This window comes from Sphaerochaeta sp. (genome assembly GCF_050256055.1).
Taxonomy (GTDB): domain Bacteria; phylum Spirochaetota; class Spirochaetia; order Sphaerochaetales; family Sphaerochaetaceae; genus Sphaerochaeta.
The window spans coordinates 1-50876 of the sequence record NZ_JBFWIJ010000023.1 but is presented as its reverse complement, the minus strand read 5'-3'; the positions used below and the strand labels follow the sequence as shown (position 1 = coordinate 50876).

Sequence of the window (50876 nt, the reverse complement as noted above, 5' to 3'; positions counted from 1 at the left end):
CCCGTTTTCGGCATAAACACTACAAAGACAGGTAATAGGAAATGAGATGAATCCACATACTCATTTCCTATTTTTTTTGTTGTTTTTCTGACAGGCGTGATTGCACAACCAAAAACCTCCCTGTTCAAAAAATCACTGCATAGCTCACGAATATGAACCATACCGACATTGACAGACCATATACCCCGTTTTACTGTGACAATGAAAGTGTTTTCCAGCCCTTCAGCATAGATTCGTCAGGAGGTATGCAACATGTGGTGGGTATTTGTGGTACTGGGAATAGTCTTGATGATTCTGGAAATCATAACTCCTGGATTCATCATCATGTGGTTCGGGGTTTCGTTCATCATCGCAGCAATACCGGCATACTTCCATGCACCTTTCGCTGTCGTCCTGAGCACCTTCACCCTTGCACTCCTTTTGCTTACTGTATTTGTCCGACGGATATTTGTAGGCAAATTTAGCGGTAAGAACCGAACGGATACCAATACAGCGGCCCTCATCGGGGAACAGGGTGTCATCACCGAAACCGTTGATGGCGTACATGCCACCGGAAAGGTACGGGTCCATAGCGAAATTTGGTCGGCCCTTTCCGATACCGGAGCGATCATCCCCGTGGGCATGCAAGTGCGTGTCCTTCGTGTTGAAGGGGTGAAACTTGTAGTGGAACAGAGGTAAGTCATGGAAGAATATTACATTTTGATTGCAATCACTCTTTTCGTGGTACTCATTGTGCTCAAAGGCATCAAGCAGGTTCCCCAAGGCCAGGCCATAATCATTGAACGGCTGGGACGTTATGTCCGGACCCTGGAATCAGGCATCAATTTCATCATTCCCTTTCTTGATAAGAAACGTGTAGTCAAACACCTGAATTACAAACAAGAAGGCCTTTCTCCGTACTGTGTGGATCTACGGGAACAAGTGTATGACATCCCATCGCAATCGGTCATCACCCGTGACAACATCAACCTTACCGTCGATACGCTCATATTTTATCAGATCATAGAACCCCATAAAGCGTTATATGAGATCAGCGATCTCATCATGGCCATCCGCGAGCTTTCACGAACGACCATGCGTAATGTGTTTGGAGAAATGGATCTCGACACCAGCCTTTCCTCGAGGGATACCATCAACCAAAAACTGCGGGGAATCCTTGATGAAGCCACCGACAAATGGGGAGTGAAGATACTGAGGGTGGAAATCCAGGACATCGTGCCTCCGAGCGATCTGAAAGAAGATATGGAACGGCAGATGCGTGCCGAACGTACCCGTCGTCAGGAAGTTACGATTGCAGAAGGGAAGAAGCAGGCTGCAATCCTGGAAGCGGAAGGGAACAAGCAGAGCCTTATCCTCAATGCGCAGGGCGAAGCCGAGTCACGAATCATGAAGGCCGAGGCGATTAAATCGGAGAAGATCCTGCTCGCTGAAGGAGAAGCCGAGTCAATCAGGCTGGTCCAACTCGCCAAAGCTGTCGGCTTGGATGCAGTACGAAAGGTCTATGCAGAGCAGGAAGGAGCCAACAACCTGCTGATGACCGAGGTGCTTCGGTCCCAGAATGAAATTGCCAAGGATATCGCCAATGGATCGAGCCAGAAAATTTTCCTTCCCACGGAATTGGCAGGATTGTTCGGTTCAATCAAAGGGATACAAGAACTGCTATCGATGCGGGATGCAATCCCGAAATCCGTTTCCAAGGAATGAAGGGATCAAGGGATTTCCCCTCCATGCATCAGTGGGGCGGCCAGAGCAAACGGCCGCCCTTTTTGTGTTGCAGCACTAAAAACCGTGCGTCCGGCATTGGTATGACAAGGGACACTTCTTCCCACAGACTCAATAATTTCCTACAAATTCACTATATTTAACCCTCTTGAGCTCATACCCAATCTTGCATGCTTTTTGTACGTAAATCCCAACTTTGTACTGAGTATATTTATTGTATTTTATGTATGGTGTACAAGATACATATACGGAGCACCCTCATGTTCATACCAGAAACGGATACCCTAATTTGCCTAGAACACTACATGAAGGCTACTCACGTCTTATGAAAGAAGTAGGCATAATCTTACAGGCATGAACTTCAAAACAACCTCTTTTTATCAGTTTTTATGCTAAAATATAAAGTTTATTCTCAACTCCTGCAAATTCTTGTGCCACTTGTCATACATATTCCCCACCAGATAAAACATATGCACAATTCTAAAATACTAGTATATAGGCACTTGGATCAACTTATCCGTCAGAAAGACTTGTCACGTGTCCTAATTTTAAGAAAAATCAGTTCAGACATAGTCATTGTCATATGCGATAAGTCCTTTCAATATAAGAAAAAATGTGTAACTTTTTGATTGACAGCTGATTTGGGGCATGCTTAACTGAACCGGAAAAATCAAACAATTTTGATTTGGAAATGGTTACAAAACGAATACATCTGAATACTCAGGTTATTCATCTAGAGAGGATGCCAACTCTAGAAATCTCTGTCATTTCTCTGGAGGTAGAACACGATGAAGGAAAAATCGAACTTATCCGTGGGTGTCGATCTCGGAACCTCAAACCTTCTCATTTATGTCGAAGGTCAAGGAACCCTGTTCAATGAACCGTCAATCATTGCAATCGACAAGGCAACCGGCAATGTGGTCTCGGTAGGGAATGAGGCTGCCAAATTGGATGGCAAAACCCACAACAAAGTCGAAGTTGCAAGACCAATGCAAGGTGGGGTGATCTCGGACATCCAACTGATTCGGGAAATCCTCTTGTTCACCTTGGATAAGATATTCCTGTCCAACTTGGCATCCATCAACAAACTGTTGATCTGCATACCCTCCGAAATCACCAATACGGAAAAAGAGGCCATCGTGGAACTTGGCCATGGACTGGGCATACAGAACACAGAGATTGAGGAAGAAATCAAAGCTGCAGCCATGGGTTCCGGGATCGACATCTTCGCTCCACGCGGGCACATGGTCATTGACATCGGTGGCGGTACTACCGACTTCGGAATCCTTTCCCTCGGGGAAGTGGTCCTCTCCAAATCCATCAAGGTCGCCGGTGATTTCTTCGACAGACAGGTTATCGATCACGTCAAGACCGTACACAAACTGGAAATCGGCAACCAAACCGCCGAAAAGATTAAAATCGCCCTTGCTTCCTTGACTGGTCCCCTTCCTTCCGACGAAGAAGGCAACCCCTTGATCTTCCAGGCCATGGGCCGGGATTTGGTCAGTGGTCTTCCTCGCCAAGCCCTGTTGAACACGGAGGAAATCCGGGAAGTTTTGCTGAACTGTTTCGAACCGATCAAAGCGGTATTGCTTGCAACCTTGGAGGAAACCCCTCCTGAACTCGCAGGTGATCTGGTGGATTCAGGCATTCTGCTTACCGGTGGATGCTCACAGATTCCCGGCATCAAGGAATACTTTGCCGAGATCGCCCATATCCCGGTGTATCTCTCTGAGGTCCCCCTCACCGCGGTAATCGATGGATGTAAAAAAATGCTCAAGATGACGAACAAACATTTTTATAGCGAAGTATAGGAAGGTTTAACAATGAGTGCAGCAATCGTGAACGATAATCATGGTCTGGGAATTGACTTGGGAACAGCCAATCTTCTGGTATTCCTTGAGAAAAAAGGGATCATTTTCAATGAGCCTTCGGTAATTGCATTTGACCGGGAATCTGGCAAAATCGTTGCCGCCGGTGAGGATGCCCATAAAATGTTGGGAAAAGTACATTCCAAAATAGCAGTGGTGAAACCACTTCGAAATGGGGTCATCTCCGACATGCGAGCCGCAAAAGCCCTGCTTACCTACGTACTGGGCAAGATTGAAAACCTTACGGAGAAAAACCTGTCGAAGATCACGTGTGTGATCTGCTGTCCTTCGGAGGTGACGAAGATAGAACGGGATGTCATGGTCGACCTGGCTGCGAAAATGAACATAACCGACGTATTCATCGAAGAGGAGATCAAATCAGGAGCCCTTGGTTCCGGAGTGGACATCTTCAAGTCAAAAGGGGTGATGGTCGTCGACATCGGCGGAGGCACCACGGATGTGGGGGTCATTTCCTTCGGCGATATCGTCATCTCTCGTACCATCCGAAAAGCCGGCAGCTTCATGGATGATGAAATCTGTAAATACGTGAAGAAAACCCAGAGTGTGGAAATCGGAGAATTGACAAGCGAACGGATGAAAATCGAATTGGGTGATCTGCACGAGAATGCAAAATCGGTGGTTAACAAATACGCCGGACGGGATATGGTGAAAGGCATTCCCAAGTGGGTCATGCTCTCAACCCAGGAAGTTCAGACGGTCCTCAATCCGGTATTCGAGGAAATCGTCAAACTCATCGCCGCGGTGCTCAAGGACACGCCCCCTGAGTTGTCAGCTGATATCTACAAGCATGGAATCCTGCTCACCGGAGGCTGCTCGTTGATCCGAGGGATTGAGGAATTCGTACAGAAGCGTATCCAAGTTCCTGTGCGAGTGGTCCAAAATCCGCTTACCTGTGTGGCTGAAGGCACGAAGTATTTACTCAAGAACCGCGGAGATTATCTGGTGAATCCGCTTCAACTGTAGGAGATGAGCATCATGGCACTAAGCATTCGCAAACAAGAGAAAGACAAAGAGAAAGAAAATAGCGCTACCTTGGGAAAGAATATCGGCATCGACTTGGGAACCGCCAATATCCTGGTCTACGTCGAGGGGGAAGGAATCATCACGAACGAACCTTCCGTCATCGCCTTCGACTATGAGACCAACGAGGTCATCGCGACCGGAACCATGGCCGCCAATATGATCGGCAAAGGGCACCATGGCATCAAAATTGTCAGTCCGCTGAACCAGGGGGTCATCTCCGACATAGAGGCGACAAAGAAACTCATTGAAATGTCCCTGCACAAAGTGGAGAATATCCACATCGATATTTCCGCATCAACATTGCTGCTCTGCTGTCCTTCTGAAGTAACCCAGCTTGAACGCGATTCCTTCATGGACCTGGGCAACAAGCTTGGGGTGAAAGAAGTATTCATCGAGCAGGAAGTGAAAGCAGGGGCCATCGGCTCTGGCTTGGATATCTTCAGCAGCAACGGTTCGATGATCATCGACATCGGCGGAGGATCCACCGATATCGGAGTGTTGTCCCTGGGGGATATCGTTGTCTCGGAATCGAACAGGATCGCGGGCAATTATTTCGACAACGAAATCATGAACCATATGCAGTACGTTCATGGACTCTTGATCGGCAAGAAAACCGCAGAACGAATCAAGATGGAAATCGGATCCCTGCACGAGACCATCGAGAATCCCCGTGAGACCTGGGCAAGTGGACGAGACGTGGTAACCGGATTGCCGAAGAAAATCACGGTCACGGAAACCGAAATCCGGGACGTACTGGTCAAGCCGTTTGAATCCATCGCAACCATGGTTCTGAAGGTCCTGCAGAATACCCCGCCGGAACTTTCGTCCGACATCATCGTAAACGGCATCTACATCAGCGGCGGCGGAGCCTTGATCGATGGCGTGGATGAATTTCTGCACAAGCGTGTTGGGATGGACTTCTACATTTCCAAACGTCCGTTGACTGCAGTGGTGGATGGAACAAAACTCCTGCTGAAGAACCGCGGCAGCTATTTTGTAAAACCCACCGACTAACCGCTTCAGTCTGAATTGTTTCCAAACGGGCCTTTCTTTCCTTTCATCGCTTGGGAAGAAAGGCCCTCTTCCAAAATCAGCAGCATCAATCGAAACGAGGTAACGTCGTGAACCGAAACTACATATACAGTATCGCTTTGCTGGGTTTGTGCATGATTGCATTTCTGCCCGATGCGTGGAGAATGACGAACTTTCCCCTCTTCATCGGTATAGGGCTGGTGCTCATAGTCGGAACATCACACCTTGCCCAGCGGAACCATATACGAAAGGCTACATTCTTCTCACGATTTGAGACTACGCAGGCGAGGCTGGAGGACCATTTCTGCCTCTACATCACATTGCAATCAAAAGGACTCTTTTCATCCTGCGTCAATCAACAAAGCCTTGAAACCATCCACGGCCGAATCAAGACGGAACTGGATCACTATTTCGGCACCTCCAATGTCCAGGTGGTGGGAAGCGACTCATTCGCCGTCCTGAGGGAATTTCCCGCCTCTCTTTGCACCCATGATGCTGAAAAGACCGAATACCAGACGATTGTCGCCCAAACGATTTCCGAGAGGATTGCACGCATTCTCCAGGCCCCTGCCTCTGATACTCCCCCGCAGTTCTCCCAAGTCATAGGATGTGCAGCATCAGGAATCCGCTATCGGATGGAGAGTCTGGAACAGCTGATGGATCTGGCCTATTACACTGCAATGCAGGCAAAAGCGAAACAGTGCAAGCTCCTGGTTGCCGATGAACGAATCAGGGCTCGGAAACTCGATATCGATGAATGCAAGCAAGGCTTTCTCTCCCCTACTTGGAGCAATGAGTTCAATCCATTCTTCCAACCGATCATCGACTCCAAGTCATTTGAAGTCATCGGGGTGGAAAGCCTTGGAAGATGGCAGCTGGGAGGTTTTCGGGTGCTGAGCGCCTCCATCTTCAAGGACATCGCGAGCGAGTTGCAGCATCTCGCGCAGATTGACACGATCATCATCCAAAAAACGTTCAGCATCATCCGAAGCTACATGCTCTTGCGCATCATTCCCTACTCCTTCAGGATCGTCGTGAATGTAAGTGATGAAAGCCTGACTCCATCATTCTGCACGTTTTTAGAAGAACTTACCGCCAATCATGGTCTGAATCCGTGCCAAATTGAGTTGGACGTCAAGGACACCGCCTTGAGTCTTCCCCAATCAGCACAAACCATCCAAGCATTGCGGGAAAAACAGTTCCGCATTTCCTTGGATGTGTTCCACGAGACATCCTTTGATCTCCATGCACTTCTCTGTGCGGATTTTGACACCATCAAGTTTGATTTCTCCACATATGAGCTTCCCTTGCGCACCGTATACACAGCGCTCAAGGAAACGGCAAGCACCTTGGGGATTGAAGTACTGGCAAAAGGGATTGAATCAAAGCAAGTGATGGATACGGCCATCGCCTTGGATTGTGAATATGTTCAAGGCAATTATTTTACTCCACCGATTCCCGAACCAACCTTCGGCATATTCATGAAAAAATACCAGCAGGGTTTATATCTCGATTCATCGCTTGGATGACGTTCAGGCCACCTTCTCTATGATCCAGATGGCGACATCCTCATACAATACACAAGAATCGCTCCCCAGCTTCCCGTCCGTTCACACCCACAACATAGATCTGAAGCCGCGAGACGCATAATAGGACTGTGCCCCATTGTGGTAGATGAATACCCGGTCGTAGTGTCGATCCCCATAGAGCGCCCCACCCTGCCGTCGGATTGAATCGGGTGTTGCAATCCAGCTGGAGGACTTGCAATCGAACGCGCCCTTGGTCTGTAGCAGAAGATACTCTTGCTCATGCAGCAACTCGACACCCATCGCTGCTGCTTCATCACAGGCACTGCTTCGCGGAGGATAGGATTTTCTTGATTCCAATCCCGCTCGGTCATAACAGAGGCTTCTCCTCTCGACTGGACTTTCCGGTGCGCAATCACAGAAGAGATAGGCATCCTTTTCTTGGTCATATCCAATCACATCGGGTTCGCCTCCCGTCGCTTCCATGGCGAATAGAGCATCGAGCTTGGATTCTGACGACTCCAAGCGTCGGGCAATCGGTTCCCAGGCAAGATCGGCATGCCGCTGTATCTGTGCGAAAAACCGTGTCTGCAACACGGTAAGCAACCGTTCACGTTCTTCTTTGTCATGCATCATTTGTTTCATGGTTCCGAAAACCTCCGGTGACTGGATTCTGCCGATCATCTTGCCTTTGAGAGATTGGAAAGTGAATCAATACACTGTCCGAATGAAAGCTGACCTGCCTGGACTTGTGCATACAAGGAAGATAGCACCTTTTCGTCGAACAGGGCGGAAAATCCTTTCAAACCGAGGAAGGTCCGCACAAAGGGGTGTGCTGGATGAAAAACCAATTCCTCCTTGGTGCCATCCTGCATGATTTTCCCTTCGGAAATCAATACAATGCGGTTTGCCAGACGGAACGCCTCATGGATGTCATGGGTAACGAAAAGAACCGTCTGACCGAACTTGCGATGGATGCCCAGCAGTTGTTCCTGCAACTGGAGCCGGGTCTGCTCATCCACCGCGGCAAATGGTTCGTCCATCAACAGGATGGAAGGATTTGCAGCCAAGGCTCTGGCCACCCCCACTCGCTGCTTCTGCCCTCCGCTGAGTTGTCGGGGATAGCGCATCAGATATTCCGGTTTCAAATCGACGAGGGAGAGCAACTGGGCGGAACGATCTATACGTTGTTCCTTGGGAACTCCTTGGAGTTTGAGTACGTAACTGATGTTCTCCCAAATGCGGAGATGAGGGAACAGGCCGACCTGTTGGATGGCATACCCGATCGAGCGGCGAAGCACCTCAACATCCCAATCGCTGAGTTTTCTACCCTGCACCCTGAGATAGCCGGTATCGAAGCCTATCAGCTTGTTTACCATCTTGAGCAACGTGGTCTTCCCACACCCCGACTGACCAAGCAGGACGACAAACTCGCCCTCCCGTATGGACAGATTGATATCCCTAAGGACCACCTCTTCAGCCGTATAGGATTTGCTGATGTGTTCGAATTCGATCGCATACTCCATCAAAGCAAGCCCTTCTTGGTCAAGAACTCCTTCGCAACAGCCTTGGGATCCTGTTTTTCAATCTCCACCTGATAGTTCATACCGATCATATCCTCATCGGAGATCCTAGCGGTAAGCATTTCAAGCACTGCTTTCAATTCAGTATGGTTCCGCAACGTTTCACTTCGGATGACGGTAGCCGCATGGTAGTTGGTGAAATACGACAAGTCATCGTCCAGCACCACCACTGGTTCAGTCTTCAGACGGGCATCGGTGGAAAATACGGTGATGACGTCCACATCGCCGCTCGTGATGGCCTCATAGCGCAACCCGATATCAATTTCCTTCACTGCCTTGAAGGAAAGACCGTATGCCTTAACCAAACCAGGATACCCATCATCCCGCTCCAGAAAATCGGGATTGGCGGCAAACACCAGTTGATCGCTGACCCGGACAAGATCGCTGGTCGTCTTCAGCTGATAGCGTTCGGCCGCCTGCCGGGAAACGGCGATTCGGTAGGTATTATTGAACCCATACAGACCAGACCAGGTAAGATCGAGCTGTTCCTGATACGCCTGCTTGACCTTCTGGTACAAGCTTTGTGCATCATGGATGGGAGCCTGTTTGAGCACGAACAACCAGCCGGTACCGGTATACTCGGGGTACATATCGATATCCCCCTTGAGCAAGGCCGGATGGATATTGCTCGTACCTCCCCCGATTCCCAGCGTCTGTCGAACGGAAAGGTCGGTATGCGCTTCCACCAGATACGTCAACATCTCTGCCAAAATGAACTGCTCGGTCACCGGTTTGCTGGCGATGACGATCACATCCTGTTCCTTCTTGCAGCCGATCCCCAGAAGGGCAACCACACATACGATGGCAAGCCATCCAAAACGCTTAGGCATGTCCGTTTTCCTCCTCTCCCAGAAACCTGATTCTCAATACACGTTCCAACATTTCGAGCAATAGATCCGAGACGATTGCGAGCAAGGCGATCAACAAACTTCCGGCAATGGTCATTTCCGGGAAATTGGTGGAGATACCCCGCCAGATGGCCCGTCCCATACCACCGGCACCGATAAAGGAGGCGATGCCCCCCAGGGCTATGGTCATGACAACCATGGTCCTGAACCCATTGAAGATAACCGGAAGTGCCAGCGGGAATCGTATGCCCCACAACAATTGCCAACCGGTTGTTCCCATTGCCTCGGCAGCCTCCAGTACCTCCGAAGGCACTTGCCGCAGCCCGGTATAGGTACTGCGGACCATGGGCAGCAAACCATACAGGACAATGGCGATGACGGCACTTTTCAGTCCGATGCCGGAAATCGAAACGAGGATTCCGAACAAGGCGATGGAAGGGATGGTATACAGAAAACTGGTTATTCTGAGGACCAGGGTTGCAAGCAAAGGATTTCGGGTCATCAGAATCCCCAAAATCAACCCGATGAGGGTGATCAGCGAAACGCACAGAAGGGTGATCATCACATGTTGGACGAACAATTCCCAGAAGAAGAGACTTCTCGCCTGATACAATTGCAGGATTCGTAGGAACATATACCAAGATGATACCACCAACCCAAGCAGGATTCTAGAAAAAAGCTTGACGGAAAGCAGGACACCTTCCATGCTTTTCGTATGGAGAAAGATTTCCTCGAAGCGATAGGATTGACCGAACAGCAAAAAGAGACGATCCGCAAAGCCGGACGGTCCTTCGCCCGTACGCAAATCCATACCGAACTTGTCAATGAGCTGCGACTGGCCATTGCAGGAGAAAATGTACATCGCATCACTGTAGTCCTTTCCCAAGGAATGGGGATGTTCGGCCCCCGTTATCCATTGGTACTCATCGACGCATGCGCTCCTGCCATTACAACGGTATACGAAAAAAAGCAGATCGAGCCGAACATCATGTGGGATACGCTGGGCGATATCGCCGTCTGGACGGAACAGTATGCAAATACCCACTCCGGGGAAGTGGGGTTGACCCAACTGCATTGGATCAGCCGCCATCTGGTCGCCGGGTTGCTCAAATTGGGACGTCTGCAATTTGAACCGAAGCCCTTCTCCTACCCGTATCGGTTATACCGGTATGGCCGGAAAAAGGTGTTGGTGGCGCAGCAGGGATTAATCTGCAACACACAAGGGTTCCTCGCTCCTTCCGGATGGAAGACCCGATTGGAGGAACGCGACACCCATCTCATCGCCCATGAGGTGGATCCGGAAAGCGGAAGTATAGACCGCACCCCTTCCCGATGGGCGATGCAAGATCTTGCATTGCTGGCGGATACGAATACCGATGCGTTGCACATTCACATCAGTGCCGGAGAAAAATTGTCGGAATCCGTGGTGGAATCGTCTTTGCTGCAGGCAAGGAAAGTCTTCCCTGCACATCGCATTTTTGCCTGCAATTCATGGTTGCTCGATCCAAGCCTTTCCCTTGTTGCTGCAAAACGGAGCAACTTGGTACTTTTCATGCAACGCTTCTCCAAGTTCCCCGTCCCCTTCACTACAGCCCAGATTTTTGAACGGGTATTCGCCTTCAATCTGAAAGCGGAGGATGTTCCTGCCTTTCCTGCCAAAACAAGCTTGCAACGCAATGTACAGGCTGCTCTACAGCAAGGCTCTGTGTTCAGAACGATGGGAGGATATCTCTACCAGGAATAAGACCGTTCGTGAAATCCATGGCATCAGAGGGATTGAGGCGAATGAAGGGCTCTTTCGCATGCAGAGAGATACCGACATATTCGTCCAATCGAGACGGGTGTTTTCCCGATGCAATGTGCTTCCATCTCTTGATATGTCTGCACGGTCGGAATGCGGACCAAGCGTTGCGCTCCCACCCAATTGCCGACCATGACCCGGCGCATGATCGCAGGTACATCCCAGTCGGTGCCGGCGCAACATGCAGGATGCTCACAAAGCAGGCACTGCCGGGCTGCCTGCTGAACGGTTTTCCGTTCACCTTCCGAATCGCGGTACAGCTGTTCATATGTATACGGTGGGGAGAACAGATGCACGTATTCAGCTCGCTTCGGGTCATAAGTGAAGGTTTCCAATCCCCTGGCTTTCAGCACTGCATTGGCTGCAGCTATGCCGCTGGTGGTAACCGTAGGGGTCCCGGTACCCATGATCGTCGACTCCCCGCAGCAGAACAAAGTATCCCATTCAGTCCGGATATGCAGCCGCTTGAACATATGCTGTCCCAACATTTGCTTCGGGCCGGCAACGGCTCCGTTGTTCTTCATGGTATATCGTTCGATGGTCCTGGGACTTGCCAATTCCTGATAGACCACATGCTCGGTGATGGAGGTAAAGCGGGTTGCAAGGTAGGACAACATCCTCTGTGCCTCGGCTTGCTTTTGTTTTTGGTATGCTTCCTCGTCCAAATTCGTCCAATCGACAAAGGAAGGACCGATAGCAATCACCACTTCCCTGCCCGGTTCACAGAGGGTATGATCATCCAGACTGGGAATATAGACCGTCACCTCCTGCTCATCAATTGCAGAAGGATTACCCACCAGCATCTCCACCGGAAGAGCCTTTTCATCGATGGCCTTTGCATCAACCAATGCATAGAGGACGACACTCGGATAGGTGGGAACCTGGCCAGCCGCCCACGAGCGTCTCGCTTCCGTGCTCCAAGCTGGATCGATGAGTTTGCCATAGAGGTTCCAGACCGTCCCACTATAGATCAATTGGTCGGAAAAGAGTTTTCTCCCGTCGGAAAGCAGGACTCCGTTCGGTTTTCCGTCCGCAAAGAGGATGGAAACCACCTCGGCTCCGGCGATCATGGTACCGCCGTTTTCCTCCACCACCTTTTCAAGCTTGCCGGGAAGCATCAGAGAGGATCCTGCAGGATAATAGCTTCCTCCGATGTGGTTGTCCACGAACATGACCGAGGAGAGGATGGCCGGTGATTCGGCAACCGTGGTGTAACTGTAGGTGGAGGTCAATTTGTCGAAGAAATCAAAAATGGCCGGATTGGTAAAGTAGCCGTCAAGCAATTCCTTTGCACTGTGATTAAGCATGGACAGGAATCGAATATAGGACAGCGGATGATGCAACAGAGCCTTCAGGGCAGCTTTCCGATCCACCTCATCAGCTGTGGTGTAGGAAGGATGTTCAATCATGACATGGGTGTAAAGGCGCTCCATATCCTGATAAAACCGCTTCAGTTGTTCCCGTTGATCGGGAAACAACTGCATCAGCTCCTCGATGAAAGCCTGGATGTCCCGCAGAAAGCGTATCGTCTTTCCTTGGTATCGTACCGCATAGAGTTGTTCGTGCTCGATGATATCGATCTCCTGTTCAAGACAATTGAACAGGAATCGATGGGCGTTGAACCCCTTCAGCCCCCAACCGAACAGCATCGACGAACCTTGGTCAAAGAAGGCATCCTCTCGCTTGAAAGCGCCGCAGCTGCCTCCCGGGCAGGAAGCCTTGTCGACCAAAGCGACTTTGACAGAACGTTTGGCCAGCAATGCCGCACTACTCAAGCCGGACAATCCGGCACCAATCACCAGAACATCAAAATCTTTCATCTCAGCTCCCGGACTCTTGGATCGATCGACAGAATTCGACCAATGCCTCCTCATCCTTCCATTGCTCCTCACTCGCATTGACGAAGGAGATTTCACCCTTTACGTGCGCATCGTGCACATTCCGTTTGATCGTTGCAAAGCATTTCTTGGTCGGTCCGCCACTGCAGGTAGCCACCAAATAGAGATCCTTGCCGGTGAAATCGGTCCGTTTCACGTAGGAATAGAGGGGACTGGAAACCGTCTCAGCCCAAACCGGGGTGGCCAACAGCACTTGGTCATATGCGGATAAGTCGGGAAGCGGTTGCTGCAACGCGACTTTCCAATGAAACATTGCATCCCGACCGGCGATGAAGAATTTCATGAATCCTGAAGATGGATAGGGTTTAACGGTTTCCAATGCAAAAAGGTCGCACCCCAGGTGTCCAGCAACCCGACGGGCAACAAAACGGGTATGTCCCTCCAAGGAATAGTAGATGAGAATACGTTTCATGGATGTAGCTCCTTCTTGTATCGAGTGTAGCACGCAGTCTGAGCGCCTGCCACCGCCAGGCAACCTCCCTTGCAAGAAAAAAATGCCTTGTGTATAACAGTGGGTATGCAACCAACACAACCGCACAGGATAGATTCACACTTTCATTTGCTTTCCATTGCACGCAAAGGCGTCGAACTCCCCTCCCTGCTTGACCAGATGCAAGAACTGGGCATGGAAGGGCTGGACATCGGAACCGATGCAGAGGATCTTGCCCAACGCTACTTTTTGACAAAGGAGCATCCATTCATCCGTCTGAGTGCAGGAATAGGGCCATGGGGTGTTGCAGAGGGAAACAAACCGATCACAGAACAACTTGAGCATTTACACTCCCAAATCCAATCATATCCGGTTGCTGCCATCGGAGAAATCGGTTTGGACAACCATTGGAACTATGGGACGAAGGCACTTCAGGAGGAATTGTTGGAACAACAGATCGACCTTGCGCAAGCATTGCACAAGCCGGTCATCTTCCATAATCGGGAAGCCGATGCGCAATTCATGGATGTACTTGGGCGACATGCCTTTCCCATCCCGGGTTTGTTCCACTGCTTCCAAGGATCGAAGGAACTGGCATTTCTGGCTGTCGAGAAAGGATTCTATCTCTCGTTTGCAGGACCACTTACCTATCGGGCAAATACGGCAATGCAGGAACTTTTTTCCGTTTTGCCCCTCGATCACCTGCTGTTGGAGACCGACAGCCCGTACCTCAGTCCAAATCCGGTACGGGGAAAAATGAATACTCCGTTGAATATGCAATACATCTATGCGTTTGCCGCCCAGCTCAGGAGAATGGATGAAGCAGCATTGCAGCTCCATATTTCCGAAAATTTTCATCGTTTTCTCAACGGTCGATGACTCGTTGACAAAGCGGGATGGGCTGTTCGTTCATCTTTGCGGAAAGCAACGCTGAAAGCGCACCGGAAAGGTCGTCAACCACCACTGCCTTCACCTGGGAATCGGGTATCAACGGCAGATATGCAGCTTCTACGACCCATCTCAAAGTTTGATCACGAAGTATCTGCACCATCCAGGGTCCCGGTTCCGGGGCGTAGATGGTGAGTATTGTACGGCTTTGCAGCACAGCCTCCATCCGTTGGGAAAAGGCTTGGTCATCTTCCTCCGCGCGCTTGGCAAACACCAGGTCGGAAGGAATGTCCGATGCCAACGACTTGATCTCCTTGTCTCCGGCCCATATGCCCAGTTGTCCAAGCTTTTGGCTTGCCTTTGCAAGCTTTATCCATGCACTCTTGTCCGGAGGGGAAAAAACCTGGGAAAACCACGCATTGTCATCTTCGCTCGCCCACATACCGACCACTTTGAAGGAAAAGACAGGAGGATCCTTTCGGCTGGACAGTATCTGGGTCACCAACGGGGATGCAATGACAAACCGAGTCCTTGGGGAACAATTCTGCAAGCTCTGAAGAATCGACGGAAAATCCAAGGGAACGCGTCTGAAGGAAAAACGATATCCATGACTGAGGGCGGTCCATGCAAGCCGAGGTTGGTTGCATGCAACCACAGTCTGTTCATACCACGCATCACCGAGCATGGTCACCCCCGGAAGCAATGCATATCCGGCAAACAAGGCTATGCAGAGCAGGGAAACCACGATGATGGGCATACTGCGTACTCTCATGATTCATGAATATAGAGTGGTGTCGGCATGAGGTCAAGAAACGGCTGTATACAGGTTGACCTGTTTTCTGAGATTAGATACATTTGAATCGAATCGATTAGATAAGGAGCAACCTATGACATCCTATAAGGAACTCGGTCTGGTAAACACCAGAGAAATGTTCGCAAAAGCAGTCAAGGGCGGTTATGCCATTCCTGCCTATAATTTCAATAATATGGAGCAGTTGCAGGCAATTATCCAAGCTTGTGTGGCAACCAAGAGCCCGGTGATCCTCCAGGTTTCCAAAGGTGCACGCGATTATGCAAACATCAACCTTCTCAGAAACATGGCCCGCGGCGCCGGAGAATATGCAAAGGAACTCGGATATGCAATTCCCATCGTTCTGCACCTTGATCATGGCGACTCCTTCGAGACTTGCAAGGAATGCATTGACAATGGTTTCTCTTCGGTCATGATCGACGGCTCCCATCTTCCGTATGAAGAAAATATTGCAGTCACCAAGAAAGTAGTGGAATATGCCCATGCCCACGATGTAACGGTCGAAGGTGAGCTGGGTGTTCTCGCTGGCATTGAGGATGAAGTCAGTGCTGCGAAGAGCCATTACACCAAACCCGAGGAAGTGGTGGACTTCGTCTCCCGCACCGGGGTCGACTCCCTCGCCATCTCCATCGGCACCAGCCATGGGGCGAACAAGTTCGAACCTGCACAGTGCACCCGCAATGCCGACGGTATCCTCATTCCTCCTCCGCTCCGCTTCGACATCCTTGAGGAAATCGAGAAGCAGCTTCCTGGATTCCCCATCGTCCTCCATGGTTCATCCTCCGTTCCGGTGGAATATGTGAATATGATCCTCGCATACGGTGGAAAGCTCAAGGACAGTGTTGGAATTCCCGAAGAGCAGCTGCGTAAAGCCGCCAAGAGTGCCGTCTGTAAAATCAACATCGACAGTGACGGCAGACTTGCGATGACCGCCGTAATCCGCAAGACCCTTGCGGAGAAGCCCGGTGAATTCGATCCGCGCAAGTACCTCGGCCCCGCCCGTGAAGAGCTGAAAAAGATGTACATGCACAAGAATATCAATGTACTCGGTTCTGCAAATCAGGCATAATGCACCGCAAACTGCTACACATGGCCGCCGAAAAACCGGTGGCCATTTTTCATTGCCTTGGGGGGCGGTACTTTGACACTCCCCAATCCTTATGATATATTGTTTGGCGTCTGCCTTTTAGGTGGGCTAATGTTCATGCATAGTGGTTTTCACCGAAAACACAAGGAGTTCGATTGGCTACAAAGGATTTGAGGATCAATAGACAGATCCGTGCGAGGGAAGTGTTCGTCATTGATGCCGAGGGCAATCAAAAGGGCATCATGAGCGTATATGACGCTGTCATGCTTGCAGAGAGTGTAGGATTGGATTTGGTGGAGGTGTCCCCAAACGCGAACCCTCCCGTCTGTAAGATCCTCGACTTTGGAAAGTACCGGTATGAGCAAGAAAAGCGACTACGGGATGCCAAGAAAAACCAGACTGTCATCAAGATGAAAGAAATCCGGATGCAGCCGAAGATCGAGAAGCATGATCTTGAAACTAAGTCGAAGTTCATCGGCGACTTCCTTGCCGAAGGCAATAAGGTCAAGGTCAGCATCCGCTTCCGTGGCCGTGAACTAGCCCACACTGAACTGGGGAAAGTGGTTCTGGACAAGATACTTGCCCAGCTTACGGAAAATGGTGTAGGCTACAACCTTGACCGAGATGCGTTGATGGAAGGAAAGATGATGAGTATGATCATCAGTCCGGCCAAGAACGTTGCTCCTCCGGCCAAGAAGGACAATCAGTAACAGTATCCCGCATGGGATGTTGAATATGCTGCTCCAAGGGGATCTTGTTCCTTGAGAGCGCGAAATTGGAAGGTGCACTACAATGCCCAAGATGAAAACAAGAAGGTCCGCTGCGAAGCGGTTCCACGTTACCGGAACTGGCAAAGTCCGCTATAAAAAGCAGGGCCTCCGCCACATTCTCACCAAGAAGAGCAGTAAGCGCAAGGGCAACTTGCGTGCTACTGGAATCCTCGATGATATGGAAGCAAAAAGAGCCAAAAGCATGCTTCCGTACGCGTAAGGGGGGTGGGATATGCCAAGAGCAGTAGACGGAACGAAACACAAGGACAGAAGAAAGAAGATTCTTGAGCTGGCAAAAGGCTATTATGGCCGGAGAAGCACGAACAACCGCGTGGCAAAAGACGCTGTTGCAAAGGCTGGCCAGTATGCATATCGCGGTCGTAAGGAGCGCAAGCGGGACTTCCGCAAGCTCTGGATTGCAAGAATCAATGCAGCCGTGCAGGCCGAGGGACTCAATTACTCTCAGTTCATGCATGGTCTGAAACTTTCGAACATCGAGATCAACAGAAAGGCCCTCTCCAATATGGCTATTGAGGATAAGGCTGCTTTCTCTGCTCTCGTATCTCAAGTAAAAGGTACCTTGGCCCAGTAAATCCAAGGTGCTGCCTGTACAACCATCCATAAGGAGGAACCATGTCAGTCGTTGATACCGTAAAAATGCTGGAACTGCGGACAAGAAAGGCTGCAGGCTTGATCGCCATGCTTCGCAAGGAGAAGGCAGAGCTGCAAGAAAAGTTCGATCTGGTACATGCACACAACGCTGAGCTCGAAGAGTATGTTGAGAGTTTCACAACCAGCAACAAGCTCATTGAGGAAAGCATTGCAAATGCTATGGAGAACCTTTCGACTATCGAAGGGCTGGATGATGTTCCTCTGTTGGATGACGCTGCACTCGAGTTGGAGGCTGCCGATGGCTTTACCAGTGGCGACGCCCTCTCCAATGAGGAAGTCGACCTGGATGCATTGCTTGAGGATTCTCCCACCCTGTAGACGAAATACTGTACAGGATTGCTGTCCATGGACGGGGCCTTCGGGTCCCGTTTCTTTTTCCCGAACCCCCTTTCCCAAAGGTCTTTCTTATTGTACCATGTAGGTAGGCAGCAAGCTGCCTTCGATATTTGACAAGTTTCCTGCGGTGTGCGCCTGGAGCCACAGTCTCTTGGCTCAACATACACATTTGGGTTACGGCATAGCTGATTTGCATTGATCCAACTCCCTTCCGGGGTTGAATGGAACAGAATTTTCAGCTGAACTGGTAACCCCCTTGAACCACAGGTTCAAGAGCATTCTCCGGGTACGGCACCGCAGGTTTTCTCTTGCATACAGGAATACAACATCCATGACAGAACACCGCGACGAACTGAAGAACATTCTCTTCATCACTTTACCCGCTTCGATGGAACGGGAGATCAATGGGTTTCATATCGACAGCTCCATTCAGATCCCCGTGCAACTACCTGATGGCCGCACGAGTCTCGAAAATGCCGGGGAAATATCGTTGGAACTGATTGTATCAGGCATGTTGAAAATCATCGCCTACCACAATGACCACCCCCATGCACCCTATTATCGTGCGTTTGTCCTTGCGGTCCAACCCGATGCCGTGAAAGAACTGAATATTGCGGCGATTGCCCAACAGCAAAAAGAGAATCTCACGTTTGCCGAAGAATTGTTTTTGGCTGTATGCCATTTGAGCCCCCAAAGCGCCACCTACATCAACCTTGCCACCTTGTACAACAGGATGGCAGCCAAGGATGCCAGCAAGGGTGCAGCATACGATTTGTATCAGCAAAAAGCGCTGGAAACCTTGAAGGAAGGACTGGATGTCGTCGGCGAGGATGCCCAACTCCTCTCTGAGCTCGGGTTCTTTCACCTCTATCAAGGCAATGTCGAAATTGCCCGAGAATACCTCAGCCGATATCTGGACATCGCCCAACCTGATGAAAAACGTGAACATGTGCAACGGATCATGAACGATATCGAATCGAAACTGTCCGATGACCGATCATTGATGCAAGCATACGACGCCATCCAGATGAACAAAGAAGAGGAGGCGCTCGACCTGCTGGACCAGTTCCTCTCGCAAAACCCTTCGGTCTGGAATGCATGGTTTCTGAAAGGATGGGCATTGCGTCGACTGCAAAACTTTGCAGAGGCTGAAACAGCTCTGCTGGCGGCCTTGGCCAATTGCAAGGGAACCAGCGACATCTACAATGAACTTGCCTTGTGCAGTCTGGAGACAGGAAAGCGCGATTTGGCGAAAATGTACTTGAACACTGCAGTAGACCTTGATGGTGAGAACCTTACCCTCCTTTCCAATCTCGCATACCTGCATCTGCAGGATCAGGAATGGGATGAAGCCCGCGAATATCTGGAGTTGGCCCGTAATCTTGATCCGAATGATCCGCTTATCATCCGTTTGATGGAAGATTATCAGAGGCAAAGCGGAGACACCCTCGCCTCGCCCATCGTACAGGAATATGTGGATTCAGAGGATGTGTTCAGCCAAGCAAGGGAAGAAAAACCGTTCGCCATTCAAGGTAAGGAAGATACCGACGAGCTTGAATCATCCTATACGGAGGAGGACTCGGTCAGATGACATTCACCAGTCACAGCGAGGAAGAAACCCGAAACGTAGGCTACGAGCTGGGAAAACGCTGTGCCAGAGGAACGGTCATTTCACTTCGAGGGAGCCTGGGTGCAGGGAAAACCGTATTGGCAAAAGGCCTTGCCAAAGCGTTGGGGATTGATGAACAAATTGTCAGTCCGACGTTCACGTTGATCCAAGAATATGCGGGGACCCTTCCTCTGTATCACATGGATTTGTATCGGATCGAGGGTCCGGATGAATTCGAAATGATCGGGGGCGAGGAATTTCTCTACAGTGATGGGGTTACGTTGATCGAATGGAGTGAAAAAATTGCGCAGATGCTTCCCGATGCAACAATTTTTGTTGATATTAGGATTATGCCGAATCAAGACCGCACCATAACCATTGAAGGACTGGACCTATGAGAGTTCTCGCTTGCGATACCTCAACCGAGATGCTGCATCTCTGTTATGCATCCCTGGAAGCAGGAAAGAAACCGTTCTTCGAGGCAAGCATTGTCACACTGGCGAATCAGCATTCCGAACAGTTGATGCCGAGGATTCTCCAGCTGTGTGATACCAACAAGATCACGCTCAAGGATCTTGACCTGCTTGCCTGCAGCAGCGGGCCCGGTTCATTCACCGGTCTGAGGATTTCCATGAGCACGCTCAAGGGCATCAGTGTTGCAACCGGCATCCCGTTGGTTTCCATTCCAACCTTGGAGGCCTATTATCACTGCGTCGACCAGCTCTCTTCTGCGGTTCTCTCGGTCATTGATGCAAAAAAACAACGATTCTATGCAGCATTGTTCGTTGACGGCCGACGAGTAACCCCAGACCTTGATGCTGAACTACCGCAGTTGGAAGCATTGCTGTCCAGATATGACGAGGTACTGCTTACCGGACCCGATGCCTCTTTGCTTGCGCATCGGCTCTCCCCTTCCCTACACGTTCGGGTGGACGCACCAGGAAGCCTGAATCTCGGACCTATCTTGTGTAGACTTGCACAAGAGCAGTACCTAAGCCAAGGTGCCGATGACATCGGCAAGGGGCCGGTGTATGTGCGAAAGAGCGATGCGGAGATTGCCTTGCAACAAACTATCCATGCAATGGAGGAACATACATGATTGAACAAGATATCCTGATCATTGGATCAGGGGTTGCCGGAATGTCCGCAGCCCAATACGCAGCACGTGCTGGTCGCTCTGTAACCCTGCTGGAGTCGATAGCTCCCGGCGGACAGACCATGTACATCGATATGATCGAGAACTACCCCGGCTTCGACAAGCCGATCAGCGGGTACGAAATCGGCATGAAATTTCAGGCACAGGCTGAGGCTTTCGGTGCCAAGCTGGTGTATGCAACGGTGACTTCCTTGAAAAAGGAGGGAGATACCTTCACCGCAGAAACTGCAGATGGGGAGACCTATCAAGCAAAGGCGGTCATCTATGCCACCGGTGCACAACACCGGCACCTTGGCGTCGAGGGCGAAGCGAAATACAACGGGAAAGGCGTCTCGTATTGTGGAACCTGTGACGGTCCGTTCTTCAAGGGAAAGAACATCCTTGTCGTAGGTGGCGGCGACACCGCCCTCACCGATGCCATCTACCTTTCAAAGCTCAGCGAGCACATCACCATCGTGCACCGAAAGGACCGTTTCAGAGCCCAGGACAATCTCTCCGAACAGGTCAAGCACAACAAGAACATTGAGCTGGTCATGCAACATACGGTACTTGAGATCAAGGGAGATGGTACGAAGGTGACCTCCGTCATCCTCAAGGACCTGGCCCAGAATAAGGAATATGAGCGGATTTTCGATGCCGTTTTCATTTTTGTCGGTATGATTCCCCAAACCGATCTGCTTGACAAGCAAGTACTGGATGAAAGTGGATATGTCATCACCAATGAACGTATGGAAACATCCATTACGGGCTTGTATGCCGCAGGCGATGTCAGGACCACAGTCTTCAGACAGCTGGTGACTGCCGCCAGTGACGGAGCTGTGGCAGCCCATTGTGCCAGTGAGTACATTGACGAACTTGAGGGAAGAGCATACCGCTAAATAGGCTTTGCCGACTCATATATCACACATTTATCCTTGACGATGGCTGGTCGTTAGTGCTCTAATTGAGCCATGAAGATATGCATGGTTTCCAGCGAATCTGTACCATTTTCCAAATCAGGAGGACTGGCAGACGTAGTGGGGGCACTTTCGACCGCTCTCTCTGAATTGGGTGATGATGTGCGTGTACTGCTCCCGTTGTACGGAAGCATCGACGGAACAGGTTTCGAGGATACCCCCTGCAAAGGCACTGTCTCCGTGTTGGGGGACGAACAACAGGTCACTTTCAAGCAAACAACATTACAGAAAGTGACGTATTATTTTCTCTGTCATCCCTCTTTCACAAAACGGAAGGGCATCTATGGAGACACCTCCTTCACCCCCTATGCAGACAACCTTGGCCGGTTTACCCTCCTGAACAAAGCAGCATTGCTGCTCTGTGAAGCTTTGGGATGGAAACCGGACATCATGCATTGTCACGATTGGACCTGTGGGTTCGTCCCGTATCTGCTCAAACAAACAGACTCCCGTTTTTGGCGTGACACCAAAAGTATGATGACCATTCATAATCTTGCCTACCAAGGTGAGTTTGCACGATTGGAATTATTGATGAGCGATGTGGCCCCGGATACGAGGATGTTCAGCGGACCTACCAGCAGAAAACGGGTGAATATGCTCAAAACCGGTTTGGAGTTCGCAGATGAGCTGACCACGGTCAGCCCCACGTATGCCAAGGAAATCCAAACAGAAGCCTTCGGATGTTCGCTCGAATCGTTGCTTTCGTCGCGATCTGATCATCTGCAAGGCATCATCAACGGCATCGATTATGATGAGTGGAACCCTCAGACTGATTCGTTTCTGACCCATCATTTCGGCAGCGAAAAGCTGAAGGGCAAAGACTTGACCAAAGCTGAGATCCAAGCTGAATTCTCCCTGCCGGTCGACGAGCAAATCCCCCTGTTCTGCATGATCAGCCGATTGGCTGAACAAAAGGGGTTCGTTGAACTACTCGAAGGTTCTCCCTGTGCATTGGAACAGATGCTCACCAAACTGCCGATGCAGATGATCATCGTGGGTACCGGGGACAATGAAATGGAGAGAAAGCTGAAGGAGATCGCAGAGCGGCATGCAAACCTTTCGGTGAACATCCTGTTCAGCAACCGTGCCGCACACCGTCTGGAGGCGGGTTCCGATTTCTTTTTGATGCCCAGTCGGTATGAACCGTGTGGCTTGAACCAATTGTACAGTCTCCGCTACGGAACCATTCCCATCGCCCGCAGGACTGGAGGTCTTGCCGACAGCATCATAGACCTGGACGAGAATCCCCAAAGCGGTACCGGAATCCTCTTTGACTGTATGTCGGCTCATGGTATACTGGAGGCAGTGGAACGGGCATTCTCGTGGTGGGCCAAAGGGAAGAAAACCATGCAAAACATTCGAACTCGTTGTATGCATTGGGACAGCACCTGGCAACGGTCAGCCCAATCGTATCATCATATATATGAATCCAGCATAAGGGGGAATTGAGTATGCGTCAGAATGAAAAGACAGTCGCTATCGTACTTGGAGGCGGTAAGGGAACACGGTTGTATCCTCTGACCATGGACCGCGCAAAACCTGCTGTGCCCTTCGCTGGTAAATACCGCTTGGTGGATATTCCCATTTCCAACTGTATCAACAGTGGATTCAAGAAAATCTACATTTTGACACAGTTCAATTCCGCCTCACTGCACAACCATATCGCCAATACCTATATTTTCGATACCTTCTCCAATGGCTTTGTAGAGATACTTGCTGCGGAACAGACCAACCAGACCGATACCTGGTATCAAGGGACTGCAGATGCGGTACGCAAGAACATGAAGCATTTCCATGATCAGAATGCCGATTACTACATCATCCTCAGTGGAGACCAGCTATACCGCATGGACCTCAAGGATATGCTTGATCGCCATATCGCCAGTGGGGCAGAACTTACCATTGCTGCCAAACCCATAAGCCGTCAGCAGGCTACCGGACTGGGCATCATTGGTTGCGATGAGGAAGGGATCATCACCAAGTTTTTCGAAAAACCTGCAAACGATCTGGATATCACCGACTTCAAGGTCCCAGATCCCTACCTCTTCAAGTCTCTCGGCAAACATGCGGATTTTTCCAACGAATATTTGGCCAGCATGGGCATCTATATCTTCAATGCCAAGACGATGGAAGAGGTGCTGAACAACGACAAGACTGATTTCGGGAAGGAGATCATTCCTGATGTCATCAAACAGCGAAGAGTCGCCACGTTCCTCTTCGATGGATTCTGGGAAGACATCGGAACGATCAAGGCTTTCTATGAAACCAACCTCGACCTTGCTTCGATCAACCCGCAATTCAACTTCTATGATGAACAGATGCCGATCTACACCCACCGTCGCCATTTACCGGCCACTAAGGTGAACTTCTGCAACATTTCCAGCTCACTTACCAGCGAAGGATCGATCATCACCAACGCCTATATCGTCAACTCCCTCATCGGTGTGCGCACACTCATCGAGTCCGGGGCTTCCTTGGATGGAGTATATTGCATGGGTGCTTCATTCTATGAGACGGAAGAGCAGAAAGCCGAGAACGCCAAGAAAGGAATCCCGAATATCGGCATTGGACGAGGTACGATCATCCGCAAGGCAATCATAGACCAGAACGCCCGCATCGGGGATGGTTGCAGGATCGGCATTGATGACATTCCCCGGCAGGAAGGCGATTACGCCATGTATTCCATCCATGACGGGATCATTGTCATCAACAAGAATGCCGTCATCAAAAACGGAACGGTGATGTAAGGAATGGGGGGAACCACAATGCGGGAGAAGATTTTTCTCCCGCTTTTTTTCGTTCTCTCCTTTTCTTAATATTCTATACAGGATATACTTAAGAGAAAGGAGGCAGATATGCAGAAACACATGATCGCCCAAGAAATCAAAGAGGGGAAAACCATTCTGGGCATAGAGATGGGTTCAACCAGGATCAAGGCCGTATTGATCAATTCGGAAAATCAGCCGATCGCACAAGGAGGCTTTGATTGGGAGAACACCTTGCTCGACGGCATTTGGACCTACAGTCTTGATGAGGTATGGAATGGCCTGTCTGTATGCTTCGCCAATCTGAAGCAAGAGGTTTTGCAAACCTATGGCGTCTCCTTGAAGAAAACAAAAGCCTTGGGCATCAGTGCCATGATGCACGGCTATCTTGCCTTCGATGCAGAGGGACGACAGCTGGTTCCTTTCCGCACATGGCGCAATACGATCACCGCACAGGCGGCTGAAGCATTGAGTGAATTGTTTGCATATCCTGTGCCGGAACGCTGGTCCATCTCCCATTTGTATCAGGCTATGCTCAACAAGGAAACGCATGTAGGGGAAATCGGATATCTCACCACCCTTGCAGGCTATGTCCATTGGAAATTGACCGGTCACAAAGTGTTGGGAATCGGTGATGCTTCGGGCATGTTCCCCATCGACCCGGATACCAAGCAATATGACCAGTCCATGCTTGAAGCCTTTGCCGATTTGACCAAGGATTACCATTTGCATTGGAAGCTTGATGATATTCTTCCCACCATCCTGGTTGCGGGAGACCAAGCGGGAACCCTGACCGAGGAAGGGGCGAAATTGCTTGACCACAGCCTTGAGTTCGAAGCCGGAATTCCGCTCTGTCCACCCGAAGGCGATGCCGGGACCGGTATGGTCGCCACCAATAGCGTAGCGAAACGCACCGGCAACGTGTCGGCAGGCACGTCGGTCTTTGCTATGATCGTGTTGGAAAAACCGCTTTCGAAGAGTTACAACAAATTCATCGATCTGGTGACTACCCCCGATGGTTCCTTGGTAGCAATGTCCCATGCAAACAACTGCAGCGGAGAATACGACAACTGGATGCGTCTCTTCAATGAAGTGCTTGTCACCACAGGGACAAATCTGAGCAAAGGTGTATTGTATGACAAGTTGCTGTACAAGGCCTTGGAAGGGGATAAGGATTGCTCAGGCCTCCTACCCTACAACTATATTTCCGGGGAAACCATGACCGGTCTGTACGAGGGACGGCCGCTGTTCGTCAGGGAAACGAAAAACTCATTCACCTTGGCCAATTTCATGCGCGCCCAGCTTTTCACCGCCTTGGGCGTCCTTCGCATCGGGATGGATATTCTGTTTGAGGAAGAACAGGTTCAGATCGACTCAATCAACGGACATGGTGGATTCTTCAAAACGGCTGAGGTCGGCCAGAAGATCATGGCCAGCGCCCTGCACACCCCGATTTCCGTACTCAAGACCGCCGGAGAGGGAGGTGCCTGGGGCATCGCCCTGTTGGCAGCCTATATGGCGGACAATCAGGGGTCTTCCTTGACGGACTTCCTTGCCGAAAAGGTCTTTGCATCGGCACAGGTTTCCACGATGGAAGCTACAGAAGAGGATATTGCAGGATTCAATGCATTCCTTGCACGATACAAGCAAGGGTTGGCCGTAGAACGCGCTGCGGTGGAACATCTGCAGTAGGAAAGCAAGTATTCAACTCGCGAAAAAGCAGGTCGAGCCTATCAAGCTCGACCTGCTCTCATTGCGCATTTGATCAGCGAAGTTTCCAGGCTAGATCGGAAAGGAAAAGCTGCTGCTTCAATGAAGCAACCGTCGTTTCCTTATTGATCAAGACGAATTCTATCCCCATGATCTCACACCAATCTTCCAGCATTTCCTCGGTGGCATCATAGCTGAGTACGGCATGGTGGGCACCACCTGCAAGCATCCACAGATGACTGGCGGTATACAAATCCGGTTCCGGACGCCACATGACCCGAGCAACCGGTAAATTGGGCATTTTATAGATGGGCTTGACCACCTCAATGGAATTGACGATCAGCCGAACCCTTCCCCCGATATCGATCAGACTTGCCAACACCGCTTTCCCCGGATGGCCTTCAAACACCAGGCGGGCAGGAGGTTCCTTGCCTCCGATGCCCAAGGGATGTACTTCTATGGTTGCTTTTTGTGCTGCGATCGAAGGACAGACTTCCAGCATATGGGCACCCAAAGACAATTCATTGCCTTGTTCCATATGATAGGTATAGTCCTCCATGAAGGTTGTTCCACCGTCCATTCCCTCGGTCATGCGCTTGATCAGGCTGGTCATGGCGCTTACTTTCCAATCGCCCTCTCCCCCATATCCATAGCCTTCAGCCATCAAATCCTGACTGGCCAGACCGGGAAGTTGACGCAGTTGCTGCAGATCCTCGAACGTATTGGAAAACGCCTGGATGCGTTCCCGTTCGAAGAAGCGGCGCATCGCCACTTCTTCCCGCGCCTGATAACGAACCGCCTGGAGATCAGAAGCGGCGAACGTATAGCGGGAGCGGTATATATCCATCTGCTCGTCTACCTCTGATTCGCTGACGGCCTCAACCTCCCTGATCAGATCCCCTACCCCCCAGGTATTCACCTGCCATCCCAATTGCATCTGTACACCGACCTTGTCTCCTTCGGTGACGGCAACATTTCGCATATTGTCACCAAAGCGCATGACTTTCAGCTTGCGGCTCTCAACTGCCCCAACGGCGCTGCGCATCCACTGTCCAAGCTGCTTCTGCACCGTCGCGTCTTCCCAGAACCCGGTGATGATTTTCCTCCCCAGTCCCATTCGTGCTGCTATGAAGGCATGCTCCCGATCACCGTGTGCAGATTGGTTGAGATTCATGAAATCCATATCAATCTCGGTATCGGGTATCAATCGGTTGAATTGTGTATGAAGATGACAATACGGTTTCTGCAGGAGGCGCAACCCATTGATCCACATTTTTGAGGGAGAGAACGTATGCATCCAAGTTACCAGCCCGGCACATCGGTCATCGTAGTTGGCATCCTTGATGCACTGCTCAATTTCCTCAGGGGTCTTGACGGTTTCCTTGTAGACCAACTTGCAGGGAAGGTTCTTGGATTTCACCAATCCATCCGCCATGATACGGGCATGACGAGCCACTTCATCCAAGGTCTCTTTCCCATAGAGGAACTGAGAGCCCACGATAAACCAGAATTCATAGGCTCCGATTGGTTCTCGTTTCATCAGTGTATGTCTCCTTTTTTCAGTGCGTTTACGTTAACGCACTGATATATGCATTGTCCTTTTTCACAAGTATTCTGTCAAGTGAAGAATCCCGATCCAGAAATAATTACAAACGCATCGAAGGTACGCTTTCAAAAAAACGTTCATCGAACTTCTCTCTTCCAAATCCATCCGGCTATGCTATAGTTGTGATATCGTTCATCAAACAATTCCAGAACCTGCTTGAAGGATGTATACTACCGCATGACCATCTCAGAAATTGCAAAAATGGCCAAGGTCTCGATAGGGACCGTAGACCGCGTGCTTCATAACCGCGGGCGGGTCGCCCCACAAACCATCAAGAAAGTCATGAGCATCGTTGAGGAACATGGCTATCAACCCAACACGTATGCACGCAATCTGAAATTGAGCAAGCGCTATATCATTGGGATTCTCCTGCCGCTGCTGCATAGCGAATACGGGTATTGGGACCTCATCTATGAGGGAATCCTCAAGGCTGCAAAAGAGCTCTCCCCGCTTGCCGTCACCATCGACTTGGTTGAATTCGACCGAACCCAAAAAGGCTCGCTATGGGAGAAAGGAAATCTCCTGATGAAACGGCAGCCGGATGCCCTGCTATTGGCGCCGGTCGTACCCGATGAGGCCGCCGATTTGCTTCAGGCATATCCCCGACTTGATTACGCCTTCATCGACTCTCCGCTTCCCAATACGATGCCTGTTTCATGCGTCGTGCAGAATCCATTCCAAGGCGGTTATCTGGCCGGAAGGATGATGCAGCTCCTCGCTCCCCAAGGAGGCTCTCTTTTGGCGGTCCAGACCCACCGAAAAGCATACAACTCCCGTGAACGTGCCCGAGGATTTCTCAGTTACTTTGCCGACAAGCCTCAATTCTCAGCGTTTGAAACGGAACTATCGATGACTGATGGAGGCCTTGACATGTTGACCCGATTTTTTCGGGAGCACGCTGATGGTATCGGCATCTTTGTCGTCAATGATGCAGTCCATAGAATTGCGAAAACGGTCAATCTGTTGGAAAAAACCAGCCAAATAACCTTGATTGGTTATGATCTCATCGATCAGAACAGAAAGGCGATGCTTCAAGGATCCATCCAATGCCTGATCAGCCAGAGGCCGGAATATCAGGGATATACGGCAGTCTATCAGCTGTATCGAAAAGGATTGTTGAATCAGACTCCTGAGCAGACCATCTGTGTACCCATCGACATCATTCTCCCTGAGAATCTGGTTGACGAACAAACCATCGTGTGTCCTCGGTGCTGAAAACCTACATGATTTTAGTAAACCCGGATGAGATCGATTGCCGGGCAGGGCAATGGTCACACGTTCTTTAGGTAGCTTCCCGCTGCTTCTGCCTTTTCTCTCTTTCCGCCTCGAGTTGTTTGTTCTCTTCTGGAATGTTTGCCTTCCGCTCGTATGGAAGAGGTTCCAATTGCCTGGTGAACTTTTCCATGCTCCGTACAGCCATCCAATACCGATTTGTGCAGCTCTTTGGCTTTACGCAACCGTTCAAGTTGGCCGTACACGCGATAGCGTATCGTATGGTCCAGAAACGATTCAACAAACATGAAGGCATCGGGAAGTGCACATCGCTCAAGGAGCGCCTCCCCGGAAGGCGTGGGTCATCCGAAGCATGATCGATGCCATGGCATTGCCTACCAAGATGGTTGAGGAAGGACAATGACGGCGAAGGTTAACAATTGCCCTTGATACAACCAACTTCGAGACGAACCGGACAAGAGTTTTTGGAACAACAAATGCATGACAACCATCAGGACCCTCATCACCAAGCCTGCAAGCAGGGTAATGCCGTAGCAAGCAAAACAGCTAGGAGATGCATCCTTCTCGGTACCAATCATGACACTACACACAGGGTACAAGAAAATCGCATATTGGTTGTTCTTCATCATTATGTACTACTTGTGACATATATATCTATGTTAAAATCATTGATTGATTATATTTTTTACAAATTTCGGGCTCCATCTAGACGATAATCAGATTTTACTCTAGTATCTTTTGACATAAGCTTTCCCTACTGTGGCGCACTGCTGTAAGCTTGGAGTCTTGTGAAACCAACCCCCATCTCTGCCCTTCTGCTCGTACTCTGCAATGCCCTGGTCTTCGGCGGTTCGTTGACGTATGACCGAGCGAGCGGCAATCTGGACGGATTCGCCGTCAATACCTCTGATTACCCCTCCATACCGAGTCAATATGCTGTTTCCCAGGAGTATTGGCAAAATAGCGGATTCATCGGCAGGTTGGTCTATGAAGGCGAGCCGACAAACGTCACCATAAGCAATATAGGCCCGATACCAACCAATGCAAGCAACAACCGTTTCTACTTCACCTTGAACAACACCGGAACTCCCAATGCAGGTTCTTGGAGAGAATTCTTTTTGATAGCCCGCCCGAAAGGACTGACCCATGGGGGCGCATCCATCGCCTACACAGCAGTGAACTCGGTCATCGCCAATAACAACGACACTTTCCTGATTCCCGAAGGTGCTGGAGAAGAAACGGTTGAGCCAGGGGAAATCGGATACGACACGCAAGCCCGCGAAGGAATGTATGACGGCTTGAATGGATACCGATACAAGTACCCGTACCGGTACATCTGGGTCGACCTTACCCTGATACGAACGACAGTCTCAAGAAATATCCAAAAAGGATACTATGAAAGTCACTTCTCCCTGACCACCACGACAGGCATGCAATATATTTTCCACCTCGCTGGAGAAAACAACCCGAGAAACTATCACATAGAACCAGAGGCTTTCTATTTCGGGATTGAGGAAACCTACCAGAAAGCCTTCCCCTACTCGCTGTTACAGGATCGGAACACCATCAATGACGCATTGCAGGTGGCGATCATCAAATACACCTCCCACATAGACCAAGCCCAGATAGCCATTGCAAGTGATGCTGCAGGAATCAATACGAATTTCTCATTCAACTCCCCCCAAGGGCTTTCCTTCCCTTTCAAGGTAGTCTTCGATGCAACGACCCCGAACCTTTCCCCAATGGAGCTGCATGCAGGGAGCAATTCTTTTACCACCTCCAGTACGAGTGAAACTTCTCCGATCGGAGGATCCTACACTGCTTACCGCTTGGAAGGTGCCGTGAAGCTGTTTGTATCGCCGGACACCTATCCGGGAGAGGGAACCTACAGCGCAACCATCTATGTGTTGATCACGCGCATCGATTGAAGCGCAGCAACAATGTGCTGATCACTGGGAGCAAACGGGTAGTCGGAAAGCTCGTCAGGTTCCACCCATCGATATTCGGTATGTACACGATACGGAAGATTTCCAACCGAATCGGCCGACACCCGATAAGCCTTCAGATGATACAACATATCTTTGTTGGTGAAATCATGTTCACACACCAATTCCCCCACCAAAATCGTAAGGCCGAGTTCCTCGGCAAATTCCCGCTTCAAGGTATCCGCTTCGGTTTCCCCGTATCTGTTCTTTCCTCCAGGGAATTCCCAAAGTCCGGCGATTGATCCTTTGTTCTCCCGTTTGGCTATGAAATATTTCCCATCCTGCATCAAGATGCCTGCTGTGGTGATTCGTTCCTGCATACCGCCTCCCCTATACCAATACCAACCAAGGTGCCAAGAAATGGACCACCGCCACGATGATGGTCAAAAACCCTACATTCCGTTTGTTTCGTTCCACGTACAGTGCAGTGGCATCCAGAACGGAAGCTTGTTCCTGAGCCCCTGCTCCCATTCCCTTAATTGCCTGATACAGGTACCAGATGGTCAGGGAACCGATATTGATCATCGGCACCAAATCTCCCAGCAATGCAGGTCCCGGAGCCACCGGCCACAAAGCCAAAGCCAAGGTGAGCACAAGACCAGAGAAGATCAGGATTCTACGAAACAAGGCGGAAGTCCGGAATGCATACCGAAGGGACAAGAGAAGGGCAAACGACAGCCCGTAGGTGTCGGAGAGCAGGAATGCAGCACCCAAGGCCAAGAAGAGGATGCTCAAGAGGTACAGCTGCATCATTGTTCAGCCTCCGCCACCGCCTTGCCGACAAAAGAGAGCAAAGTCTCGCTGTCATAATACCCATATGTTTGGGCAGCAAGTACCCCTGCACGCTGATGAACCAATACCCCTTGGATGCAGGCTTGTTGCAGATCCCCGATCTTTGCAAGCAAGGCGGTGATGATTCCTGCAAGCACATCACCGCTTCCGGCAACTCCCAAGGAGGGGTTGCCTCCATCAATGATGGATGTCGCCCGGCCTTTCTGGACGATGTATACCAAGGAGGACTTCACCACCAACGTCGCATCAAGTTGATCAGCCAATTGTGAAAGGAGTGTGAAAAAGTCATCCGGAGCATCCTGTTTTGCCACGCAAACAGCTTTCTCCGGCCAAAGACCGGCAACCAGGTTCCTCAGTTCCCCAAGATGGGGAGTCAAAACCAAGGGACCGTGCGTCGGTCTCTTTCCTTCTTTGAGCATAGTTGCATAGGCATTGATGCCATCGGCGTCAAGTACCAAGGGAAGAGAGGACGCAAACAGATGTTCCAGCAATGCTTCCCGTCCCGCTCCCCAACCGGGACCTGCCAGCAATACGGTGTATCGGTCGAGCCGGTCATCCTCAAAGATGCGTACCATCACCGACGGGCTTTCCGATGCGGCAATCGGATAGACCTCGGGATCACAGAACAGGGTCACCAAACCGGCACGGGAAACAAAGCAGGCACGGGCGGCCAATCGGGCTGCTCCAGTATACGTGCCGCTTCCTCCAAACAACGCAACATGGCCACGACTGGTTTTATAATCGTCGGATGCAAGTGGATCCAAACGAAGATCATCTGAATCGTACAGATCGGCATCCGCCTCGACGATGTCGAGAAGGAATGGAGGGAAGGAAGGATTTATAACGATGATCCGTCCACAATCCGTTCTGACCGCTGGATGATACAGCACGCGTTTGGAAAAACCCATGGTAATGGTGAGATCGGCAACAATATGCACTTGGTCGACAGGAACTGAATCGCCAAGGCCGGAAGGGATGTCGATGGCAAGTATTTGCGCAGTACTGGCGTTTGCAGCTTCCACCAAGGGACAGAGGTCAGCATGCAGGCTTCCCCGCAATCCGGTACCGAAAAGACCATCGACAATCCAGTCGGCCAAGGCAAGTTCCTGATTTCCCAGTTCGGATACATTACACGTGGATATGCCGTACGCCGCGATGATCGCTTTCTGTACCTCGAAGGAGACAGAGGGCCGGCTGCCGATGAATACCACCAGCTGGTTGGTATACCCTTCATTGTATGCATAGCGGGCGACAGCCAATGCATCGCCTCCGTTGTTGCCGCTGCCACAGAGGAAGATCAGACGGTCATCGAGCTTCAACAGAGGTTTCCAATGCTGGAATATCTGTAGAGCTGCACTTTCCATCAAGCATACCGAGGGAATCGCTGCAAGGCTTTGCGCCTGTGCATCGATGGCTGCAATCACCGACGAACGGACAAGGGTTTTCATATCGATACTGTACATGAGCCCTTGCAGGCGGTCAACACGGACTCGCTTGACAGCATGCGTTGATACCGATAGGCTGTATACGTCCTGGGGTGGCTGAAAGGCCTGAGATTACACCCGTTAACCTGATCTGGATAATACCAGCGGAGGGAGACAGTCACTGATCAAACACACTACATCCCCATGGCAGACTATCATTATATGGAGGTGCTTATGAACAAGCATCGGTTCGTATGTGTCATGGTTGCCATTCTTGCAATCGCCGTTCCCCTTGGAGCACAAGGTACAAAGGAGCAATCGCCGAAGGAACTCGTCGTCTATGCGTACGACGCCTTTTGTGGTGATTGGGGACCGGGGCCTTCAATTGTGGAGAACTTTGAAAAGGAAACCGGGATCAAGGTCAACTTGGTCAGTTCAGGTGATGGCGTGGAAATGATGACCAAGCTCATCAGCGAAAAAAACAATCCTTGGGCTGATGTGGTGATAGGCATCACCGATGATATGGCCCAGAAGATCTATGACGCCAAGCTTCTCCAGCCGTACGAGAGTCCCGTTCTTGCAGATATCCCATCATTTTTGCAGTTTGATGCAGAGCATCGCCTGCTTCCCTTCGACTACGGCAACTTCGCCTTCGTCGTCGATACCCAGGCGATGAAACATGAAGACATCCCCACTTCCCTGGCATCCTTGACGGATCCCAAATACAAAGGCAAAGTCATTCTCATCGATCCGAGGACTTCCTCGGTTGGGCTTGGCCTCTTGGTTTGGACGGTCGAGGTCTTCGGTGAGAATGGATATCTTGACTGGTGGAAAGCCATGAAGGAAAATGCGCTGACTATAACCGAAGGTTGGTCGAGCGCCTATGGGTTGTTCACTGAGGGAGAAGCTCCCTTGGTACTCAGCTATACCACCAGTCCGGTATATCACGTCACCTATGAGCATACCACCCGGTATCAGACCACGTTGTTCTCCGAAGGGCATAGTACGACGATCGAGGGCGTGGGGATGTTGGCTTCCAGCACCCATAAGGATGCCGCGAAGAAATTCATCGATTATCTCCTCTCCCAGGCACAACTCTCGATAGCACTAGCGAACTCGATGTATCCGGTCAACGCGAGGACGGTATTGCCTGAGGCCTTCGATTATGCACCCAAACCGGAAAAGAACCTCTCCATTCCCGCAGAAACCCTTGCAAAAAACCTGGATCGGTGGCTTACTGAATGGACACAGGTAATGAGTAGATGAGAAAGGCCGACGAGCAGCAATACAAGCATTTCTATCGTTTCATGCCACTGCCATCAACGATGGTTATGCTCCTCTTGTTCTTCGTACCACTCTTTTTCACGCTTTCCTCGGCTTTTGTAACCGAGCAAGGATTTTCCCTTTCGCGTATCCTAGGGGTCTTTTTGGACCCCTATACGCAAAGGATCATGCTTTTCACCCTGTACCAGGCATTCCTTTCCACCCTTGCCTCCTTATTGGTTGCACTTCCGGGCGCCTATCTGATCGCAACCTATTCCTTCAGAGGCAAACGTTTCATCCTTGCCCTCAGTGCAATTCCTTTCGTCATTCCCTCCATCCTGGTGGTTCTGGGTTTTGTCATTTTTTTCGGCAACAACGGATTTCTGAACCAATTGCTGATGAGATTGTTCGGCCTTCCCGCTCCGCCGTTGAGCATTCTCTACTCGTTCAAGGCAATCATCCTTGCCCATACATTCTATAATTTTCCCATCATCATGAATTTGGTCTCGTCCTACTGGGAGCACATGGACAGTAATTGCGAAGCCGCCTCGTGGACGCTTGGGGCAACCAAAAGCAGAACGTTTCTCTCGGTGACACTGCCTCGTTTGCTGCCTGCAATCATCAGCGCGGCTTCCTTGGTCTTCTTGTTCTGTTTCAACAGTTTCGCCATCATTATGGTGCTTGGCGGGGGTCCGCAGTTCACCACCATGGAAGTTGAAATCTATCGTCAGGCACGGATGTTGGGAAATCCAGGAAATGCTGCAGCGCTCTCCTTGTTTTCCATCCTGGTTACGGTTTTGCTGCTTGCCTGGTACAACAACAGGGAGCGGCATCTGGCTAGAAGCGAAGCCTATCAAAGCAAAAATCGGTTTGTACAAAAAAAACCTGCCACGTTCTTGGGCAGAATGCTTGCAGTTCTCTATACGCTGGCCTCCATTCTGTTCATTCTCGGTCCAATCCTTTCGGTGGTGGTGCGCTCCTTCATGGCAGCCCCTTCCCGCTCATCCGCCCAGCAGTTCAGTTTGAAATGGTATCGACAGCTTCTTTCGCTCGAGCCGGCTACCGGTCATATGGGCTCGGCGCTCCAAGCCTTGACCAACAGCCTGTTCATCGCATTCCTGGTCGCCTTGTGCACGGTTCCGTTGGCCCTTACCCTTTCGGTCGCCATCCGAAGGAAATCATCACGGAAAAAGGGATTGGAAATGCTCGGGATGCTTCCGATGACCGTAAGTTCTGTGATCATCGGCCTCGGCTATTATTTGATTTCCAGTAGGATTCGAGGGGGAACGGCGCTCAGTTACACGCTGGTTGTGTTGGCGCATATGGTCATCGCCATACCCTTTGTCCTGAGGACCTTGCTTCCTGAATACCGAAAGATTCCTCTTTCGTACATGCACAGCTCGCTTACCTTGGGAGCGGGGCCGTGGCGGACGTTTGTTTCCATCGAGGTTCCTTTGCTCAGGGGTGCGATGTTGACCGGAGCCATTTTTGCGTTTGCCCTGAGCATGGGAGAGTTCAATGCCACGCTTACCTTGGCAAACAGCTCGATCGTAACATTGCCCATCATCATGTACCGCCTCATCGGATCGTATAATTTCCAAGGTGCCTGTGCGCTGGGGACGATCTTGATCGTAGTCTGCGCCATCGTTTTTTCGGTAAGTGAATTGGCAAAGGGAGGAAGAAATGGCCGATAATGGTCTGTCCTGCAATTTGAAAGCTTCCTATCAGGATTTTAATCTGGATGTTTCCTTTTCCGTGCATTCAGGAGAGCTTGCTTGCATCATCGGACCTTCGGGATGTGGAAAAAGCACTACGCTGCAATTGATCGCGGGATTGCTGCCGCTTCGCTCAGGCAGTTTATTCCTAAACGGCAAGGATCTGTCCCAGACAGCCGTACACCAACGCCAGATCGCCATGGTATTCCAGGATTACGCCCTATTTCCCCATCTTTCGGTTGAACAAAACATTGCCTACCCATTGAAAATACGAAAGGTCAAGCGAGCTGAACGCAAACAACGTGTTTCCCGTTTGCTTTCTTTGGTCGCCTTGGATGGTTACCAAACCCGGAAAAGTCAGGAGCTCAGCGGGGGGGAACGCCAGCGCATCGCATTGGCCCGTGCATTGGCCTCCCAACCGCAGTTGCTGTTGTTGGACGAACCGCTTTCTGCATTGGACGCAAAACTGCGCAAGCATCTGCGGGAAGAAATACGCAGGATTCATGATGAGACCGGAATCACGACGCTGTACGTAACCCACGACCAGGAGGAAGCACTTTCCATTGCCGACCGCATCATCGTCATGCATGAAGGGATGGTCATGCAGGAGGGCAAGGGAGAAGACATCTACAACCATCCGACCAGTCTGTTCGTTGCGACTTTCATAGGAGAAGGCACCATACTCCCCTACAGTGTAATCCCCAAGACACTCATCAATCCAGGATCATCCACCCATTTCGTATTCAAGCCGGTGGAAGGTGAACATACTGTGTTCTTCCGTCCCGAGCAGGTGCAACTCCAGGATGATGATACCCTGCCTTTGGCGGAATATCTCCCCCATCTGCAGTTCAAACAAGCGGAAGTGGTCAGTTGCGAGTTCCAAGGGGACCATTACCGCGTGGCATGCAGTTGGGAGGGGCATACCATTCTGTGCCATGCCGACCATCGTCCCAAGGCAACGCTGGTAACACTGGGAGTACGAACGAAATCTCTTTTGGAATACATTAACGGAAAATCCGTCGAAAAAAACTCGCTTACCCCGATAGGGGAATAGCATCAAAGTGAAATTTCAGTATACTACTCCTATGAGAAGACTTCTGGCCATACTCCTATTCAGCTTGTTGCTCCTCCCTTTGCAGGCAACCTTCGAAGGGCAGTACTACTCTGCTGATATAGCTGAAGCCTATTATCTGGGGATTCCCCATTTTGAGGATGAACTTCCGGCCCGCTCCTCCTTGTCGTTCGCAGCTTCCGTAGGCTTGTTTGGATATACTCAGAACAACTGGGATGCCTCGATGGAAGTGCATCTGTTTTCTGTCACAGACTCCCTTCCCTTCGGGTTCTATCAAGCACGAGGGTTCAACTCCATCGGGGCAAACTTTCGGGGAGCCTATGCAGTCAATCCCCGGCTGAGCGTCTTTTCCTCACTGGGAACTGAAGTGAATTTCTATCATGATATTGAGGAAGTGTTCGCCTCTTTCAGTTTCCAAGTAGGACCGCAGCTACTCATCTATGAAAATACCGATTCCCGCATCCTGCTCACGTTTCCCATTTCCTTGCATCTAAGAAAGGAAATAACCGGTGTACAAGCGGGCATCGGCATTCGGTACCAGCTCTATCCGACAAAAACAGGAGGAACGCCATGAAACGATGCATCCTCCTGCTCTTGACCGTATTGATGCTCTTCAGTTCCTGTGAATTATTCATGGAGCAACCGAAGGCAGGGGATGTGTATGTGGTTTCCATCGGACTGGATTACCAGAACAACAACTCAGCTGACGATCTGAGGGGAACGCTGTATGACGCTCGGGAAGTATTCCGGGCTCTTCAATTGGTGACCGAAAAGAACGGGCAAACTTGGCATGGGTATCTGCTTGTCCAGGAAGGGGCATCCTCTACCCAAACAACATTTAACACATATGAAGGCGAAGGGGTCGACAAGGTCAATTATGCCTCCAAAGAGCATGTACTCAAAACACTTCGGACCATCAGGGACCAAGCCGATGCCAACGACCTGACCATCTTCACCTACAGCGGTCATGGTGTTTTGGATACCGGGGAACTGGTACTCGGTTATACAGGTGTCAATGATGATTCATATCTTTTCCATCCCAATGAATTGCTTGATGAACTGGCTGCCATACCGGGTCGAAAACTCTTCATCCTCGACAGTTGTTACAGCGGGATGTTCGTCACCGAAAGTCCCTCAAGCCTCAGTACAGTATATGAGAACAGCCTGAACGACTGGTATGCCAAATATTGGCAGCAGAATCAGTACAAGGTTCCCGATGTCATGGCTCTGACAGCCAGTGCACATACCGACTCCTATGAACAAGTCTTTGCAGCCACGCATATCCATGGGATTTTCACTGCCGCCTTGCTGCAGGCACTCGGATGGGACCCAGCCGTTACCGATCCTTCGTCTGTAACCAACCTGAATCCATTCGTTCCCGCACGAAAGGAGGGACAGCTCACCGTCGACGGTCTGTACACCTACATCAAGGATCATCAGGATGCACCACTCAGATCCTTGTGGTATTGGCCGCAACCAGATGTACAACACCCCATGACCACAGGCGGCGCCTTGGATATGGTATTGTTTCATTTCTGAAGCAAATCCGGCAATTCCCCTACAGTATGTGTATGAAACATCCGTTTCTGCTCTTCATCATTTCCTCTTTCCTCCTATCCGGCTGCGAACTCGCCTTTGCACCTGGACAAAGCGGAAACATCCGACTTATCAGCATCGGATTAAACTACGAACAAACCGACGTCCGTTCCTTAAACGGAACGATCAATGACGCAACGGAGTTGGCCGAGGCTTTGCGGCAACTCTACAAAGATCGAATACAGAGCTCGGTCATGGTGCAGACGGGAAGCAACCTTGACGATCTCAGAGACCCGCTGTTACCTACCAAGGACCATGTACTGGGTACGATCGAGGAGGCGGTGAAAGCCTTGCAACCCGCAGATCTTTTGATCATATCCTACAGCGGACACGGATTGGAAAACGGTTCGTGGGTCCTCGCCCCGGAGAATCCGCACGGCCACATCTATCTGGACGACGAAACCATCGACCCTACGGTGCTGTTATCGGTAGCGGACCTGATGCAGGCCCTCTCCCCATGCAAGGCAACTGTGTTGGTGATAGGAGACAGTTGTTATGCAGGATCCTTCGTCCAGGAAAATCCTGCGTCAGTATCCTTGATTGATCAGGCTCAGATCTTCGACCGAGCCTACTCAGCCTATTGGGATGCATCGCCCTATAAGAAAGGGCTGTTCGTCATTACCGCCACCACCAAGGACAATACAAGCAAGGAACCCATCCAAGGAAATCATATCCATGGGTATTTCACCCAAGCCTTGTTGAGCTACCTCGGATGGAATGACGAGACAGCTGCCTTGGAGAATCCCAGAACGTTCATCACCTTGGATGACATGTACCACGCCATTCATGAGAACCAACACATACCTACCGAAGGAATGTATCCATCCTTGTACCAGCACCCTGCCATCACCGGAGGGGCCATGGACCTGGTGCTCTACGATGGGGAAAGCTGACCGTCGCGTATCCGCTGAATCTCATCCCGGATGAACGCAGCCCGTTCGAATTCAAGATTCTTTGCAGCCTCCAGCATCTCTTTCTCCAGCGCCTTGATGTATTTCTTCCGGTCATTGGCATTGAGAAGATTATACCCACCCTTGAGGATTGCAAGATCCTGCTTCTCAATCTCCTTGGTCTCTTCCTTCTCCCGTTCAATGATATCCTGGACTGCCTTGATGATCGTGGTGGGGGTAATGCCGTGTTCCTCGTTGTAGACCATCTGGATCGCCCGTCTTCGATTGGTCTCGGAAATGGCTTCATCCATGGCTGGACTCATCCTGTCTGCATACATGATAACCCGGCCTTCGGCGTTTCTCGCTGCCCGACCGATGATCTGGATCAAGGAAGTGGTTGAACGCAGGAACCCAATCTTATCCGCATCGAGGATTGCGATCAAAGCTACCTCGGGAAGATCCAACCCTTCCCGCAAGAGGTTGATGCCCACCAGGACATCAAACACACCGAGACGGAGATCACGAAGCAACTCCACCCGTTCGATCGTCTCGATCTCCGAGTGGAGATAGCGAACCTTCAGGCCGAGCGAAGCGAAGTAGTCGGTAAGGTCCTCACTCATTTTTTTGGTCAAGGTCGTCACCAAGACCCTGCTTTTCTTTGCAACAGTCCTGCGGATCTCTCCGTACAGATTCTCCATCTGACCTTCCGTGGGACGGACCTCAATCTCTGGATCCAGCAAACCGGTCGGACGGATGACCTGCTCCACGACCTTTGCGCTTTGCCCCAACTCCGTTTTCCCCGGGGTTGCCGAAACATAAATGCGTTGTTTGACCACCTCCTCAAATTCAGAAGCCTTCAAAGGTCGGTTGTCCAATGCGGAAGGCAGTCGGAATCCATAGTTGACCAAATTGAGCTTACGCGATCGGTCTCCTTCATACATGGCTCCGACCTGAGGAAGCGTCACATGCGATTCATCAATGAAGGTAACAAAATCAGGAGGGAAATAATCCAGCAACACGGCAGGCCGTTCACCTGCCTTCCGATCTGAGAGCGGTCGGGAGTAATTCTCGATTCCTGAACAATAGCCGATCTCCTCAAGCATCTCCAAATCGTACTCCACTCGCGTCTTGATGCGTTCAGCCTCAAGGGGACGACCCAAACTGTTGAAATACTCCACTTGGTCTTCCATCTCACTGCGGATCCTTGAAATGGCGGCCTTGACCTGCTCCTGCGGCATGACGAACTGCTTGGCCGGGTAGAGCGTATAGCTGTCCACCGATTCCTGTTTCTCCCCGGACACCGGATCAAACCACTGGATGGACGCAATCTCCTCCCAATCAAGGGAGATGCGTACCGCATTTTCCAAATAGGAAGGACAAATTTCGATTACATCGCCTTTGACCCGAAAAGCACCGCGTTTGAGGATGGCGTCATTCCGTTCATATTGCATCCGGACCAGTTGATCGAGCACCTCATGATGGTCAAATATTTGGCCGGTATGGAAGGTATAGACCATATCGCGGATGGAAACAGGGTTAGCCAAACCGAAGATGCAGGAAACGGTGGCCACCACGATGACATCCCGTCGTTCCATCAAGGAGAAGGAGGCGGAAAGCCTGAGTCTATCGATTTCCTGATTGATATCGGCATCCTTCTCGATATACAGATCCTTACCAGGGACATACGCTTCCGGTTGATAATAATCGTATGTTGAGACGAAATACTCAACTGCATTTTCCGGAAAGAATGACTTGAATTCACGGTAGAGCTGCGCCGCCAAGGTCTTGTTGTGGGAGAGGACCAAGGTGGGACGCTGTACCTGTTCAATGATCTTGGCCATCGTATAGGTCTTTCCGCTGCCGGTCACTCCCTTAAGCGTCTGATATATATCCCCGTTGACCAATCCTTCACTGAGTTGATCGATCGCCTGGGCTTGGTCACCTGAAGGATCGTATGCCGAAACCACCTTGAAGGGTTTGCTGGCGAAGGAGACATCCCCATGGATATTGGTTACCGCTTCTCCACCCCACCGTCCGTCGACCTGTATTTCTTCCATATTCATCGTACCAATGCACGCACCTGTTGTGCGGTCCGTTCAATCAATTGTACTTCCATCGTCTTACGCTCCCCTTTCCGGTTGACCGTCACCGAAACCTTCTGTCCACTCCGATAGGGCAGCAATGCCATGTACAAATCATTCAAATCCTCGATGGGGACATCTCCGATTGCAGTGATCACATCACCACCAAGATAGACGATACTCGAGCCATACTGAACCATCTGAGTCCCACCCTTGATCCCCGATTTCTCCGCAAAGCCACCGGTTGCCACCTGATTGACCAATACACCCTTGTCCACCGACAGTTTTGCATACGCAACCAACTGGGGAGTCAGCTGTACGACCGTAAGGTCGAGCCATCCTCGACTGACCTTGCCGAGCTTAATCAAGTCGGGGATCACCGTGATGGCGGTATCAATGGGAATGGCAAAATTGAGTCCCTGCGAAGTCCCTGAAACGGAATAGATCGAACTGTTGATCCCGATGACTTCTCCGTGTGCGTTGAGCAAAGGTCCACCACTGTTCCCAGGATTAATCGAAGCATCGGTCTGAATGGCATTCATGACAATACTCCCCTCACTGGTTCTGACCGGTCGGTTCAAACCGCTGACCACCCCGACGGTCATTGTACGGTCATACCCGAAGGGATTGCCGATGGCGATCGCTTTCTGTCCAATCCGAAGATCCTCACTGGTACCCAATGTTGCGGGAGTGAGCACGACATCCTTTTCCACCGCTATCTTGATTACGGCAAGATCATCCTCGTTGTCCAAGCCCACTAGTTGGGCCGGGTAGGTTCTGTTGTTGTAAAGCCCGACTGACAAACTGGTTGCTTTTTCCACTACGTGCGCATTGGTCAGGATATACCCGTCGGCGGAAAGGATGATGCCACTGCCGGTTCCCTGCGCAGGAAGTACATCCATGAACGCATTGACTTGGGTTTCCACTGTGGTGGTTATATGCACCACACTCTTGTTCACCGTATCATAGACCTGCATGTTCTGCTTCTCATCCGCACTGTACAGCCACTGATCCTGATTACCCTCGAACAGGATCAATCCATTCTCGCCTTCAAAGATATTTGCCACCGGGACCCCGCTGAGATCAAGCACCTTCTCAACCCCTTGTTCCTTCACCATGGTTTTGAGAACCTGCGATAGTTCCTTCTGACGCTTGTCTTCGGAAATATATGCGGTCCAATGATACAGCACCAATGCAAAGAAGACGCAAAGCGTTCCAATGAGCACTACAAGCAGGAGTTTGGCTAAGCGGCTACGAGTATTCTTCAGCATAGCTGTACTGTACTTCCAACGCAGGCATCAAGGCAACACTACAGACGGGAGAGGAGCAGTTCCACCTCATCCTTTGTCGGAGGGTCGCATCCTTTCCTGCTGCAATTGATCGCACTTGCTGCAGTAGCGAACCGCAGTGCATCCTTGATCAAATCTTCCCCGAGCCCTGACAAACTCGGTTTCTGTCCATCCACACCGAAACAGTTGCGTTCGTGCAGGTAGGAAAGCAAAGCGCCGCTGAAAGTATCGCCGGCACCGACCGTGTCGATGACGGGCAGATCGATGATCGGCAGGGAAAATGATTGGCCGTCTGGCTTAAACCAAATGCTTCCCTGTTTGCCCAAGGTAAGGATAAGGTGGACATGGTAGTCTCGGGCCACCTCGGCGGCTTTTGCATGGGCATCACATTGCGGGAAAAGCAGCAACAGGTCCTCGTCGCTGAGCTTGACCAAGGAGGAAAGAGTGAATGCACGATTCATCCGCTTTCGATACTGCACCATATCCTTGATCACGGCAGGACGCACATTCGGATCAAGAAAGATGATCGGCTTGGGTTCAAATGCTTCCAAGGCGGCAAGGATGGCATCACAGCCGGGCTGCACTGCCAAGGCTACCGAACCGACATGCACCACCCGCAGGTCGGTATGCTCACCCATGGTGGCAAGCAGCTCCTCTTTGGTAAACGAAACTGGTGCCGTCCCATCGCAGAAAAATGCATAACTTGCCTTTCCTTCTGCATCGAGAGAGGCGAAAGCCAACAGCGAGTATTCCTTGGCAGAGCACAGATCAGGATCGAACATCACCTGGTTATCCACCAAATGTTCGATGATCCGCCTTCCGAACATATCAAAGGAAATCTTCCCAATGAACCCCACCGGCGACTGCAAGCGAGCAGCAGCTGTTGCAGCATTGAGGCCACACCCTCCGATATGGGAATCAAAAGGAACTGAAGAGCCATCCGCTTTCTTGGCGATGAAATCGATCAAAGCCTCACCAATCACACCAATCATCATGAATCTCCTATAAATAACGCTTTCGTTCTTGTCCGATCACTCCTGCATGGACCTGTACATACTGCTTGGCTGCACTCATGGAAATCTTGGGAAGCAGGACTTCCTCAATTTGAAAGAACCCTACATCACTGGACATTTCCACATCCACCAAGATGGGCTCTCCTTCCCCTTTGGACAAGGTGACTTTCTCGATGGAATTGGCCGAATACTTATGGATATCACCGGTCTTGGGAGTTGAATTGATGCTCATCGGAATCCTCGCCCGCCCTTTTTCCATATCGCATCCGTCGGCGACCAACAACAATCCAGCCTCCAAGGAGTGAACCTTGCGATTGGCCATATGGCCGAGCACCCCTTCGGTGGCAATCGAAAGGATGGCGATCTTCCTTCCCAATTGACCGGGAAGCAAAACCGAGAGGATCCGGTCCATAATGGGTCGTGCAATGACCAATCCGGTCAATTCATGGTCGGTACGCCCGATGCTCATACCCAGATCGTGCAGAAATGCTCCAAGCAGGATCCCGCACAGGCTGTCTTCGGCACTCCCGGTCTCCTCCCGTTCCAAGCTGCATTGAATCCCTGCATCCTTCAGCAGGAAGAACATCTTCACGGCATTGACGGCAACCTGACGCATATGCACCGGTCCATGGTCGTTATAATTCAAGCGCTTGATGGAAACGCTGTTGGCATACTCCTGGATCGCCTCAATCTCCGGATCGCCGATCAAAAGGGCAGCCAATCGTTTGCTGTCCGAACCTTCCTGCAATAATGCGAGCAACTGACGCTCCAAATGATATTCTTTGGGTGATTTCATACGATAAGACTACAACAACTTGGGTTCAACATAAAGAGGCTGTGGATAAAATACCGCAACTCGCCTATACTAGGGCCATGAAGCGAATTACCATGCGTGATTTCAATTGGATGGGCAAGCCATCGGTTTGGCATAAGGATTACAGGCAGCTCTCCCTAACCGTCGACGGCCACATGAGCCTGCCCCACGGGCCCTTGCTGCTGGCCGTCAGCGATGAGCAGTTCCTCTTCGAGGCTACGATCAGCGTACCCTCCCCCGGGTGCTTTTCCGGTTTGTGCATCTATCACCTTGACTCCACCTATGCTGCACTCGGCCGCTCCCGTTCCCAGTTGGAAACACACACCTGCATTGCCTCGCATACTTCCCATACGGTGGTCGACCTTCCCACGGAAGCAGAAGAGCTCATCTACAGTCTGAAACGTACAGGAAACAGGCTATACATCGGATGTCGACAGACCAAAGAGGAGCACACTACCTGGACAGCGGAGGTTTCGCTCCCGGGAATCGAACTTTCCGTCAGTTTCGGTCCATACTTCACCAACAGCGGGGACCAACCATATGAGGGCTGGATGCATACCGTGCGGTATGCAAAACAAGGGTGAAGAGACTCTCGAACAAAGAAAGTGCTTGTGCTACTATGAACCATCTCCACATGAGCCCCTTTGAAAGGGCATAAGGAAGGATAGAGCATGGATGAGCGTATTGAGGGAGAGGTGAAGGAAAAGACCCCTCTCAATTTTCTGGAACGAATCATTGAGGATGACCTGGCAAACAACAGGGTCCCGGGCAACACCATCGTCACTAGGTTTCCTCCGGAACCCAACGGGTATCTGCATATCGGACACATCAAATCGATCTGTCTCAATTTCGGGTTGGCCCAAGCCTATCAAGGGCGTTGCCATCTGCGTCTGGACGATACGAACCCTGAGAAGGAAGATGTCGAATACATCGAGTCGATCAAGCGCGATATCCGTTGGCTTGGCTTCGATTGGGGACCGTATGAATATCATGCTTCCGATTACTACCAACAGCTTTATGAAATCGCCGTTCGGCTCATTAAGGAAGGAAAAGCTTTCGTTGACAGCCTCAGCGCCGAGGAGATGAAGGAATACCGCGGCACTTTGACAGAAGTAGGAAAGAACAGCCCGTATCGAGACCGAAGCATTGAGGAGAATCTGGCCTTGTTCGAGGAGATGCGGCAAGGCAGACATCCGGAAGGCTCATTGGTCCTGCGGGCGAAAATCGACATGTCCAGCCCCAACATCAATCTGCGCGATCCTGTGCTCTACCGCATCAAGTTTGCTTCGCATCCCAGAACTGGTGATACCTGGTGCATCTATCCGATGTATGACTTCACCCACCCCATCAGTGATGCCATCGAAGGGATCACCCATTCAATCTGCACCCTCGAGTTCGAGGATCATCGTCCGGCATACGATTGGGCCACCAGTATTGATGGAATCGAGCATGCCCCGCACCAATATGAGTTCGCCCGACTGAACATCAATTATTTGGTGATGAGCAAGCGAAGATTGCTGAATCTAGTCAAACTGGGAATCGTCGACGGTTGGGATGACCCGAGAATGCCCACCATCAGCGGCATCCGCAGACGCGGTTATTCTCCTGAATCGATGAAGGACTTCGTCAGCCGCATCGGGGTTGCAAAGGTGGAAAGCGTAGTCGATTATTCGTTGCTTGAGTTCTGTGTCAGGGAAGACCTGAATAAACGTGCAGAACGTTTGATGGTCGTTCTCGACCCCATCAAGTTGGTCATCGACAACTATCCTGAGGATACGGTTGAATACTTCGAGGCGGTAAACAATCCAGAGGATCCGCAAAGCGCTGTGCATCAGATTCCTTTCACCAGGGAGTTGTACATAGAACGCGAGGATTTCATGGAAATCCCCCCGAAAGGATACCACCGTTTGTATCCGGGCAATGAAATCAGGCTCAAGTATGCGTATTACGTCACTGCAACCTCACTGGTCAAGGATGATGCTGGTAATGTGGTGGAAGTACATTGTACCTACGACCCCTTGTCCCGGGGTGGCAGTACACCGGACAACCGCAAGGTGAAGGGAACCAGTCACTGGGTCAGTGCAACACAAGGGGTGAATATCGAGGCGAGGCTCTATGACAAGCTTTTCGCCACCGAGTACCCCGGGGAAAGCACCGGCAATTACCTGGACGATTTGAATCCCGAATCGCTGCAGGTCATAAAGGATGCCAAGGCTGAACCGGAAATCCTGAGGGCCAAAGTAGGAGACTACCTGCAGTTCATCCGCAATGGATATTTCTGTGTGGATTGTAAGGATAGTACGACGGACCATCCGGTATTCAACCGGACGGTCACCCTAAAGGACTCTTGGGCGAAACTGAAACAGAAAATGGGAATCTAAGAACGATCATGCAGGGGACGAACACTTTCGTTCCCTGCTGTTTTCCGGAGGGTTGCATGCAATATTTCTTCGATCAACATTTTCATGTCATGAATATCGCTCACCCGAATCTGTTGTCTTTCTTTTCCTCGCTTGAATCAGGGATCCCTGATTTGATAACCAGCGGGGCTCTATCACCCAGTTACATCCTTACCAATAAGAATCGAAAAGGCTCGACGTTGCTCAACCGTGTCACCAACACGCTTACCACCTTCGAGCAATCCATCGGCAAAACATTTGTGTTGATGGAAGATGATCTGTCAGGTTTCTTTCCCTCCCATGAGGATGGAGCTGCTCGACCGTTGCTGCCGTATATTCGAAACGGGAAGATGCATATGCGCAGCAGGACCTATGATAGACTGGCGATGTGTCCGTTGTTGATGGATTTCTCCAGCAATGAACAGAGAAATGAAACGTTGTACTATCCAACACCGAAAGAACAGAAAATCCTTGCCTATGTACAAGACACTTTGGAAGGGTTTGCCTATTACGAAACGCAACATCCACAAGGACTGTTCTCCTTCTACCCGTTTCTCGGCATCAATCCACCGGTTCATTCGAAGGCGTTCATTACACAACTTTTGGAAACATATGTTGTAAAGAATCGGACGAATCCGAAGGGAAAACGCTTCTACGGGATCAAGTTTTATCCACCTTTGGGGTATGAACCATGGCCAACTGATGAACGGGAGCGGGAGAAAGTCCTACTCATCTATGCATTCTGCAACGCCTATGATATTCCCATCATGACCCATTGTGACGACCAAGGATTCCGTGGCATTCCTGCCAAGGAGGCTTGGAAATACACGGCTCCTGCATCATACAAACCGGTGTTGGAGCGGTTTCCGAATCTGAGGATCGACTTCGCTCATTATGGATGGCAGTACAACCAGTTGCAGAAGAATCCCCTGACCATGATCAGTAGTCTGACCAGCAAACTCCCCGATTCCCCCTGGTTTTATGAGTTGACTGAATTGATGACTGCGTATCCGAATGTCTATGCAGATGTTTCCTTCAGTGGGACCAATCCGGATTTCTATATGCTACTTCAGAATTACCTGCATACACTTGAAGCAGATACGCGCAGAACAATCCTTTCGAAAACATTATTCGGCACCGATTTTTCTGTGAACCTGATGAAAGTGGAATCCTATACAAGCTATTATCGGATATTTGAAGAGAGTGCATTCAGCGATGATGAGGTCCACGCCATTGTAAGTACGAATCCGATGCGGTACATGCGGCTTGAGACATAAAAAAGGCAGACATTTTCAGCCTGCCCTTGTTTTGTTCCGAATCAGATGCTTAGTAGTTTTTCGCCACCAACTCGAAATATGCCTGCGGGTGATTACATACTGCACAAATGCCGGGAGCCTTCTTCCCGATCACGATGTGACCGCAATTGGAGCACTTCCAGATCTGCTCGCCGTCGCGGCTGAATACCAGACCATCCTCGACGTTCTTGAGCAGGTCGAGATAGCGCTGCTCGTGGGTCTTCTCAATGGCAGCGACCATTTCAAAGAGCGTAGCAATCTTGTTGAACCCTTCCGCACGGGCTTCTTTGGCGAAATTGGCGTACATGTCGGTCCATTCATAATGTTCACCGGCTGCAGCATCTTTCAGATTGGTTGCCGTATCATGTACATCGCCTCCATCCTGCAGAAGCTTGTACCACAGCTTGGCATGTTCCTTCTCGTTGCCTGCAGTTTCCTCAAACAGATTGGCAATCTGGACATAGCCTTCCTTGCGTGCCTTGGATGCATAATAGGTGTACTTATTCCGAGCCATAGACTCGCCGGCGAATGCGGTTTGCAAATTTGCTTCCGTCTTTGAACCTTTCAATTCCATACGTTCACTCCTTCACTGCGCTAGGGCAGTATGCTTTTTTTGACAATCGGGACAAATCCCGTTGAACACAACTTCATATGATTCAATGATATACCCGTACGTCTCCATGAGCTCCACCCCGATGTCAATACCATTGGGAACATCGATATCACTGACTTTCTTGCAGGATGTGCACTGGATATGGTAATGCTGAACAAGCGTATGATCAAAATGATCAGGGCCTCCAAGAACTCGGACACGTCTCACTTTCCCTTCATCAACAAGCATGTTGAGGTTGCGATATACGGTAGCCCGACTGATGGAGGGATGCTTTAAGACAATGGTTTCGTAGATTTCCTCAGCACTGGGATGGTCTGTAGCTGTGGATACAGCTTCCCACACCAGCCCCTTTTGAATTGTCTGTCGCTTTTCTTTCATGGGTTTTCCTAAATGATATAAAATCTCAATAGCTATCATAACCCATGTGTATCAGTGTGTCAATCAAATAGTAGAAAGATATTGAAAAGTACCAGTAATAGAAAACAAACCCCAGGAAACCTGGGGTTTGTTGCAATAGCGTTTGCAGCTTAATCGGAATCCTTGTGCTCATCATCGAGCCAGAAGAAGGAATCCTGCTCATGCTCGCCACGTGTTCTGGTCTCTCTGAATTTGTCGAAACCATACGGCTTGGGAGCGGACTTCCGTTCTCGTTTCGGACCTCGTTCAGAAGAACGATCATCTTGGAAGCGCGGGCGGTCCTCATGACTCCGGAAGGAAGGCCGATGACCATCGCTGAACCGGGGTTTCTCATCACGGTCGCGGAACGAAGGACGACGGTCATCATTGAACCGGGGTTTCTCATCGCGGTCGCGGAACGAAGGACGACGGTCATCGTTGAACCGGGGTCGCTCATCGCGGTCGCGGAACGAAGGACGACGGTCATCGTTGAACCGGGGTCGCTCATCACGGTCGCGGAACGAAGGACGACGGTCATCGTTGGACCGGGGCATCTCATCACGGTCGCGGAACGAAGGACGACGGTCATCATTGAACCGGGGTGTCTCATCACGGTCGCGGAACGAAGGACGGCGATCATCATTGTAGCGGGGCCGCTCATCGCGGTCGCGGAACGAAGGACGGCGATCGTCATTGTACCGGGGTCGCTCATCGCGGTCGCGGAACGAAGGACGGCGATCGTCATTGTACCGGGGTCGCTCATCACGATCGCGGAACGAAGGTCGGCGGTCATCGTTGTACCGGGGCCGCTCATCACGGTCGCGGAACGAAGGACGGCGATCGTCATTGTACCGGGGCCGCTCGTCGCGGTCGCGGAATGAAGGA

The 50876-nt window shown here is 50.7% G+C and carries 50 protein-coding genes, 1 other RNA gene and 1 riboswitch; of the genes, 33 read left to right on the top strand and 18 right to left on the bottom strand.

The genetic code is table 11. From position 1 onward, the window contains the following. Nucleotides 1-252: 252 nt before the first annotated feature. The 6 genes from AB7C91_RS10005 to AB7C91_RS09980 all read left to right on the top strand — a co-directional run bounded on the left by AB7C91_RS10005 (nucleotide 253) and on the right by AB7C91_RS09980 (nucleotide 7198). Nucleotides 253-678, top strand: a complete 426-nt coding sequence (locus AB7C91_RS10005) for an NfeD family protein (RefSeq protein ID WP_332446373.1) — start codon at nucleotides 253-255, stop codon at nucleotides 676-678. Between the two features lie 3 nt (nucleotides 679-681). After that, complete coding sequence (locus AB7C91_RS10000) at nucleotides 682-1704, top strand: SPFH domain-containing protein (protein ID WP_428591101.1); 1023 nt, start codon at nucleotides 682-684, stop codon at nucleotides 1702-1704. A gap of 806 nt (nucleotides 1705-2510) precedes the next feature. After that, the gene (locus AB7C91_RS09995) at nucleotides 2511-3536 is read left to right on the top strand and encodes a rod shape-determining protein (protein WP_428591098.1); all 1026 of its coding nucleotides are present in this window, start codon (nucleotides 2511-2513) and stop codon (nucleotides 3534-3536) included. Between the two features lie 12 nt (nucleotides 3537-3548). Next, nucleotides 3549-4577: a rod shape-determining protein gene (locus AB7C91_RS09990; RefSeq protein WP_332446376.1), complete on the top strand. Its 1029-nt coding sequence runs from the start codon at nucleotides 3549-3551 to the stop codon at nucleotides 4575-4577. A 12-nt stretch (nucleotides 4578-4589) separates the two neighbouring features. Then, on the top strand, nucleotides 4590-5651 hold the full coding sequence (locus AB7C91_RS09985) for a rod shape-determining protein (RefSeq protein WP_332446377.1): 1062 nt from the start codon (nucleotides 4590-4592) through the stop codon (nucleotides 5649-5651). 152 nt (nucleotides 5652-5803) lie between these two features. Then, complete coding sequence (locus AB7C91_RS09980) at nucleotides 5804-7198, top strand: EAL domain-containing protein (RefSeq protein ID WP_332446378.1); 1395 nt, start codon at nucleotides 5804-5806, stop codon at nucleotides 7196-7198. An 81-nt stretch (nucleotides 7199-7279) separates the two neighbouring features. Here AB7C91_RS09980 and AB7C91_RS09975 read toward each other — a convergent pair whose 3' ends face one another. From AB7C91_RS09975 to AB7C91_RS09960, 4 genes are read right to left on the bottom strand one after another with little or no spacing between them, the layout of a single operon-like run. Further along, nucleotides 7280-7840 (bottom strand): DUF4256 domain-containing protein, encoded by a 561-nt coding sequence (locus tag AB7C91_RS09975; protein ID WP_428591093.1) that lies wholly within the window; start codon nucleotides 7838-7840, stop codon nucleotides 7280-7282. Nucleotides 7841-7875: 35 nt separating this feature from the next. Beyond that, nucleotides 7876-8721, bottom strand: a complete 846-nt coding sequence (locus tag AB7C91_RS09970; RefSeq protein ID WP_428591090.1) for an ATP-binding cassette domain-containing protein — start codon at nucleotides 8719-8721, stop codon at nucleotides 7876-7878. After that, the gene (locus AB7C91_RS09965) at nucleotides 8721-9608 is read right to left on the bottom strand and encodes a glycine betaine ABC transporter substrate-binding protein (protein WP_428591087.1); all 888 of its coding nucleotides are present in this window, start codon (nucleotides 9606-9608) and stop codon (nucleotides 8721-8723) included. Before AB7C91_RS09965 ends, AB7C91_RS09970 begins: the two co-directional genes overlap by 1 nt. Continuing rightward, complete coding sequence (locus AB7C91_RS09960; RefSeq protein WP_332446382.1) at nucleotides 9601-10260, bottom strand: ABC transporter permease; 660 nt, start codon at nucleotides 10258-10260, stop codon at nucleotides 9601-9603. Before AB7C91_RS09960 ends, AB7C91_RS09965 begins: the two co-directional genes overlap by 8 nt. Before the next feature lie 81 nt (nucleotides 10261-10341). On the opposite strand from AB7C91_RS09960, the gene AB7C91_RS09955 reads away from it, so the two are divergent. After that, nucleotides 10342-11370, top strand: coding sequence for an acyltransferase domain-containing protein (locus AB7C91_RS09955; protein ID WP_428591084.1), 1029 nt, complete (start codon nucleotides 10342-10344; stop codon nucleotides 11368-11370). A 23-nt stretch (nucleotides 11371-11393) separates the two neighbouring features. On the opposite strand, the gene AB7C91_RS09950 is transcribed toward AB7C91_RS09955, so the two are convergent. After that, nucleotides 11394-13247, bottom strand: coding sequence for an FAD-dependent oxidoreductase (locus tag AB7C91_RS09950; RefSeq protein ID WP_332446384.1), 1854 nt, complete (start codon nucleotides 13245-13247; stop codon nucleotides 11394-11396). A gap of 1 nt (nucleotide 13248) precedes the next feature. Beyond that, nucleotides 13249-13737 carry a flavodoxin family protein gene (locus AB7C91_RS09945; protein WP_332446385.1) on the bottom strand — a complete coding sequence of 163 codons (489 nt, stop codon included), beginning with the start codon at nucleotides 13735-13737 and terminating at the stop codon, nucleotides 13249-13251. A gap of 105 nt (nucleotides 13738-13842) precedes the next feature. Between AB7C91_RS09945 and AB7C91_RS09940 the strand changes: the two genes are divergently transcribed. Continuing rightward, nucleotides 13843-14634 carry a TatD family hydrolase gene (locus AB7C91_RS09940; protein ID WP_332446386.1) on the top strand — a complete coding sequence of 264 codons (792 nt, stop codon included), beginning with the start codon at nucleotides 13843-13845 and terminating at the stop codon, nucleotides 14632-14634. Here the strand turns inward: AB7C91_RS09940 and AB7C91_RS09935 are convergent. Further along, nucleotides 14621-15415, bottom strand: coding sequence for a hypothetical protein (locus AB7C91_RS09935; RefSeq protein WP_332446387.1), 795 nt, complete (start codon nucleotides 15413-15415; stop codon nucleotides 14621-14623). The two genes, AB7C91_RS09940 and AB7C91_RS09935, sit on opposite strands and share 14 nt — an antisense overlap. 115 nt (nucleotides 15416-15530) lie before the next feature. Here AB7C91_RS09935 and AB7C91_RS09930 point away from each other — a divergent pair, with 115 nt between their 5' ends. The 13 genes from AB7C91_RS09930 to AB7C91_RS09870 all read left to right on the top strand — a co-directional run bounded on the left by AB7C91_RS09930 (nucleotide 15531) and on the right by AB7C91_RS09870 (nucleotide 26497). Next, nucleotides 15531-16523 carry a class II fructose-bisphosphate aldolase gene (locus AB7C91_RS09930; protein ID WP_332446388.1) on the top strand — a complete coding sequence of 331 codons (993 nt, stop codon included), beginning with the start codon at nucleotides 15531-15533 and terminating at the stop codon, nucleotides 16521-16523. Nucleotides 16524-16696: 173 nt separating this feature from the next. Beyond that, nucleotides 16697-17251, top strand: coding sequence for a translation initiation factor IF-3 (gene infC, locus AB7C91_RS09925; protein WP_332446389.1), 555 nt, complete (start codon nucleotides 16697-16699; stop codon nucleotides 17249-17251). A gap of 82 nt (nucleotides 17252-17333) precedes the next feature. Next, a complete protein-coding gene (gene rpmI / locus AB7C91_RS09920) occupies nucleotides 17334-17531 on the top strand; it encodes a 50S ribosomal protein L35 (RefSeq protein ID WP_332446390.1) in 198 nt (65 codons plus the stop codon). Between the two features lie 12 nt (nucleotides 17532-17543). Beyond that, the gene (gene rplT / locus AB7C91_RS09915) at nucleotides 17544-17903 is read left to right on the top strand and encodes a 50S ribosomal protein L20 (RefSeq protein WP_332446391.1); all 360 of its coding nucleotides are present in this window, start codon (nucleotides 17544-17546) and stop codon (nucleotides 17901-17903) included. A gap of 41 nt (nucleotides 17904-17944) precedes the next feature. After that, nucleotides 17945-18301: a hypothetical protein gene (locus AB7C91_RS09910; RefSeq protein WP_332446392.1), complete on the top strand. Its 357-nt coding sequence runs from the start codon at nucleotides 17945-17947 to the stop codon at nucleotides 18299-18301. A 134-nt stretch (nucleotides 18302-18435) separates the two neighbouring features. Beyond that, nucleotides 18436-18626, top strand: a non-coding RNA gene (gene ssrS, locus AB7C91_RS09905) — 6S RNA. A gap of 24 nt (nucleotides 18627-18650) precedes the next feature. Next, nucleotides 18651-19910, top strand: a complete 1260-nt coding sequence (locus tag AB7C91_RS09900) for a tetratricopeptide repeat protein (RefSeq protein ID WP_332446393.1) — start codon at nucleotides 18651-18653, stop codon at nucleotides 19908-19910. Then, a complete protein-coding gene (tsaE, locus tag AB7C91_RS09895) occupies nucleotides 19907-20326 on the top strand; it encodes a tRNA (adenosine(37)-N6)-threonylcarbamoyltransferase complex ATPase subunit type 1 TsaE (protein WP_332446394.1) in 420 nt (139 codons plus the stop codon). The genes AB7C91_RS09900 and tsaE overlap by 4 nt, the downstream gene beginning before the upstream one ends. After that, on the top strand, nucleotides 20323-21027 hold the full coding sequence (tsaB, locus tag AB7C91_RS09890; RefSeq protein WP_428591075.1) for a tRNA (adenosine(37)-N6)-threonylcarbamoyltransferase complex dimerization subunit type 1 TsaB: 705 nt from the start codon (nucleotides 20323-20325) through the stop codon (nucleotides 21025-21027). The genes tsaE and tsaB overlap by 4 nt, the downstream gene beginning before the upstream one ends. Then, a complete protein-coding gene (gene trxB / locus AB7C91_RS09885; protein WP_332447954.1) occupies nucleotides 21024-21962 on the top strand; it encodes a thioredoxin-disulfide reductase in 939 nt (312 codons plus the stop codon). The genes tsaB and trxB overlap by 4 nt, the downstream gene beginning before the upstream one ends. Before the next feature lie 72 nt (nucleotides 21963-22034). Further along, a complete protein-coding gene (locus tag AB7C91_RS09880) occupies nucleotides 22035-23489 on the top strand; it encodes a glycogen/starch synthase (protein ID WP_332447956.1) in 1455 nt (484 codons plus the stop codon). Nucleotides 23490-23491: 2 nt separating this feature from the next. Further along, the gene (locus AB7C91_RS09875) at nucleotides 23492-24787 is read left to right on the top strand and encodes a glucose-1-phosphate adenylyltransferase (protein WP_332447957.1); all 1296 of its coding nucleotides are present in this window, start codon (nucleotides 23492-23494) and stop codon (nucleotides 24785-24787) included. Between the two features lie 108 nt (nucleotides 24788-24895). Continuing rightward, nucleotides 24896-26497 carry a xylulokinase gene (locus tag AB7C91_RS09870; protein WP_332447958.1) on the top strand — a complete coding sequence of 534 codons (1602 nt, stop codon included), beginning with the start codon at nucleotides 24896-24898 and terminating at the stop codon, nucleotides 26495-26497. A gap of 73 nt (nucleotides 26498-26570) precedes the next feature. Here the strand turns inward: AB7C91_RS09870 and araA are convergent, their stop codons facing one another. Then, nucleotides 26571-28055 (bottom strand): L-arabinose isomerase, encoded by a 1485-nt coding sequence (gene araA, locus AB7C91_RS09865; protein WP_428591070.1) that lies wholly within the window; start codon nucleotides 28053-28055, stop codon nucleotides 26571-26573. 243 nt (nucleotides 28056-28298) lie between these two features. On the opposite strand from araA, the gene AB7C91_RS09860 reads away from it, so the two are divergent. The 3 genes from AB7C91_RS09860 to AB7C91_RS09850 all read left to right on the top strand — a co-directional run bounded on the left by AB7C91_RS09860 (nucleotide 28299) and on the right by AB7C91_RS09850 (nucleotide 31282). Continuing rightward, nucleotides 28299-29336: a LacI family DNA-binding transcriptional regulator gene (locus tag AB7C91_RS09860; protein WP_428591067.1), complete on the top strand. Its 1038-nt coding sequence runs from the start codon at nucleotides 28299-28301 to the stop codon at nucleotides 29334-29336. Between the two features lie 176 nt (nucleotides 29337-29512). Next, nucleotides 29513-29710 carry a hypothetical protein gene (locus AB7C91_RS09855; protein WP_428591064.1) on the top strand — a complete coding sequence of 66 codons (198 nt, stop codon included), beginning with the start codon at nucleotides 29513-29515 and terminating at the stop codon, nucleotides 29708-29710. A gap of 432 nt (nucleotides 29711-30142) precedes the next feature. Beyond that, nucleotides 30143-31282, top strand: coding sequence for a hypothetical protein (locus AB7C91_RS09850; RefSeq protein WP_428591061.1), 1140 nt, complete (start codon nucleotides 30143-30145; stop codon nucleotides 31280-31282). Here AB7C91_RS09850 and AB7C91_RS09845 read toward each other — a convergent pair. The 3 genes from AB7C91_RS09845 to AB7C91_RS09835 are packed head-to-tail and all read right to left on the bottom strand — an operon-like array spanning nucleotide 31255 to nucleotide 33579. Beyond that, nucleotides 31255-31659 carry a (deoxy)nucleoside triphosphate pyrophosphohydrolase gene (locus AB7C91_RS09845; protein ID WP_428591058.1) on the bottom strand — a complete coding sequence of 135 codons (405 nt, stop codon included), beginning with the start codon at nucleotides 31657-31659 and terminating at the stop codon, nucleotides 31255-31257. The genes AB7C91_RS09850 and AB7C91_RS09845 overlap by 28 nt on opposite strands. A 10-nt stretch (nucleotides 31660-31669) precedes the next feature. Further along, a complete protein-coding gene (locus AB7C91_RS09840) occupies nucleotides 31670-32092 on the bottom strand; it encodes a hypothetical protein (RefSeq protein WP_332447964.1) in 423 nt (140 codons plus the stop codon). Continuing rightward, nucleotides 32089-33579, bottom strand: a complete 1491-nt coding sequence (locus AB7C91_RS09835; protein ID WP_428591055.1) for an NAD(P)H-hydrate dehydratase — start codon at nucleotides 33577-33579, stop codon at nucleotides 32089-32091. Before AB7C91_RS09835 ends, AB7C91_RS09840 begins: the two co-directional genes overlap by 4 nt. A 75-nt stretch (nucleotides 33580-33654) precedes the next feature. Continuing rightward, a riboswitch (TPP riboswitch) is annotated at nucleotides 33655-33745 on the top strand. 14 nt (nucleotides 33746-33759) lie between these two features. On the opposite strand from AB7C91_RS09835, the gene AB7C91_RS09830 reads away from it, so the two are divergent. Genes AB7C91_RS09830 through AB7C91_RS09805 form a run of 6 tightly spaced genes read left to right on the top strand, consistent with a single transcriptional unit; the run spans nucleotide 33760 to nucleotide 40094 of the window. Continuing rightward, complete coding sequence (locus tag AB7C91_RS09830) at nucleotides 33760-34821, top strand: thiamine ABC transporter substrate binding subunit (protein WP_332447966.1); 1062 nt, start codon at nucleotides 33760-33762, stop codon at nucleotides 34819-34821. Continuing rightward, nucleotides 34818-36512: an ABC transporter permease gene (locus AB7C91_RS09825; RefSeq protein WP_428591050.1), complete on the top strand. Its 1695-nt coding sequence runs from the start codon at nucleotides 34818-34820 to the stop codon at nucleotides 36510-36512. Before AB7C91_RS09830 ends, AB7C91_RS09825 begins: the two co-directional genes overlap by 4 nt. Continuing rightward, nucleotides 36502-37587, top strand: a complete 1086-nt coding sequence (locus AB7C91_RS09820) for an ABC transporter ATP-binding protein (RefSeq protein ID WP_332447968.1) — start codon at nucleotides 36502-36504, stop codon at nucleotides 37585-37587. Before AB7C91_RS09825 ends, AB7C91_RS09820 begins: the two co-directional genes overlap by 11 nt. Before the next feature lie 31 nt (nucleotides 37588-37618). Continuing rightward, a complete protein-coding gene (locus tag AB7C91_RS09815) occupies nucleotides 37619-38179 on the top strand; it encodes a hypothetical protein (protein ID WP_428591047.1) in 561 nt (186 codons plus the stop codon). After that, nucleotides 38176-39144, top strand: coding sequence for a caspase family protein (locus AB7C91_RS09810; protein WP_332447970.1), 969 nt, complete (start codon nucleotides 38176-38178; stop codon nucleotides 39142-39144). Before AB7C91_RS09815 ends, AB7C91_RS09810 begins: the two co-directional genes overlap by 4 nt. A 32-nt stretch (nucleotides 39145-39176) precedes the next feature. Next, entirely contained in the window at nucleotides 39177-40094 is a 918-nt protein-coding gene (locus AB7C91_RS09805; RefSeq protein ID WP_332447971.1) for a caspase family protein, read from the top strand. Here AB7C91_RS09805 and uvrB read toward each other — a convergent pair. Genes uvrB through AB7C91_RS09785 form a run of 4 tightly spaced genes read right to left on the bottom strand, consistent with a single transcriptional unit; the run spans nucleotide 40076 to nucleotide 45270 of the window. Further along, nucleotides 40076-42148, bottom strand: coding sequence for an excinuclease ABC subunit UvrB (uvrB, locus tag AB7C91_RS09800; RefSeq protein ID WP_332447972.1), 2073 nt, complete (start codon nucleotides 42146-42148; stop codon nucleotides 40076-40078). The two genes, AB7C91_RS09805 and uvrB, sit on opposite strands and share 19 nt — an antisense overlap. A gap of 2 nt (nucleotides 42149-42150) precedes the next feature. Beyond that, nucleotides 42151-43443 carry a S1C family serine protease gene (locus AB7C91_RS09795; protein WP_332447973.1) on the bottom strand — a complete coding sequence of 431 codons (1293 nt, stop codon included), beginning with the start codon at nucleotides 43441-43443 and terminating at the stop codon, nucleotides 42151-42153. Between the two features lie 38 nt (nucleotides 43444-43481). Then, nucleotides 43482-44453 (bottom strand): carbohydrate kinase, encoded by a 972-nt coding sequence (locus AB7C91_RS09790; protein ID WP_332447974.1) that lies wholly within the window; start codon nucleotides 44451-44453, stop codon nucleotides 43482-43484. A gap of 10 nt (nucleotides 44454-44463) precedes the next feature. Further along, the gene (locus tag AB7C91_RS09785; protein ID WP_332447975.1) at nucleotides 44464-45270 is read right to left on the bottom strand and encodes a phosphohydrolase; all 807 of its coding nucleotides are present in this window, start codon (nucleotides 45268-45270) and stop codon (nucleotides 44464-44466) included. Nucleotides 45271-45347: 77 nt separating this feature from the next. Here AB7C91_RS09785 and AB7C91_RS09780 point away from each other — a divergent pair, with 77 nt between their 5' ends. The 3 genes from AB7C91_RS09780 (at nucleotide 45348) to AB7C91_RS09770 (ending at nucleotide 48964) form a co-directional block, all read left to right on the top strand. Beyond that, on the top strand, nucleotides 45348-45872 hold the full coding sequence (locus tag AB7C91_RS09780; protein WP_428591041.1) for a hypothetical protein: 525 nt from the start codon (nucleotides 45348-45350) through the stop codon (nucleotides 45870-45872). Between the two features lie 87 nt (nucleotides 45873-45959). After that, nucleotides 45960-47669 (top strand): glutamine--tRNA ligase/YqeY domain fusion protein, encoded by a 1710-nt coding sequence (locus AB7C91_RS09775; protein ID WP_332447977.1) that lies wholly within the window; start codon nucleotides 45960-45962, stop codon nucleotides 47667-47669. A 56-nt stretch (nucleotides 47670-47725) separates the two neighbouring features. Continuing rightward, nucleotides 47726-48964, top strand: a complete 1239-nt coding sequence (locus tag AB7C91_RS09770; protein WP_332447978.1) for an amidohydrolase family protein — start codon at nucleotides 47726-47728, stop codon at nucleotides 48962-48964. 49 nt (nucleotides 48965-49013) lie between these two features. On the opposite strand, the gene rbr is transcribed toward AB7C91_RS09770, so the two are convergent. The 3 genes from rbr to AB7C91_RS09755 all read right to left on the bottom strand — a co-directional run. Beyond that, nucleotides 49014-49556 (bottom strand): rubrerythrin, encoded by a 543-nt coding sequence (rbr, locus tag AB7C91_RS09765; protein WP_332447979.1) that lies wholly within the window; start codon nucleotides 49554-49556, stop codon nucleotides 49014-49016. 12 nt (nucleotides 49557-49568) lie between these two features. Continuing rightward, nucleotides 49569-49973: a Fur family transcriptional regulator gene (locus AB7C91_RS09760; RefSeq protein ID WP_428591036.1), complete on the bottom strand. Its 405-nt coding sequence runs from the start codon at nucleotides 49971-49973 to the stop codon at nucleotides 49569-49571. A gap of 149 nt (nucleotides 49974-50122) precedes the next feature. Further along, nucleotides 50123-50876, bottom strand: a 754-nt coding sequence (locus AB7C91_RS09755) for a hypothetical protein (protein WP_428591033.1), incomplete at its 5' end; no start/stop codon positions are given.

Coding starts and splice junctions, on each gene's coding strand:
- AB7C91_RS10005 (WP_332446373.1), top strand. CDS start 253: ATGTGGTGGGTATTTGTGGTACTGGGAATAGTCTTGATGATTCTGGAA.
- AB7C91_RS10000 (WP_428591101.1), top strand. CDS start 682: ATGGAAGAATATTACATTTTGATTGCAATCACTCTTTTCGTGGTACTC.
- AB7C91_RS09995 (WP_428591098.1), top strand. CDS start 2,511: ATGAAGGAAAAATCGAACTTATCCGTGGGTGTCGATCTCGGAACCTCA.
- AB7C91_RS09990 (WP_332446376.1), top strand. CDS start 3,549: ATGAGTGCAGCAATCGTGAACGATAATCATGGTCTGGGAATTGACTTG.
- AB7C91_RS09985 (WP_332446377.1), top strand. CDS start 4,590: ATGGCACTAAGCATTCGCAAACAAGAGAAAGACAAAGAGAAAGAAAAT.
- AB7C91_RS09980 (WP_332446378.1), top strand. CDS start 5,804: ATGATTGCATTTCTGCCCGATGCGTGGAGAATGACGAACTTTCCCCTC.
- AB7C91_RS09975 (WP_428591093.1), bottom strand. CDS start 7,840: ATGAAACAAATGATGCATGACAAAGAAGAACGTGAACGGTTGCTTACC.
- AB7C91_RS09970 (WP_428591090.1), bottom strand. CDS start 8,721: ATGGAGTATGCGATCGAATTCGAACACATCAGCAAATCCTATACGGCT.
- AB7C91_RS09965 (WP_428591087.1), bottom strand. CDS start 9,608: ATGCCTAAGCGTTTTGGATGGCTTGCCATCGTATGTGTGGTTGCCCTT.
- AB7C91_RS09960 (WP_332446382.1), bottom strand. CDS start 10,260: ATGTTCCTACGAATCCTGCAATTGTATCAGGCGAGAAGTCTCTTCTTC.
- AB7C91_RS09955 (WP_428591084.1), top strand. CDS start 10,342: ATGGAGAAAGATTTCCTCGAAGCGATAGGATTGACCGAACAGCAAAAA.
- AB7C91_RS09950 (WP_332446384.1), bottom strand. CDS start 13,247: ATGAAAGATTTTGATGTTCTGGTGATTGGTGCCGGATTGTCCGGCTTG.
- AB7C91_RS09945 (WP_332446385.1), bottom strand. CDS start 13,737: ATGAAACGTATTCTCATCTACTATTCCTTGGAGGGACATACCCGTTTT.
- AB7C91_RS09940 (WP_332446386.1), top strand. CDS start 13,843: ATGCAACCAACACAACCGCACAGGATAGATTCACACTTTCATTTGCTT.
- AB7C91_RS09935 (WP_332446387.1), bottom strand. CDS start 15,415: ATGAGAGTACGCAGTATGCCCATCATCGTGGTTTCCCTGCTCTGCATA.
- AB7C91_RS09930 (WP_332446388.1), top strand. CDS start 15,531: ATGACATCCTATAAGGAACTCGGTCTGGTAAACACCAGAGAAATGTTC.
- rpmI (WP_332446390.1), top strand. CDS start 17,334: ATGCCCAAGATGAAAACAAGAAGGTCCGCTGCGAAGCGGTTCCACGTT.
- rplT (WP_332446391.1), top strand. CDS start 17,544: ATGCCAAGAGCAGTAGACGGAACGAAACACAAGGACAGAAGAAAGAAG.
- AB7C91_RS09910 (WP_332446392.1), top strand. CDS start 17,945: ATGTCAGTCGTTGATACCGTAAAAATGCTGGAACTGCGGACAAGAAAG.
- AB7C91_RS09900 (WP_332446393.1), top strand. CDS start 18,651: ATGACAGAACACCGCGACGAACTGAAGAACATTCTCTTCATCACTTTA.
- tsaE (WP_332446394.1), top strand. CDS start 19,907: ATGACATTCACCAGTCACAGCGAGGAAGAAACCCGAAACGTAGGCTAC.
- tsaB (WP_428591075.1), top strand. CDS start 20,323: ATGAGAGTTCTCGCTTGCGATACCTCAACCGAGATGCTGCATCTCTGT.
- trxB (WP_332447954.1), top strand. CDS start 21,024: ATGATTGAACAAGATATCCTGATCATTGGATCAGGGGTTGCCGGAATG.
- AB7C91_RS09880 (WP_332447956.1), top strand. CDS start 22,035: ATGAAGATATGCATGGTTTCCAGCGAATCTGTACCATTTTCCAAATCA.
- AB7C91_RS09875 (WP_332447957.1), top strand. CDS start 23,492: ATGCGTCAGAATGAAAAGACAGTCGCTATCGTACTTGGAGGCGGTAAG.
- AB7C91_RS09870 (WP_332447958.1), top strand. CDS start 24,896: ATGCAGAAACACATGATCGCCCAAGAAATCAAAGAGGGGAAAACCATT.
- araA (WP_428591070.1), bottom strand. CDS start 28,055: ATGAAACGAGAACCAATCGGAGCCTATGAATTCTGGTTTATCGTGGGC.
- AB7C91_RS09860 (WP_428591067.1), top strand. CDS start 28,299: ATGACCATCTCAGAAATTGCAAAAATGGCCAAGGTCTCGATAGGGACC.
- AB7C91_RS09845 (WP_428591058.1), bottom strand. CDS start 31,659: ATGCAGGAACGAATCACCACAGCAGGCATCTTGATGCAGGATGGGAAA.
- AB7C91_RS09840 (WP_332447964.1), bottom strand. CDS start 32,092: ATGATGCAGCTGTACCTCTTGAGCATCCTCTTCTTGGCCTTGGGTGCT.
- AB7C91_RS09835 (WP_428591055.1), bottom strand. CDS start 33,579: ATGAAAACCCTTGTCCGTTCGTCGGTGATTGCAGCCATCGATGCACAG.
- AB7C91_RS09830 (WP_332447966.1), top strand. CDS start 33,760: ATGGCAGACTATCATTATATGGAGGTGCTTATGAACAAGCATCGGTTC.
- AB7C91_RS09825 (WP_428591050.1), top strand. CDS start 34,818: ATGAGAAAGGCCGACGAGCAGCAATACAAGCATTTCTATCGTTTCATG.
- AB7C91_RS09820 (WP_332447968.1), top strand. CDS start 36,502: ATGGCCGATAATGGTCTGTCCTGCAATTTGAAAGCTTCCTATCAGGAT.
- AB7C91_RS09815 (WP_428591047.1), top strand. CDS start 37,619: ATGAGAAGACTTCTGGCCATACTCCTATTCAGCTTGTTGCTCCTCCCT.
- AB7C91_RS09810 (WP_332447970.1), top strand. CDS start 38,176: ATGAAACGATGCATCCTCCTGCTCTTGACCGTATTGATGCTCTTCAGT.
- AB7C91_RS09805 (WP_332447971.1), top strand. CDS start 39,177: ATGAAACATCCGTTTCTGCTCTTCATCATTTCCTCTTTCCTCCTATCC.
- uvrB (WP_332447972.1), bottom strand. CDS start 42,148: ATGGAAGAAATACAGGTCGACGGACGGTGGGGTGGAGAAGCGGTAACC.
- AB7C91_RS09795 (WP_332447973.1), bottom strand. CDS start 43,443: ATGCTGAAGAATACTCGTAGCCGCTTAGCCAAACTCCTGCTTGTAGTG.
- AB7C91_RS09790 (WP_332447974.1), bottom strand. CDS start 44,453: ATGATTGGTGTGATTGGTGAGGCTTTGATCGATTTCATCGCCAAGAAA.
- AB7C91_RS09785 (WP_332447975.1), bottom strand. CDS start 45,270: ATGAAATCACCCAAAGAATATCATTTGGAGCGTCAGTTGCTCGCATTA.
- AB7C91_RS09780 (WP_428591041.1), top strand. CDS start 45,348: ATGAAGCGAATTACCATGCGTGATTTCAATTGGATGGGCAAGCCATCG.
- AB7C91_RS09775 (WP_332447977.1), top strand. CDS start 45,960: ATGGATGAGCGTATTGAGGGAGAGGTGAAGGAAAAGACCCCTCTCAAT.
- AB7C91_RS09770 (WP_332447978.1), top strand. CDS start 47,726: ATGCAATATTTCTTCGATCAACATTTTCATGTCATGAATATCGCTCAC.
- rbr (WP_332447979.1), bottom strand. CDS start 49,556: ATGGAATTGAAAGGTTCAAAGACGGAAGCAAATTTGCAAACCGCATTC.
- AB7C91_RS09760 (WP_428591036.1), bottom strand. CDS start 49,973: ATGAAAGAAAAGCGACAGACAATTCAAAAGGGGCTGGTGTGGGAAGCT.